Here is a 51,413-nt window from a genome sequence, read left to right as displayed (position 1 = left end):
TCCCTGTGTAGACGGTAGTTCCTGCTGGAACCTTTACAGCGTAAGAAGTATCTATGACCGAAAGCGCTCCACCGGGCCATACTGGCTGTATCGCCCTGTCTACCCTTGTTTGAAGTATCCCATCCGCTGGATCCAGACTCAAATACTCACCAAGTTCTTTGCCCGGTGCACCCGAACCTGCGCGGTAGAGGGTCGTGTCTTCAGCAAGAACGATCCCGCTGTATCTGCTGCCCGCGAATGTCTCTGCATATTTTTCAGCAAGAGGGCCAGGTTCGACAGCTGTCCAGCGGCCTGTTACCACTCCTAGCGCTTCATGTCGAGCGATCAGAAAATCCTTAGCGGCTTGCTCAACCGCCAGCACTTCCTTAGCTCCAATGCGTTCAACTACACCCCCAAGCTTACCTAGTGGCATGGCCAGCGCAGCTACGTCCAGCCCTGATGTTGGAAGAAGCACCTGATTCATCGCCGTGGCCAACGCCAACCCAGCAAGTTTCAGCCGCCCATCGCCTGCCAGGCCCGCATTGCGATCAATGAACTGCTGAATCTGAGCCTGAAACCGCTTGAGTGGTGCGATCTCCAGCTTCTGCAATACATCCTGCAGTCGCTGCACTGCACTTGGGCCACTCGGGATGTTTGCGTTGTCGATGCCACCAAAGGCAACCCGTTGTGTCACACGGGTGGACTGGCCTGCATAGCTGTTGGCATCGAAGGTGAACGGTAAGGCAGTTGTGTTCCTGACCTGAACGTTGATCTTGTGCAGGTTACTGGCGATGGTCTTTGCGGCCACACCATCGGTAAGTAAACTGTACTCGCTTTTAGCCTGTGGTACGCCTTCAACTGGCATGCGGGTAAGCGCCGCGATGAGAGAGTTAGTGTCCTGTTCGCTATAGCCGGTTCTGGTGGCGTCAGGCAGGGTGATGTTCAGCTTGCTCTGTATTCCGCCCATGATCGTGCGGTAGAGCTGTTTCTGCGCTTCAGTGGCTTTGCTGGCCTGCGATTGAGCGCTGAGGTAGTCTGTATAGCTCTGCGCGCCATTGACGGCCGCCTCATCGAGCAATGCGGTTTGGCGGCTGTTTAGCTCCTTAATCGGCGGATAAGGGTCAGCGGCATGGCGCAGGCCCCACACCAGATTCTGGATCTCGCTGCGCTTGTCGATGTTAGCGGCGGAAAACTGCATCATGGCCTGATACACAGGCAATGCGGTTTCAGGGACAAGTTGTGTGATTGGGACCAACTGCAACTTTTCACCAGACATTGGGGCTGGCGCCGTTCGGTCCATGCAGTAGCCTGCCAGAGAGAAGGCGATTTCGGCTCCAGGAGGCACGGTGATGGTGTTGCCGGCCGCTTGCGGACCAGAGGTAAGACCATGGGCGTAATAACGCAAGAACGGCAGCAATGCTTGGGCGGCTTCCGTCAAGTCACTTTCTGTCAGAGCAGGCTTGTTCTTTGTAAGCCGAACAAACGCCTTCCAGCGGGCAACCTGCTTTTGCGTCTGGATGAAATTGGCCGGGTCGTATATTTCGATGCTCACTTGTGGGCCGGATCCAGATCCAAACTGCGGGGTCAGTGGGCTATCGAAGATGAGGCTGGCAGAGTTTGCTTTTTGGCTCATTAGGGCTGTCAAGGCGCGCTCTGCTGCAGGATTGTTTGGGGCGTGAATACCAATGATGGATGCCAGTTGTTGGCTGACGGCCAGCTTGAGCTGGTTGCCAAATATGTTTTGCATGTCCCCCGCAAGATCGGCGTGGGCAGGATTGGCGATCTGAAACAGAATCAGGAGCGCGGAAATGGCTCGCTTAATAAAGCGGACAAGATGAGGAATCATTGTTTTCTACCAGTGAAAGATGTGCTTAATGGACATGTCAACCAAGACAGCCATTGCATTCGTCTTTTTCGATGTGGATAAAGCAACCAGAAGGTTCATAGAACGCTATGTCCAGACACATCACATCCTCTGGAAAGTGTTCAAAAGTCGGCAAATCGGTAGCCGGGTCGTGGACAAACAAGCCAAATACCCGATCGCGCCCGGCATATACCCAATGCCAGTCACCATTGCGAACGAAGACTTTGAGAATTGCAGCTTGCCCAACTGAATCCCAGCCGCGAAAATGCTTCCTGCGCGATGGCACACCAGCATCATTCAGAGCTTTCTGCAGTTCCTTGAAGTTGCTTGCGTATGGGCGTTTCATTCGTTTGACCGAAAGTCCAGCCGAGACAAACACTGCGCGGGCGTCAGCGTAGGGCTTGCCACTTGCCATTGCAAGGCAGGCAACACCGCAGTCGTATTTAAGCTGCTGACGGACTTTTACAGGCAGGCCTTCAGCATTTTCACTTTTGATTTCGTTCCTCAGCGACGGCAGTTCAAGTTCCATGATCATGCGGCCAACTGCCTGATATCTTCCATCTCGACAACAGGTGGCAGGGCTACGCCCAACCGCTCCAGATACGCCTTGGCCAGCTTCTTGATGCTGCCCGGCTCGACCGCATATGTTTCAACCAGGTCAGCATCAGGATCGCGTACGCCATCGATTTGGCCCTTCTTGAGGCCCAGGATGTCAGCGATGACCGGATCAGACCCATCTTCGGAAAGGAGGAAGTAGGCAAGGGATGGTTCGTCCTGTCCATCACGCCAGTATCTGCCGCCGCACTGTTCGTGCACCCCCGGAGACCAGTCAAGCTCACCGAAGACCCCAACCTTGCAGACGCGCTGCAAACCATCAAGTCCCGCACCTGCGCGCAGGGAAATGATCATCACCCGGCAATCCCCATTGACAAATGCCTCCTTGGTCGCAGCCTTCTGCTTGGGGGACTCCGAACCGGTGTAAAGCATGGGCTTGAACTCGGCCAGCAGCTCAAGCCAAATTCCATAAACTTCCCTGTGCCATCCGAAAAGAATCACTTTTTCTTCTGAAGCCATAAGCATGCGGACGAATTCGGCTACATAGGGGGCCTTGGCAACGCCCGTGGCCTGGCGCAGCATGACGTTGAATTCCTCGCTGGCGCGAAATTTCTGACCTTGATAGCTTTGCTGGCTGGCCAGGATCACTTTGGCCAACTCAACAGCGGAACTTTTTACGGTATCCAGAACGGATTGGTCTGTACTGATGGTTTGGACGATCCGCATGCAGGGTGGCAGCTCGCGCCCAACGTCCTTGCGTGTCCTGCGCAACATGATCCCTTCACGCCGCAGAAAGGATCCGAACGCCTTGGGGTCGCCGATCGTCCCTTCTCCAATACACCACTCGCGGTGGAACTCTTCATAGCTCCCCAGCGATCCCGGCAGCAAGACATTGATGACAGAAAAAAACTCTGCTCCCAAGTTGTAGATGGGTGTGGCTGAAAGTCCCAAGCGCAATTTGGCTTTGGAGGCAATGTGCTTTGCAGCCGCGTACTTATTTGAGTCTTGATTTCTCAGGTCTTGACACTCATCATATATAACGTATCGCACCAGTCCCGCAAGGGTTTCGGCCCAGCCGTGGAGCTTGTGGTAATTGCTGATGATCACGTCAGGCAAGCGCGGCATTGCAACATCAAACAAGCCTGCCTGTTTCTTGTTGCCGTGGGGCTTGGGGATCAGATCGTAGGGTTGACCGGATTTAAGGATGTGCACTTTGAGTTCGGGCGCAAAGGCATTGATTTCCGCTTTCCACTGCTCGGGTAGGTGAGTCAAAGTGACAACCAGAACCGGTAGGTTGTCCGCTCGTGCCATGGCGCAGATGCCGCTCACAGTCTTTCCCAGGCCCACGTCATCAGCCAGCAGCAGGCCGGTTTTGATTTCAAGCAGCGTGCCAGCAGTCTTTTGGTACTCGCGGGCAGGCTTGGCCAGAACAAAGTCATCAGGCGGGCGACGGTTGCTGAGAAGTTCGATCACGCGAGATTGCGCCTCGACATGACCGCTGGCCCGATTCTTCATCCATTGCAGCGCTGCGCGGCTCATTTGCATGGGATATCTCTGTGTGAACCACAAGAGATCGCGTGAATTTTCTTCGTTATCGGTAAGCGCGATGGAATCACCGGCGCGCTGGCTCACTTGGGGAAAGACGCGCCGCAAGCGGCCCCTGACATGGGGCTCACAGGTGATAACCCAATTGCTGCCATCCAATGCTATGGTGCCGAATTTCATAGAAGGCTTCCCGTCAGTCGAAGCGAAAACACGGGCTTGCCGCCCATCGCTGCGGGGATGCGGTTCACCCACCCCGGCGTGCCCACCAGCAGCACGGTGCTGATTTCGGGGTGCGCGGTGTAGCGACTGATCTGGCGCAGAGCCTGCGCGACAGATCCCTTGATCTTGATTTCGAGTGCAATGTGGCCTGCAACGAGGAAGTCAGGCCGGTCCTCGGGGCTCAACACCTTTTCACGTTGGTAGGTTATGCCAGCCATGTCCAGCGCGAGTGCAATTCCGGCCTGAAGTTCTTTCTCATCATTGAAGCGGAAACGGCAACGTTCGATGCCGGCCAGGATTTGGACGGGAGTGACCATGGCGAGTTGATCGGACCCAATTGTCAATTGGGTCTGACCTGAACAAATTGAGTTGATTGACACGGCATTCATGATTTATGTGGCTTCATCGGACGGCCGTGGCCGGGCGGGAGGGTCTTCCTTCAGATAGCGCATAACTGCCACGGTGAATTCATCGAGCGTGCGGCAGACTGCCGTCAGGTAGCCTTCCTGCTCGAAGGCGTCGAGCCATGCCTTTTGGTCCAGCGACAGCCGACCAGTGTCGGACTTCAGTTCGATGGCAAGGCCCGCCCATTGGCGGTGCCGGCGCGGCAGCAGGAAGTCGGGCACGCCGGGTTTGGTGCCCATGCCCTTGAGCTTGCCTGCCTCCCCGCGCGGGCGCTTGCCGCCACTTGGGCAATGAAACAGCCAACGCAAGATGGTGTGCTGTGGTTGCACCAGCTCAACCCATTCAAAGCACGCACGGTGCAGGTCCTCTTCTGGGGCTTTGCGGAGCGTGGCCCTGGCCCTGGCCGTGGCACCCTTACCAAGCTCACCCGATGCAAGCAGGGCGAGATACTGGGCGGCCGGGATATGGTCGGAAAGACCGGCAATGATGGTATTCACGGGGTGTGCTCAATGGCCTCGTAGATCATTCCTGGCGATATAACGACTTGCCCCACCTGATGGAGGCAATTCCTGCCTGTTGGCCCGCAGATCCCTGCAAACTCGTAGCGCTGACCACCGGCGAGTTGAATCCACGCCGGGATGACGCGGCCCTGGTAATTGCCGATACTGCGGCCCTTGGACGAAAGAATGCGGTCGGGATGGCTTACCAAAAAGAGGTCCTTCGCCTGGGCCAGCGGCAACACCTGAGCCATAGCATCGCCCTGAAACACGTGGTTGAGGATGGAGTCCTGGTCGAGGCCGAAGGAAATGCCCCTGTCCAGCAGTTCCACCCCGACACAAACGCCTGTGGCAGATTCAAAAAGGGCAAGGCCGAGCCGGACTTGAGTCTGAGCCATTGAATGTCCCATTAGTCGGTCAGACCCGTGACGTCTGCAACCGTGCGCCGCCCGACGTTTTTTTGCGGACAGTGCGGCCATATGGGCGCGCGCCGTGGCGGCGGGCACGATACCGTTCCAGTCCCCTTCTTTGCGGGCCACAAGTCGGGACTGCTCATAATTCGTACTAGCGCAGCGCCATTGACCGCATCGATACGCGGCAGGTAGCGCTGACGGTCACCGTGCCGGCGCGGTATTGCCCGTTCGGCGAGCGGGCGCAGGCCCCGTGTTGAAAACGAGGCAGGCCTGGGATTGGAGGCAACTTTAAGTTGGGAAATAGTCACGGTGTCAGCCGAAGCAAAGTAAGAGGTATGCAGTCAGGATACGGAACAATGGCGTTCGCGCAAGTCCGAAGTCCCGTTGCGACGCAATACTTGCTTGATGCCGTAAGCATGGCAAATTCATCAACCAAAATTAGCAACAAACCCACCGGAAACGGCACCGAAATTCATTTTTTTCTCAAACTTCAAGGGAGCGGATCAATCCTGAACAAAAATGGCCTCCTAAACCATGGATTGAAGAATGTCGGAACTTGGCCGGGATTTGGACTCGAAGTTGGTGCTGCACTGTCCTTACTGTGGGGGCAAGGGCGAACTCAAGCCGGGCGACCGCGTTTGGCCTGGCAAGGGGCACCCCGCGCTGTACGTGTGCGAAAACTACCCGGTCTGCGATACCTATGTGCGCTGCCATGCAGGCACAGAAATTCCGCTGGGCACCATGGCGGGCAAGCGCCTCAGGCGCTTGAGAACGATTGCCCACGACCAGTTTGACCCCATCTGGAAAGACACCGACAACGAGCTCGGCCGGTCAGCGGCCTATCAAGCTGCGGCACGGGTCATGGACGCGCAGGGCGAGTTCCACATTGGCAGCCTGGACGAACGGGGCTGCGAGTTATTTATCGAACACATCCACGCCGTTGAATTGGAAATGGACCGGCTGCTGGTTGAGCACGCGCAACGGGGGGCGCCCCCCGGTTCGGTCACACTGGAAATCCTTCAAGTCCTGTTCCACCCTGATCGCGACACCTTTTTGAACGAAATCGCCCTGAGCGACATTAGCGGTTATGAACGTGAGTGGCTAGATGCCCAACGTTGCGGGCTGGTGGTCCAGGATGGGCTCAGAGTCAGGCTTTCGCCCAAGGGTAGAACGGCTTGCTTGTCGGCCCTGTAGCTCAAAAACAATTCAAATCGCATTTCCAGCGATAGAATGAATTTTTCGCACCGCGCGAATTCGTCGCCCAAACCCATTTGCAACAATGGATTTAAGAGGCGGCATATCAAACAAATCGTATTTCGCGCCATGCAGCGCAGATGAACCGATCCAACGGGCAATGTTTGGGTAAGTGATCAAGCTCGTCCATTCGCGGCGAACAAAACAACAGGAACACAAAAAACGTCCCATGTGGATACCCCTCTCGGGAGGTGTGCGCACATCGGATTGATACGGATTCCTTCATGACGCTCTGTCATGTTCTTCAGCTTTTAGCTGGAGTGTCAAAGGCGAAGCTTCCTGCTTTGCATTTTTCAGGAAAGACCGCTTTGGTCGCAACATCAAAGTGGCCTGGTCGGACTCTTTGAATTCATTGAAGGAGTACGACCATGTTTTTTGATAAAACGATTGACAGCACGATTTACATTTTTGGAATCGGCCGCCTGTACTTTCTCGTCGGCTTTTTGGCCGATGGGGATGTCTACGGACGCATGACCATACGCCCAAAAAACCATGAAAACGAATGGGCTCACACATGGGCCGATGCGATGTCGCTTGACGCCTTTGAAGCCTGGGCGCCCACCGCGCCAACCAGAATCCTCAAAGAGCTCGAGGCTGAGATATATGTCTCTCTTGATGGGAGAGATTACCCGTTCAGGCATCCCAAAGGACGATTGACGGCCAAAGCGGCAATCATCGACCGGGTGCTGGAGCATAGAGTGGTCTAGCACCCAACCAATCCCCGGCCAGGTACCGCAAGGTATCTGGCCGGGAAGGTGTTTCATGTCTTGGCGGTGTCCTGTGATATCTCAAGCTGCAGCGCATCGCGCAGTTTCCTGATCGCCTCTTCATGAGCCACTTCTTGGCGGCATACGGCGACCACATATTGGTTTTTAAGATAGTCGGCCCGCAACTGCTTGGTGCTGAAATGGCCTGTTCGTGCCACAGCTTCATAGACAGGCTCGCCGCCCATCCAACGTGGCAGAAAGCCCCTTAAGACCATCATCCAAGGGAGGGGCTCGTCCCGCCAGTGCAATGCATTGGGATACTGACTGCGCCACTTCAAAACCGGTTTCCTGTTTTCCATAAATTTGAGGTTAGCACGCCGGCCGCATTGAACAATCGTGATCGTGCCACTTTCAGCGCCGCAAAATTCAAATTTCTGAAAATCAGAAAGGATTGGTTTTCCGTTGACGTTATAATTTTTGAACTTTGTGCTGACGCACAATTCGTTGACCTTGTGTCAGCATTTCAAAACCCCGACCCTTCACCGGGTTGGCCTGATCTCTGATCAGGATTCAACAACTGCCCTGGGCGAACTTCGCCCCAAAGGGTACGTTCATCTTCCTGGGGTCTATTCAAAGGAAATCTGTTATGAACTCTACGCCTTTAGGGAATATTGAAAACAATCCGGCGAACGCCCGTGCGAGCGCCGCAGTCAATATCGTTCGCCTGGATGGCCGTGTGTCACAGGTTATCGATGGACGGATGCGCCTGAAAGCGGCAATAGAAGTGCTTGGCAAGGCTGACGTGATTGACCCTGAAACGGGTGCCTCATTCAGCGTGTCTTTGCGGGACGGTAAATACGTGGAAGTTGAAGGCGTTAAGTCATCGGCCAAAACGGACAATAAGCCGTTTTATCGTCAATTTTTGAAGCAACGCTTTTGAGAGGAAAACTCTGAAATGAAACTGCTTAAATATATTGAGAAGCTACAGGCGGCATACGACGCCTACGGCGATGTTGAGGGGGTGTGCATTGAGGGTGGCCCGACGCTGGACCCCACGCAAGTGGTCATCACTGACTTCCACCTCGTTATCGTTACTGAGGCCAATGGTGATACACCATGCGGCGTGGAGGCTCCCTATTTTTTGATTGGGCAGCCTAGCGACTGATAGGAAACAAAATGGTTTTCCGCCATTGAAGAGTCCTTTCCAAAAGTAGTGCAGGAAGTTCTTGCACTGTTCGGTTTTGCCAAGACAGGCGTTTAACGCGCATGAATAATTCGTCGACAAGACGAATTCATAGGCTCAGTTCTTGAGCTTGGTTTTTTTCACCCACTGGGACACAACCCCAGTGGGGATGTGCCCTTTCTTTTCAGGACACATCATGATGAAACTTATCAACAGCCCAGTTCGTAGCAGCAGCTTGGCCTATTGGTTCTCGCCTAAGCGCGGCCAAAGCATGGCAGCCGCCAAGAAAATCGTGCATAAGCAGGAACGGGCGCAGCTGCGCCAACTGGCACGCAAGGATCTGCTGGTGAACCACTTGGTGGACCTGGCAGAGAAGGTCGAACAGGACCGTCTCGACCGCGAGGCGGCGTTCGTGAACCTGATGCGCAAGGCCATGGCCAAAAAGCATCCTGGTCAACCGGCCCCAAAGGCGCGCTCCGAGGTATCCACCGGCGTGCGCTACGAGGTCCGCGTCAGCACAAGCGAAGATCGCAAGTTCGCCGTCCTGGCGTCTTGCGCCATCGACTGAATGACCCAAAAAGCGCCAAAGGCCATGCGGCCGACACGCTATTTTCAAAATCACAAGCCCCCAATCCCGTTCGCGTGGATTGGGGGCTTTGTGTTTTGGCGGCTCAGATTCAACCTGCGTTTGGAATTTCTGACGGCCCAAAACCGCTGCACGAGACACCAATTGAGCGCTAAAATGACTGGACTTTGACCACTGTGTCAATTTGTCGGTCCGTCTCAGAGCGTAGAACCGGCCTTTCAACAAGACCACCAGCTGGTCATCAAAATCAACTGCCCAGGGCGAACACGCCCGCATGGGTACGTTCATCATCCTTGGGCTTCAACTACAGGAGTTCAATCGACTATGAAAATCGTTCGATTTTCGGCAATGGGAGTCGGCTGGGAAAACCTTGCGCGAGCCAGGTATCCAGGACTGTTCAATGCCATGACTGTTGAAGCGATCCGTGCTCAGTACGGGATGCAAATGCACGCTGACGGCAGCGCTCCACGCACTGCAGGAGATGCGGTGTGGCTTGGAGTCGCAAAAGACAAAAGCGCGATCGCGGCCTAATTCAAAAATCAACCCCTGCGGGAGAAATTCCCGCAGTACGCGTCGGCATTTCTCCCCACATCACCCAAGGAGAATCAGGTGCCATACACCATCGAAGTAAAGCACGATACCGCCCACCGAAAATGGAAAGTGCTAAGTGTGGTTGCCATCGTCCCGGAGCGCCTAATCGAGGATGCTCCGGCGCATGCGCAGCAATATGCAAGCGACCATCAAATGAACCCGGACCAGTTGGCTTGCCGGGTCGTTGAAATCGATTCAAGCCAGATCGGCCAGAACCCGCTGTCGTCGTATCGACGTATTGTGTTCAACCGCGTCAGTGCGGCGACCGCCAACCGCGGCGCCGCAGTACCAATCATGGCTCGCAGTGAGCAACCGACCTTGGGTTCGGAATTCGCAGCGGCAAATCAAAATCACTGCCCTGGGACGAACACCGCCCGCATGGGACGTTCGTCCTCCATGGGATTCAACTACAGGAGTCCAAAAAATGGCGAATAGCAACTTCCACGCAGCGGCCAAATTGGCCTGTACTGCTTCAGCACTGTCGTTCGAAGAGTGGCAGCGTAGACCAGTTTATCGGGCTCACTGCAAGACAGCGGCCATTGCTCGCGCAATGTGCAATGTTCAAACGCAACCCGGGCACGGACTCGCGACGAGATTTGGACTAACCGATCATTCAGGTTTGGACACGTTTCGTGCGCTGGCTCCCTACAGGACCAGTCAGGCGGTGCGTCTACGCAACCAAGTGGCAAAAGCAATCAAGAACGGCCGCAAGGCTGGGAATTTGAAGCTTCAAGTCAACATCTAAACCCCGACGGGCACCAAGCCCGACAAAGGAAGGTGCCCGTACTTTTTGAAAGAACGGAATGGGAAAAACGAAGAAGATCACGGACCAACAAGCGGCTCCGGTAGCCATGCCAACTGTTGGGGAACTAGGTTTTTACGGACCAGACCCCAGCGGAACCTTGTCGCCCAACGTGTTCCAGTTCATGGACGGTCCGCGCGTCCATGTGCTGGCGCTGCGACCCGACATGGTCTTGAAGATTGATCTCGACGAATGGATGTCGCTTGAGTCCATGAAAGCGTCGACGCTGGAACAATGTGAGCGCATCGAAGACGAGATGACTCGCAGGATTCTCAAAGGGCGCATCGCGGCCCTGGTGGATGCACTGGACTTCTACAAAAAACAGTTGCTGATCGCTCAACAGCAGAGTGCTGTGACGCACTGTGGGCCGGACCTGACACCCCGCCAAATTGAGGCCGGCATGAAACCCAGGTGCCCCAAGCCGGGGGAAGTAGAGCGCCTTTATGCGGCGCGAGATCGCTTTGTTGCGGCCCTGAAAGAGAAGGGCAGCATCGAACTTAACGACCTTGAAAAATTGGACCGGATGGGCCGATTCAAAGTCGCAGAGGAATGCTGGGGAATCCTTTCCGCCGAAGCCCGTCAGGCCCTGCTTGACGACGCTCACCACCAGGTGCGCGCGTGTGCCGCGATTAGCTGGCGCGACGCGACAAAGACGGTTGCAGCTTCGGCGGCTCTACCCAACCCGCAGGGCACTCCAAGCCCTCAGGGCTGGTGCTCTCCACACGGGGAAATTCTGAAACACGAAATTGAAGGGATCGAATTGAAATGAACCTGACAAAAAAACAGGTGCTTGCAGTACAGAAGGTGGGATTGGCAGTGCTTGAGGCCATCCAGGCGGCCGGCGAATTGGGGGCGCCATCGGGGGCTCTGTATGCTGCGTTGCAGCATCAGGGCTGCACATTGACCCAGTACCAGTCCCTCACAGGGTCCATGGAACGGCGGGGCTTTGTGATCCAGGAAAGCGACTGCTTCACCATCACCACTACTGGCGAACACTTCATCAGCCAGTTGCGACGCACCGTTGCCATGGAAGATCCAGTGGAGGCTTAGGCGTTCGCAAACGCTATCGCAGGATGCCCGGCAAAGCACCCATCTCAAAAACACAAGCCCCGCGCTGTCCTCAAAAGGACGGTGGCGGGGCTTTTTCATTGGAGAATGCCGCTATCGGAATGCGAGGCGAGACAGTTCATAACGAGAGACGAAAAGGCTCTGGCATTTAGTTGACGGACGGTCAGAGAACGCTTGTTCGAGCATCAATTGTTGCGCTAGAATGAACAGACTTTGGCCTCTGCGTCAATTTGCCGGTCCGTTTAACAGCGTAGAACCGGCCTTTCAACAAGACCACCAGCTGGTCATCAAAATCAACTGCCCAGGGCGAACACCGCCCAACTGGGTACGTTCATCTTCCTTGGGCTCATTTCGAACGGAGCATGGAATATGACCAATCAACTTGGAATCGTCGCTCGCCTTGCCAGCGCGCTTCAAAAATTAATGACAGGAGCCAGTCCACAACTTGGAGCTGACTGCCTGTTGCACGCCCAAATGGCCCAGACTCTTCTCGACCAAGAGGGCGTACCAACCCGATTGGTTTTAGGCGAGGCTGCTTGGCGCGTTGGCCCGGGTGATGGCGATGTCATAACGCACTCACCCAACGTTGGTGGATTCGCGCCACAAGGTGCAAAAGCCCTGGCCTACCATGCGTGGCTGGAATCGGGGACGAAGATCATTGATTTCAGCACGCACAGTCTTCGCACCAAAGCGGCCCAACTGGACGCCTTCGATGGCGGAAAGACCGCCGTCGAGTGGTGTCCACCCTATCTGGTACTTGAGCGAGCGCAAAGCTTGACCTTGAAGGAAGTCGCACAGGCAGATTCTGCAGGAGTGGCGTGCTATCAGGAAATCCCCGGCCTGCGCGAGTTCATGATTGAACAATGTCTCGTCAAGGAGGTGGATGCGGGAAATCTACAGCTTTTGAGGCTAGTTTTTGACCAGCCAGAAATCAAAGTTTTTGGCCCCAACAATCGTCACGATTGTGACGAACTGGTCGAACAAGCCCTGAAGTCAAAGCAATCTCATGGCGGAGGAGGGACATGGATCTGTTGACACAGATACGTCGCCAAGTCCGGCGACGCAAAGAAAGCAGCACCGGCCAAGTTCGTGGCCTGTACCTTAAGTCTGAGCGAGGCTCCGAAGTGCAATTCGAGCCAATGTTCCTTAGTGATGTTGGTCCTGAACATGCCTGCATCAGGCTGGACAAGACACTCGACCGTTTGTATGCCAGCCATGACATCAAGCAAGTGCAGTGGTACATCGAGCGCAGCCATGGGCTCGATGTCAACGGAAAGATTGCCTGGGGAAATATCGACATTACTGATCAGGTTGTTCCTTGACATAACTAAATTTGGACAAGCCCAGACGGGCACGTCTGCCCGCAAGGCAATGTGTCCGTTAATTTTTGAAAGTGATATGAAAATGAAGACAACCACTCAAACCAGAGGGGTCGCGGCAATTGCCAAATCGCCCTTGGCTGTCCTGGCTGCGTTGACGCCTCGAATGCAAGATGTCGCCTTGACGGTGATGCTCAAGCAGAACAATGCATCCGTCTGCAAAGACATTTTGCTTGGGAAGCTCCTGGGCTGGGAAACTTCGCTGGACGAGTATCAAAGGAAGTCGCCAGATGTTCTCGCCGATGCAATTGCCGAATTGATCGAGCAAGTTAGAGCTGCTCGATTCGCTCTTGGACTCCCAACAAAGGACGCCGTGCCTCCCGCAATTGCGTATGTCTCAGTGGCGCACTTGAGCACCATGCTCGAAGTTGCATCCTGTCAGATGCGGCAAGAATGGGTGCCCTCAGCACTCAGTTCAACGAAAGCCGCAAACGGGGGAGGGATTGGTGCATGGATTAAACGTGCAGCAGCCCCGGTAGTCCGACAATCCCAGCACCAGACACGGAGCAGGCCTTGCGCCTGAAAGGAAAATGACAGAACGCATGTTTACGGTACTTGTACCGCAACCTGGTAAGCCAGCTATGGCCTACCCACCACAAACCGGTGACAAAGCCCTTGCCAACATGCAAGTGCTGAAGAGCAGGGGTCATGAACCGATTGCGCGAACATCGGCAAACGGCATCACCGAGGACTTGTCGCTGGAAGAAATGGCGGACATCTATGACGAAGACTTCTGCCAACAACTCAAATCGGAGCGGGCTTTGGCCTGATAGGAAAATGGTGACCACTCGAAACCAAAGTCTTGGCTGTGAATTCAGGCCAATGACAATGAAACAAGCTGGCAGGCACTTGTTGCGGATTGTTCAAGGCAATCCTGGGACTAATGACCACATTCGCGTTGCGGAGCTTTGCCTCAAGAGAGATACCTTGGTCGAGGTCGAGCGCATTGCTCGCTTTCATCAAGAATTCTCAGTGGACATCGACGATGCAGTTGAAATGATCCGCCAACTGATGGATGGCAAGACTTACCCATTGTCTTCAGCGCAAGCACAAGAAATCGACGCTGAATCATTGGAAGCGTCCATTCAAGATTGATTATCAGCACCCAAAAGGCCACCTTTCCGTTATGGATTGGTGGCCTTTTTCTTTGCCCATTCGCCATTCGCAAACCGCGAACAGGTTTACCAAGTTTCCGATGGGCCATAAAAAAACCTCCGAGGCCAAAAGCGACGGAGGTTTAGTAGGCAACCGGCACATCAAAATACCGGGACGGGAATAGGAATATGAGGTCGCCCGCGTTCATCCTAACAGAGTTAAAACGCAGGTCGCTCATCCAACTATCTCATTGGTGCGGTTTACTTTCCTTTATCGATAAGCCTGGCGCGGTTTATGATCGCAAAAGAGGCCCGACGATTCTCTCTCTGCAATTCACTACCAGCGTCGAATTTCAGAGGTCAAAATGCAAAAACAGAAGAGAGCACTCCGTCTTGATGGTGGGCAGTTCACCAGGCTAATCAAAATTACCAGAGCTACGTCGCGTTACGCCGACCGCGATGTGCTAGTGCTCATGCTTGGACATCACACCGGCATGCGCGTGACAGAAATCTCTCGAATCACCGTGGCAGATGTGCTGCACCCTTCCGGCAAGCTGCGTCAAGAAGTAAGCCTGCGCGAAGCCGTCACCAAGGGTTGCCGCCAGCGCTGCGCATACCTATCCAGTCGAGCACTGATTGAAGCCCTGGAGGCCTATTTGGCGTACCGGCAGGCCCATGGGATCGGCACTGAATTGGGCGACACGCGGTATCGCGGTCTACTGCCCCACCAGCCGCTGATTTTCGGTGGACGGGGTGCCGCCCTAAGCCAGAACACCAAACGGCGTACCCTGGAGAATGGGGAGCGCCGGGACTACAAGGCGTGCGACTCGCTCCAGAGTCACATCACCAGGCTGTACAAGCGTGCAGGCATCAAGGGCTCAAGCCATTCTGGGCGACGTGGCTTTGCGGGTAAGGTGTTGGCCAGCACTGGCGATATGGAGACAGTTCGTGTGCTTCTGGGTCATCAGTCCCTGGACTGCTCGCAAAGGTACGTCGATGTGAGCCCGGCCATCCTCCAAGAAATGTTTGCCAGCGCAATTGCGGATAATTTGTAGTTAGACGCGCTACACGCTACAATCAACTAATATGATAAAGACTTTCCGGCACAAGGGATTGGAACGCTTTTTCCGTGAAGGCACCAAGGCGGGCATCCAAGCTGCGCATGCAAACCGACTGCGGCTGCAACTGTTGGCGCTGGATCAGGCTGTAAGGCCTGAAGACCTGTCCGCGCCAGCATGGGGGCTGCATCCACTGAAGGGTGACATGAAGGGCCATTGGGCTGTGACCGTAAACGGGAATTGGCGGATGGTCTTTGCTTTTGACGGCACTGATGCCGTGTTGGTTGATTACCGTGACTACCACTGAGGATTTGAAATGACTCGAATGCACAATCCACCGCACCCAGGCGAAGTCCTGCGGGAATATTTGGGTGATACCACCATCACCGAAGCTGCAATGAAGTTGGGTGTCAATCGCGTGACTTTGACCCGCATTGTGACGGGCGTATCCGGCATATCGGCTGACATGGCTTACCGGCTCAGTGCTGCTTTTGGCACCAGTGCCGAACTGTGGGCGGGCATGCAGATGCAGTACGACCTCTGGCAAGCAGGAAAAGTCAAACGCCCCCGGATTGAACGGATGGCGGCATGAACATGAGCGGTTCAGACTTGCCAACTGAAGCTGAGATAGTCAATCGCGCAATGCGAGACTATCGGCGGAATCGTGCCGAGTACCAGAATCCCTACCCGAATGGAACCCAAGGCTTCAACGCCTACGAACGCGGCTGGGTGCAGGCACTCAAGCGCGACGACAGCAAACCGCCAATGCAGCCTTTTAAGCCCGTGCCGGTGGTGCGGTCTGCGCCAAAGTCCGAGGTGAACCTGTATGCCCTCGCCAAGGGACGTGAAGGGCCAAGGAAGTGAATCAAACAAGCGGCTTACTGACATCGTTGTTGGCGGGTTTTGCTGCCAGCCAAAACGCACATCCGAGTTGTGGCGCTGGAATGGTGGCGCTTAGACGTGGATTGCGGCAGCGGCCATGAACAGTGTTGTCTATCACCCCACCCACAAGCACATCAGCCCATCCACCCCAGTACCGGCAGTCTTGACAGTGGTGAGAGTGGTCGCTGTATGGCTTGATGGAGTGCGTCACATGGTTATTGTTGCTGAAACTTGATTGGAATGGAATTTATGGAACCCACCGGGCAGAAAACGAACACTGAGCAACCGAAGCCCATAGGTCGCCCTCCAAAGGCACCAGGTGAAGCAAAGGAGGTGCGGGCGAGCCTGCGTACAACGCCTGCGAGATTGGCTAAGGCAGACCAGTTTGCCGAGGCCGCAGGACTGAGCCGGAATGCTTGGCTTGAACGTCTGATTGATCTAGCAAAAAAATAATTACATGGCGCACAAAAACATCTGCACAATGTATTTATGTGGCGTACAATAAAGGCATTGAAACGAAACAAACCAAGGAAACGCAGACCATGCCTAAGAAAAACATTGCACCTGCATCAACAGTCGATGCCCCTTTCCTCTCGAAGGAGCAGGCATTGAATATGCCAGAGTATGCTCAAGGCAATCAAGCCAGAATCGACGGCATTAGGATGGCAGATTGCCCTTATTCCATCACAGAAGTGTCACGAGTTGCTGGCCGCATGATGACATCCGAGGAATACCGACTTGAGTTTGAGAACAAATTCTCCGCTTGGATTCACGGTTTCAAATCGAACTGACCAAGGAAACCATGAATGAAATGAAATTGTGCAATTCAAATCGCATTGACCTTGTGGTTTATCACGGCAAATGTGGCGGGGACATTGAGGGCATTGCATTCAGGGGAGAGGCGGTGTTTTTTGCGCCTACCGCCGAACTAGCCAGCACTTATGCTGAACACGTATGTATGAATGGCGACGTTGACTACGGTTACGACACCAGTGAGGACGAAGTTGCTATGGATGAAGCCTTTCTGGGCTCCAACCCAGTGGTTTATAAGATTCATCTGAGGCTAGAGAATCCAGCGCACCTGGATGAGACATTTGTCTCCAAAATTGCAATTGAATCAGGCGTTGTTTCCAAAAAGGTTGGGCGCTTCGTCGAGAACTTTGAGGACTCGTGCCCGGATGAGCGCAAGATCGTTTTCGAGTGGGTTAAGAGCCACGGATACGATGGAGCGGTCATCTCGAAGGATATGATGCCCCTGCGAGCTGGTGGCGACTCTGACTGGTTTCCATCGTATGTCTCGTTTAAACCCACAGACCAGGTGAAATTCATTCTTGCTGAGCCTGAAGCGGATCAGCAAAAATCACAGCAACCCATTGTCGTAGATGGTTTTCATGTCGGGAAAGTGCTTGATATTTCAGCCGGTGTTGTAACTCAACAAGTTAATCGGGATGGCTCAACTGTTCGGCATTTGATGTCACAGTTATCGAAATCTGTCGAGATTGATGCTGTGGTTGAGATTGGGTACGCAAACGGAGTGGGTGAAGTATCAAGTGTCCGCGCTCGCTCCCAACTGGTTCAGCGGTAGTCGGAAACATCAAGGAAACCATTATGTCCAAAGTAACAGAAGAAAACGGTAAGACGAAGGGACTGCATGGACTTGGACAAGCGAGTTTGTCTGTAGTCCGCCGTACCCTCTTGATTGGTGGAATTAGCTTTACCGTGGCAGGCATCATGTTTCCCGAAGACCAACGGTATTTGGGTGGTTTGACGCTCGGTGTTGGGGCAGGCCTCCTTCTTGCGTTTGGCTTAATAGCGCTGGAGCAAAGTGGCTTTCTCGATACGGAAAGCACTTGAAGGAAATCGCAATGCCAATCGCCAACAGCAAGCAGCTACGCGCCGCACACAACAAGCTGAGTCGGGAAGCGGCACAGAGCCGACGCCAGGCTCAGGACGCCCAATCAGAATCCGATCTGCGAGCGAAGTACGCTGCCGATGGCAAGTCGTTGAGCCGCGATTCGCTGGGAGTGCGAATTGCCAGCAACTCTAAGTAAAGGAATCCACATGCTCGCCCTTATTGAATTCGTAGTTTGGTTGTTTGTTCTTCCCTACGTGCTCTTTGGCATGTTGCTGGGGCATTTCGCCTTTTTGGTCTTCAGGACTTTTGAGCCGCGCATGCTGTTGGCCGGGGTTTGGTTCGCAACGCTCGGGCTGTATCTGCTACCTAAGCGCGTGCCTGATGAATTGCCATTTGTCAGCCTGGTTGATTCCATCGCGCAGAGTCACATCGCTGGACTTTCGACGCCGCTGGCGTTTCTTGTCATGGCAGGGCTACTCACCGTGTCCGCTGCCGTTGTCGCAGCGCGGCGGGCCACACGCGCAATCAAGTAAAGGGAATCATGCTGCCCAATACGTTTGGCTGTAACTCATTTGCTCGAAGGATGCGAGCCCTTATTCGAGGGGTTTCCTCTGACCAAATTGAATTTTCAACTGTTAATTTAGGTTGTGCTGGAGCAGAGATTGCCCTGTTCATGGTCAAGGCGACTTCGATGCATCGAGGTCATGAAATTGGCCGTATTGTCTCAGAGACAAGTCCAATAACGGAAACGTGCTACGTCCACGACGTTGTTATCCATGACAAGCGATATGCTCGTATTGGTTTGGCCGAAGAACTTATAAAGCGAGCATTCGGTTTCAAGGAGGCGAAAGCAATTGCGCCAGTCAATATTGTTAGAGAAGCGATGGGTTTTTGGGTGAGTCTCGCAAACAAGGATTCTTTTCCGATTCGGCTTGGACTAATTCCCCTAGAAATTGATTGTCAAAAACGGTTTCTGAAATCATAGGAAAACACAGTGGGCACTACACCATCATTTTTTGCTAAAGCCAAGTCTGCGCTATCTGGTCTGATTCGCCATTCGAGCCCGCCATCAATATTACTCACAGCGGAAGACATCCTCCCGACGCTGACTTCAATTGCAGTGGCTCCACCGGTTGACACCTATCACCCTGAGTCTCCATTTGTATCTGTAGCCTGCGGGCTGTTTCAACTACGCGAAGATGGGTCTATTCTCCGACACGACAAAGAAGCCGTCTTCCGATTTGATTCCGGGCAGTGGGTTGACTTTCTGCCAGGTCGAAATCTGAAGTTTAAAGTGATTGAGTTTCAAGCGACACATTACCAGTCCATCGCTGAATTTGCAACGCCGTCGCTTGAGCAGACGACTGCATTCGTCAATAAGTTAAATCCGCGATAAAGGAAATCTATGGCTGACATAACCATTCCTTCGCGTCTTTGGCATCGCCTTGCGGATGTCATCCAGGACATGGGCAACCATCACTCCCATTTTGCGGGCACCAGCATCGGGGCCGACCTTGACGTGCTCGGTAACGCAATTAAGCATGGTGTTCCCCCTTATCCTGGTGCGGAGCTTTGCACACCGCAATACCGGCTTCTCGAACAGGCCGACAAGGTAATTTTGAAACACAGCGGAACTCAGCCTAACCTGTCCACGGTCGAACAAAGTATCGAGACTGCCGGAAGACTGATGGGCCTTTGGGCGACCGAATCAACTTCTGCAACGTAGAGGAAAACACAGATGAAAATTGACTTCACCCTCGAGTTGACCCAACTCATGAAATTTTCCGGTGACACGGCAACGGCCATCCGTATGTACAGCAAATACAGTGGCGGAACGCCTATGAACGGGGGCGAGCGCAGAGACCCAGCAATGGCCCCTGTAGACCTCATGTTTCTGTCAGATGCAATTACCCAGCTCCTGAATATCGGAGGTGCTATTGAGCGAGGTGATCCGGTAAACATTGCGGAGACTTGCCATTCAGTGCAAAGGCTTTTTGAGAGCTACACGACTGACAACCCTAGTTACAGCCCGCAGGCAAAGCCAACCTTTGACTACTGGGCGGGACAGGTTGATTTGGGTGTTGCTGTGAAGGCCTTGAAGGGGATTAAGGAAAAGGCGGCAATGACAAGTGATGGCGAAGGCCATATTGCAAGGCTCAAAGAAATTTACGTTGACGTTGATCCCGACACGATTCTGTCCAACACAAACACCCGAATATTTCTTCCCGCGCAACATGGGGGTGCCGATTACGCGTCCATGTCGCTAACTGACGCGGAGGTTGAGAAAGTCAAGGTGCCGGGACGGGAGAAACAGCCTGAGACACCTAATTCATAGGAAAGCATTATGAAAATCCGCAATTTCTATCCACGGCAAGTTCTTCGCAAACTTCAAGGCGAAAACAAACAATTCGATGCTGGCCAACTCGCGGCAATCAAATACCCTGAACGTAAAGGCCGCAAACTCAGCCTATCAATCGTCGTTGGAATGCCGAAATCCGCAGTTGATGTCATCAAATCAATAAGCCAAGAAACGGCTCAAGCCATGATTGCCAACGCAAACACTTTCATTCTGTTGAAGCACAACGCCCGAGCAATGACAAGTGGTCATCTAGGTATGACAACCGTGAATGCAGCCGACTTGCCTGTTGCTGCCCTGTAAAAGACACAAGACCAATCCAAAGGAAAACATCATGACCTACCAGAACCCCGAAATGGCGCGACTGCATCGTCAGATTTTGAGTGACTATTACAAAGCTCACGGTGTTGCCAGCGGAGAGGCCCCGTCAGAAGCTCTCGTTGAAGCGGCAAACGCGCACGCTCATGAGCTGGAGAAGAATGATCCGGCATTTTCATTTCCACCATACGGCATCAAGTTCGTTCAGGCATCGAATGAACAACTGATTGCGTTGTACGGGCCGGGTGATCTACCGACATCTTGAAGGAATTCTATGAGCATTGAATTTGATCCAGATATCCCACCGGTTGACCCAGCCTATTGGGGTTTGAAAATTGATGGGGGCCAAGTAATCGATGTCATTTGGTCCGACAGGAAACCAACGGCGGCACACTTCCGTGCCGGGCGCCCGCAGGCAATCGGTGCCCCATACCCAGGGATTCAAAGCCTGCAAGTCGTCAAGGTGTCGCTAGTTGAAGCTAGCCCGCCAGAGCTGCTTGCAGAGAATTGGTTCAAGTAGAGGAAATCATAGAAACTTGCGCGCCAACCAAACCCTGTAACCTGAACGCATCCACCAACAACTGAAAAAATCAATACGCGGAGGGAATCAAAATTGGTTAAGAGACTAAAAACGGCTGGGCCCAAGTTTCAGTTCGCAACGCATTTGCGAGCTGCGCAAAGGAAGGACCTCACTCTACCGGAGAGAGTGCTAAATGACTTCGCCAAGAAATATGAAGGGGTTTGGAAGCACACTGAGATAGTCAGAAAGGACCCGGTGACTACGATGGGAGTAGATCGGTGGGAACCTTGGTGTTTCCTTCCATGGGGCTGCATGTCAGCGATTCTGGAGAGTTACACCCGTCATAAATACACCTATGACGAAGCAATCAGGATTCAGAACAGTGATTCAAAACTTGGGACTGCGCTGTGCGCATGGCGAATGACCAAGGGGGTCTACCATTTTGATGATGAGATGCTCAAAGAATTGTGTTCTAGCTCTTTAAAAGACGAAGTAGCGACTGAATTCTTGTTCAGGATGCCTGAGTGGGGTGTTTACATTTCAACGCCTGGGCTTGATTTGCATGAAGGCTTCCGAATGCATGGATTCTTCGCAGTAGTAGATGACGAAGGGTCCGACAGAGGTTTGTTTGCACCAGTTTTAAGAATTGAAGTAATTGTTGACCCACGAGGATGCAACGATTCGAATCTTCTGATGCTCCTGTCGATGGATCCAGATCTCATTATGGAAGCCGAAGAAAAAATGGAGGCTGACCATTCGCTAACCGCTCTCGATGTGATTCCTAGAGATAAAGAATATCTAAGATTCAGCATTTCGGTTCCATTGATTGGGAAAACAATAAGCGAGAGCCTGGAGATAAGCGAAAGAGAAAAAGCAGCGCAACGAGCAAAGCATGAAAAAGTAAGAAACAACCTTGTACCAATTGACTCTAAAAGTCAGGGGTACTTAGCGTCTGCTGAGATTGTTGAAGAACACTTTTCCCCAGAACTTGACGACGAAACCAAGCAATTTATTGTTAACACGAACCTCTTGTTGATTAACATTTTAATGTACATATGCTCTGATGAACCAGACATTCAAGGTGGAACAATAGGTGAACGAAAGGCCTCTGTTGTTAAAGCAGAAAAGGAAAAGAAGAAAGTCTATAGCGCTGATCGAGTTACAGAATGGAACGTTGGTTTCAGAATAGGCGCCGATCTCCGTAAAGCAAAAGAGGACTGGGAGAAAGAATCGGCGAGCGACGGCAATGGACCCAAAATGCGGCCCCACTTTCGTAAGTCACACTGGCATATGTATTGGACGGGCCCCAAAGACAAGCCACAGAAGCATTGCTTCAAATGGTTGTGGCCGATTCCAGTGAATGTTAATAAAGCAGATGACGTTATAACAACGGCTCATCTGGTGAGTAGTGGAATATATGGACGGTCAACCTAATCAAGGAAATCATGCCATGGGCGTCCAGAGAGCGATGTACGAAGTGAAGGCAATTCCATTGGCCAACGCGTGGGCGTATAAAACCGCCTGTGAAAAATTTGGCGATGGACTTGTTGAGACCTTCCCTCGCTTTTCCAGGGGACCGCGCAAGGGATCGCTAAAAGGCTATCTCTGCTACATCAAGGCCACCGTTGGTGGTTGGGCAGAAAACCTGCCAGGCGGACGAGGAGTGCTATTCCCTGGCACCAGTGACTGGAAGTTGGCAATGGCAGCGCAAGTCTCAGACCCGAAAGGTCACTCTGTTGTCGCCACCTGGGATTTTGGAGGCGGGGCGAAACAGATTCAAACGCCAGAACAGGCTGACAAACTATTCAAGACGTATGGCGAGTCTCCGCGTTACTCGTAACGAGCACAAATGAAGGAAAACGCCATGTCACCACTGCAATCAGAGCCAGAAGCAATATCACGCAGCGAATGGATCGCCGCAGCCAAAAGGGTCTATTTGGACGCTGGTGATACTGATACCGAAGCGAGTGAGCAGGCTAAGTACCTGTGCAACGAAGAAGACTGGTCTAGCGGCGAGGTCCAAGACCCAATCGATGCAGCCAAGGAAGACGTTGAAGGTCGGCCACAAGTGAGCCAGGTTGCCGCATAAACTCAAGGAAATCAAATGTCCGCAGTAAACACACCCCTCGGGTCCAAGGTTCATTTCGTTTGGGTAGACGGAAAAACGAGTAGCTTCGTATTTCGCGGAACAGACTCAAAGGGTCCGATTTTTGATGACCCATCTGGAAAACGAAATTTCGCTGCATTGAAAAAGTCGTACTTGAGTATGACCGTTGAACCACCGCGTGCATCTTGAAGGAAGTCAAAATACCATGAAACAACTAAACACACTTTTTCTGGCAACACTGGCAACACTGTCGATCCAGACCGCACATGCACAAGAGGTGCTAAGCAAGGCAACCTTATCTATCTATGGCAATGAAATTTCGTTGCCGACCGTCAGGAATGCGGACGGGACGATTTGCCAGTCCTATGTTGCAGAGACGACACGTGAAGGAGATGGCCTGATCGTAAAGATTGGGAAGGTCTGTGGTGCCGCTGTAAAGGTGGGTAATGGTCTTGGTGGGTTTGAGTATTACGCGGCAGGCCTGCATGCCATGCAGGCGGTCATCGACAACGGACAAGTGACACACCAACTGCCAGTGCGGAACTGAAGGAAAGCTATATGCACGCCATTGCCCAAGAATTCATGAGTGAACCTAATCCATTTGGCTGGATGAGTGATGAAATGGCTCGCGCCATTGGTGTAGCTGCTGCGAGATCGCGAACACTCGCAAGCAGGCCGGAGAGTTGGTTGCAACATGCACTCGCTACGGAGGGCGATGGTTGGGTTGGCGGAGAAAAGGCACCACTGGCGACAGGTAACTATGAGCGCCTTTTTGTAGATGGTGTGATGATTCAGCTATGGGATGGCGAGTCATGGAGGTCTGAAGGGGCAACAAAGCCTCATTGGCGGCAAGTCGGAGACTACCCATCATGGCGCGGTTTGCAAGTCGGCGCGGGCCAGACGACAACTTAAAGGGAACACAAGATGACTGCAATCGCAACACGGATGATTCCAGCAAAAGCCCTGGACGAGGATTTCCGGCGACTCGGCGAAAGTGAGAGTTCAGTCCAGCTCGCAATGCAAGAGTTGGCCGACTGGTGCATCAGGAATCAGCATCTCATCGAGCAAGGTCGCAAGCATGGATTCCGACTTGGCACGACACCAATGGTCAAAGACATCATTGCGCTCGCTTGCTCGACGCCTGGTGAAGCCGCCCGGCTCACTGCCAACATACAAGACGTGCCTCAGTAGCGGCACAAGAAACATCAAGGAAAACTATATGACTCTTCGTCCTCAACTTTTTGAACATAGAGAACCTGCGCACGTCCACGACTTCGCCCCAGGTCATCAGAAACGCAGTGGCGATCAACAAGTTATTGTTGATCGCCTGCCTAGTGCTGTGTTTGGTTATACCTTTGGTATTTATTTGGAGCGTTACTCAAAACTTCTTGTGTGGACACAAGCGGAAGTGACTGATTTTGTGAAACGAAAGACTGTCCTCGAATCCATGAGTATTGCGGGTGATGGGATCGATGGCCGCAAGTGGATTGCCGAGTTAAACACAAATGAGTCCGTTGGGCTCATGGCGGTGCTTACAACTTGGGTTTGATACAAAATATTTATATAGGAAATCGACGTGTCAACAAAGCGCATGAACCGCCGAACGATGGGCAATGACTATGGGGGCCGCAAGGCAGAGAACCCCGCTGGCGTAGCGCGTGTATCGCGAGAGGATGTGTTGTCGGTTGCGCAAACTGCTGGTGTCCAGGTTAAGCGCGAGTCTGTTCGTACTGGATGTGCGTCCGCTGGCTGGTCGATGTGGTGGGTACAACGTCCCGGCGATGTTTGGCGCACGTTGGCGACTAGCAACTATCAGGCCGCACAAGAACTCCAAAAATCACTTTGAACAACTAGGAAACCAGTGAATGACGTTTTTTTCTGTTGCAGTTGAGTCATGAGAAAACAAGACATTGGTCAAAAGATGAAGGGGTTGGGGTGTCGCTGATCGGGCTGAAGCGCTATGAGACGGATGTCAACGAACAACAAAACGACATGGCTTCCAAATGGATCGCCATTTAGGAAGATAAATGAGTCAAAACGTAGGGGGAAGACCAAGAAACGATTCCGGTGGCGTGCAAGCGTCCGCTCGACTGAGAAGCCGTAGATTGGATTTGGGCCTTACCAAGATCAAAGTGGCAAACGATATTGGCATTCCAAAGGGCAACTACGCCTACCTGGAACGCAACTTCAGCGAACACCTGCAGAACAGGCACCTGGAAAAGCTCGCGATACTACTGAGCGCCCCTAAGGAATGGATTCGCACGGGGGAGGGTGAACTTCCACCAGCATCGGAGCGAGCGAAGGATCCAGACCCTCCTCTGATAGAGGTCTTCACATCCGGAAACGAGTGTGAAGTCGCAGTTCGCATAAGCATGAGGCGAACAGAAATGGGCATCACAAAACCTCAAATGGCGAAGGTACTGGAGATCGCCGTCAATAGCTATTCCTATCTGGAAAAGAGGTGCAGTCCAAAGGCCCAGAAGCGGCATGTTTCGGCCATTGCCTGCGTATTGCATGCCTCCCAAGACTGGCTGCTGTACGGACAGGGCACGCCGCCGACCGTACCAGACATCAAATTACTCGCTGCTGAGCTAGAGGCCCAGTCAGGGCCACAAAGTCCAGAGCTGCGAATCGTGCTCTCACAAAGGGCAAAGAAGAGACGAAAGGCGCTTGGACTGAAGGTCCAAAAATGTGCCGAACAAATTGGAGTTTCAGAAGCAGAATTCAGCCAAATGGAATATTGCCTGCGAGCGGTGGTGGATCAGCATGTCGAAGACTTGTGGGAAGGCGTGCTCAAAGTGCAGAATGGCTGGCTGCGCGACCCCCGTGTGAATGAGACCGAACTCCCTTTAGCGTATTTGAACGGGGCCTACGTCAAGCGGTCGGCCCTGGCCACGCATGACCGAATAGCGCTGGCAGAGCGGGCCAAGAAGCGCAGGGTTGCCCTTGGCATGAAAGTGTCGGAGTGCGCCAGTGCGGCGGGGCTCAACATGGCGAACTTCGCTCAAAACGAGAGAATTCTCAGGAAGTTCCCCGACATCGACGTTGAGGCCAAATGGGAAGCAGCATTGCTGGTGCCTGCGGGTTGGCTGCGCGATCAGACTATTGAAGCACTGCCGCTTGCATTTCCTGCGTCGGTGCTCATCCCTGGATCGGCCTACGCTGCGGATGCGGTTGTGACATGGCATACCGTGTCCAAAGAGATCAGGGCGGCAGCCGCCTGGTTGAGCCGAAAGGCAATTCTTCGCAGGACAACCGAATGGGGGCTCTTAACGCCCACTGAAAAGTCTTGGGCAGAGATATTTTCGGTGCGCTATGGCGTTCAGGGGGAAGGCCAATCTACGCTTGAAAGTGGTGGCAAGAGAGTTGGCGTCACTCGGGAGAGAATCAGACAGATCGTGAAAAAGATGACCGAGAGGGCCGATGGTCTGAAGATGCCGACGCCAAGGCTCGATGAACTTGCCGTCGAGATAAGTCGGCTAGCTCCGGCTACCGTTGCACAACTCGACATTGAACTGAAGCACAAGCTGGGTGAAGAGTTGACCATTCAAAGCGCGCAACGTTTCTCAGTTGAGATTTTCGGTAAAAAGTTGGCGAAATTCGCAAGCAGCCCATGGAGCCAGAACCAATCCAACCTTGACCACGTACTCAAGTCGGGTTCGCAAATTGAAGATGACAGCCTGATCCGTAGCGCCAGATCAGTGGCCCTGAAAATGATTCGTGGGAGTGGTGCCGCCAATATTCATTTTGTTTGCGGCGCTGTCTCTGATGAACTCGATACAGAGGTCAGTATCAAGGAGGTTAAAACAGCGATTGAAATGGTGGACGGCTTTGAATGGCTGGCTGAGCCGGATGGCTGGTTCTGGTTCGGGAACGATATTGGTGATAACCGGCTCCAGAACGTGACGAAGAAGGTAATGGCGGCGGCGGATCGCAAGGTGGACATTGACGAGATCTACACAGCCATGGGACGGTCCCAGCGCGGCTATTACAAGGCAGACGACTCTAAGCCATTCGTCATAGAGGCCCCCTCCGTAATCCTTGCCAAGGTTCTGCAGAGGACACCATGGCTAACGCGAATTCAAAAGAATGATTTTTTCGCTAACGATGAAACCGTGCTTCAAGGGGCCTTGTCAGATGTGGAAGCTGAAATCATCAAAGTGATCAGAGCGAACGATGGAGTGGCCGTCAAATACGAAATTGATGCTCACGTTGACAGGACGCTGGACGTGACAACCATTGCAACGGCAAACGCGCTTGGCAAGTCGCCCTGTTTTGTCCAACCGGCCAAAGGGATGTACTCTATTTGTGGGTGCGATATTGAACCGCATGCGCTGGCCCGTGCAGCTTCATTTGCAGATTCATTGTTCAACAGAGGAACGAACGCGACAATAGACGACAAAGGCTATTTCACGTTCGAGTTTGAACTGAGCGAGTACCACACCAAACACAAGTTCATTGGCATGCCTGGGTCTCTCTCAAGGAAGCTATCGGCCGGCGAATATGCGCTTGAAGATCAGGCTGCGCCTGCCTTTATCACAAAACGCGAATCAGGGCTGATTCTGCTTTCAAAGATGATGCCAAGGCTTTCCCAGTTGAACGCCAAGGTGGGCGAATCATTCCGGTTGAGAATCAACCCGGAACGTATGGTGGCAAGCTTGCATAGGGTGGAAGCGCGCAGCGCGCAATAGTCATGCAGATAACGATTGCGGCACTCTGTATTGCGCAGGCCTTGGACATGCACGAGTGCGGTGAAGCAGAGCTTGCCAGGGTCTGGGAAAAAATTGAGCAGATTCGCGCCAAACAAGCTGCAAAGCCCAGGAATTCACGGCTATCGCGCTGCCCTCTGCTGAATCTTTTGATTGCCGACGTACAAGCGGCTCAAATAAGAAATCGAATCAACGTGACAACAAAGTGAATGAGGCCGCAAAAATGATGGATCGTGAGTTTGATAGCGACGGGTTCGAAGAATTTCAGAGAAGTGGCATCCAAAAGGCGATGCGCGAGCGAAAGCTTACTCAGCAAGGCCATTTGCTGGTTTCACTGATGCGGGTAACAAACGAGGCAAACCTGACCGATCTTGAACACGCCGTCTGGAAGATGTACGAGGATCTTGAACTGCATGAGATTAGAGCGGCCTGTGACAGGCGTTCCCCGGAAATCGCTCGTGCGTTCGTAAGCTCTGCATATAGAACATTTACGGAAAGTGTTCGTGTTCGAGAACAACCAAAAGCCAATGCCATCTACAAAATTCAAACCCCGGACGATGCGAGTGAGTCGGACTCGATAGTGCACTTGATTGCGATTCACGTTCGAACGAATACGCCATGGGAGGAGATGAATTCTGAATTGTTGGATTCGTTTGCCACCGAGGCGTCTGCGAGGGCGCAAATGGCGAACAAAGGCCTTGACGGGTTCAAGATTAGCTTTGGAGGAAAATCAGCGGTCTGGTTCACGCCTGGTTTTATGGAAAACCTCAAGATGCATGTGCTCTTTGATATTTTCATGAGAATGGTCGGGCAAAGCCAGTCCCAGGAATCGGTCTGGAATGCGTTTGGGTTGCGATCTGGTTTGATGCACATGCTCGATACATGTCGATCAACTCCAGGAGACCGCGAAGTGAATGCCAGTTTTGTCGTCCTTGGAGTTGCACAGGACGTCGACTCAAGCCAGTGCATCAATCTATTCACGGCAAAGTCAAAGTTCATCCAGGCCTTGAAGACTGTCTTGCCATCTGTAATTGACGGTGATCCTCCGGATTTCAGCACAGGGCCTGCGTGCAGTATTTCTGATATCGGGGTATTTAGTGAGGTCTACGACTCGTTCCTGAATTCCAGTCGGAGAGCAAACTTCAGGAGAATTGTCACTACTTCACTAGAACGCGCAGGCGTCGACAGGTGTCACGTTTGCGCCGCATGGGTGTGCCTGGACGATCCGAACAGGTTTTTGCAGGAATTGCGAATCGGCGTGTGGCGGGAGTCTGGAGCTTTTGTCTACGGAACATCGTGGATCATCTCTGCGCTGGATGACAAGGCGCTGCCCGAGCAAAATCTTCGGGAGCTTTGCAGGGAAGTGAGCCTTGAGTTGAGCATGGCTGATCCGACAACGTTCGATAAGGTGACTACGGATCGCGGCTCCAATTTGTACCCAGACCGAAACGGCATGTGGCTGGACCCGCAAGTGCAAGTTGCAGGCAAGGGTGCCAGCTTGATCAGGACAGCGCAATGGGAGGGTTTCAATGACGATCCATACGGATCGCTTTCGACAGTTCCATTCCCAACCTACGTGTTGGCAGTTGGTGCGGTCGAGGTAATGCAGAAGCATTACCAGCCAAAGCTCTATTCACGCCTCAAGGAGTTGCTTGCGAAGACAGAGTTTTCCAACGAGGATGTGTACGCGCAGCTAGAGGCTTCATTTCCTGAATTTCGAGATCTCGCCTGCAACTGCCCATCGGCCGCTCTGCCAACTGACGAACTTCTGATTGGCCTGCGGCATCACTGGTCAAAGTCTCCCATTATGGTGGTCAAAAAGACGCTGGAAGAGCGGTTGATGCATACGGACGTTGGGCTGGATTTGCCAATCGGAATGGTTGCGACTCCCTTTCCCATGTCGTACATACACTTTGAAGAAAGGCTTCAGTCCCTGTCCTTTGTCGAGGAAGGGTTGAACTTCAGTCCACTCGGTGTTTTTGTGCACGAACACCGCTCCGGTTTCTACAACAAGAACTGTTACAGGGTCATTGAACTGGGGTTTATAGCGGCCACCGACGATAACCAACAACTGACTCTGGTGGATTTTTCCCTTGAATTTGCGAGCGAGGACGAGACGATCGCGCAGGCGATGGCAAAGTGGAAGGCCGCAATAAATGCAGACGACGATGAAGAGTGGTTCGATTTCGCTGACCTATTGGTCGAAGAAGTCATAAAGGTGTTTCTATACATTGGCTCGCCGGGGGCGATTCAAGTCCCGCATGAACCTCGAAAGAACCTGCTCGCCAGCTTGAAAGGCAAGTCGGAAGGCCAGAAACTGAAGGCGCAAAGGCAACTGGGGGTGAGCTACGACTACATCCTCGTAGGACCCGATGAAGCGTTTGAAACGGGCAATGGGGGTGATGGTTCGAGAACCGTAAAGCCACACTTCAGAAGAGGGCACGGTCGGCATGTCTCTTTCGGCAAAGGACGGTTACAAAAGCGAATGGTGCTTTTCCCGCCAGTGGTCGTCAACAAGCACTTGCTTGGGCAAGATCCTGACACCTGGCCGAAAGCAAGGAATTACAGGCTCAAATGAATTCATGGCTGAGGTATTCCAAATTGTCGCAACGGATGCATCGGATAAGAATTTTGAGCCCGATGCGGTAGAGCGTGGTTATTGGCATGCCGCCACTACAGCGGAAGACGCACCACAGAAAATTTGCGGCATTCAGGTGGAGGGTGAGGGCGGCTATGCACCAGGCCCTTCAAAACACGGTCGAGTCACCTGCATGGGAAGTTGATCTTTGATCGCGGCTATTCAGGCAATCAAGAATTGGAAGTGAAGGGGAAACGTCATGTCAGTCGAAATTTTGTATCCCGGAATCGTCGAAAACTATTCCGTTCAACATGCGCCTATTGAGCCGGGTATGTTTGGTGGAGAACGCGCCACGGGGGCACGCCAGACGAACAAGAGGTATTCGCCCACCCGGCATTTTTGATGTCATAACTCAGTCTTGAATTAAATATAAAGATACACTATTTTTAGTATATCTGGTAGGATTAGGCCTTCACTATTATGGAGGTTGAAATGGCAACGGCAAAGAAAATTGGACGACCGCCTGGCGCAAAAAACGCAACACCATCGCAACTCAAGGAACGAGCAAAAGCTTTGCTAAAAGAGGCTACTCTGAAGGAGAGAATCAAAAAACTGAAGGCGAAAGAGTGAAAGAAAGCATCACGCTACTGAATGCTTCGAAAGCTGAAAGTCCAGAAGGTCGAGGCTTCATTACTGCGGTCATCGTCGCCCTTGCCATGGTTTGTTTGTTGGGGTTAATTCAAAGTTACTCAAGTTGGGAGATTGGGATTCTGAGTGCTTGGTTAATCAGCGCGTTGGTTTGCTCTACTTTTGGTGTTTTTTGCGGCTGGCGAGTGTATTGCCAAGTCCAAGCATAGGAAATCGGCATGTCAAACCCGAAATTTGCCGCAGTTGCTACCGACATTGTTTGCGCCGCACGAGCTGTGACCAAAAAACAGAAGCATTACCCGCTTGCAATCGAGGCAATCGGGACAGATGTTGACCCTTATCATATTTACTTTTTGTTGAGCCGTGGCCACCATGATGTCCATGAATTCATGAAGAAGGTGCGCGAGGAAGGCTACGGCTTTCCGCTTGAGATGCCCATACACCTTTGGTTCAGACTTTGTCCAAATGGATCGAGTGGGTTCAAAAGCATTTACGTCAATGCCAGCCAAGGCGAACGTGGCTCATTCCCTGTCACCAGATCCTCCTTTGTTTTTAAAAAAAAGACACATACGAGCAACTGAACGCTGCAAACTGAAGGAAATCATGGACGATCTCTGCCCCGATGACGCTTCAGTGCATCAAGAGTCTTTGAGACTGCTCGCAGAAGCTGCTGAGTATTTAGGCCGTCTACCGCCGAATGCGTTGACGCGTGACATGAAGGTCAAGATCGAAGCCCACCTCACGCGCCCCGGCGCTTTGGTGCATAGAAATCGGTTGGAAACTGTCGCAAAGGATCAGGAATGGTGTGCTCGTGTCGCAGCAGGCAATGCCTTCACAGGCTTCTCGCGGTTGACACCCATCGGCTTGCCAGTGGTTCAGTGTCTGGTGATTCGAGGGGCGGTTAATCTGCGATCACCCGTGCATGATGAAGCGATCAAACGAGGCGACTTAGAGAGAGCGGACCGCTTTGCGACTGAGATTGGTCGCGAGGTCGCTGGCGGTTTGAGAATCGAATTGAGAGAGGTACATGAAGTGCTTGATAAGGGCATGTTGCAATCATGGCCGCGAGCGGCTTGAAAGGAAATCATAGTGAGCACTCTTAGCGAATCCGCCTATGCAATTTTGCGGGATGCAGTGAATGTTGCGCGTGATTTTCAATGTCAAAGCCTCAATGCGTTGAAGACTCGCCTAGCGATCCGCTGGCCTGGACGGGACGACGACATCGCTGAGGCAATCAACTTCTGGGCGAATAGTGTGCGTGAACGACACCCATGCGGCGTCTCTCGAATCTAAGGGAAAACAATGGCGCATCTTCCAGTCCCACCGAGCGCGTTGCACACATTCCTTTGGAGTGTGAAGCTTCGAGGCGAAGGTTGTTTCAACAGTGTTGAAATGGCAACTGAACTGGGCCTTTCAGCGCGAGAATGCAGGCAAGCCCTACAGGCATATGTCGAAATGGATCTTATGAGTTACAGGGGTCTGGACCGCCACGGCATTGAGAGTTGGAGCCTGTCCAAGGCCGGCTTCGTTGTCTGGCAATATTCCAGAGTGAATGGGCGAGCGACCAAGGATAGGGTGAGGCAGTTTGAGCAATCGCTGCCCCATGTGGTCAGTGCGCTGTCCAAGTATCCCTTAGTGACTTCTATTCGCGTCGGTGGCGCTAGTGTGTTAGAGCGTCCCTACGGGCTCTTTCTGATCGGTATAGAGGTCGATCCAGCCGACACATCTCCCATGGCCGAACTGCGATTGATCGACATGACTACCCAACTATTGGGTGGCCCCGACGTCGAAAATCGCAATTTTCACCCCGACATGCCATGCGTGCTCGTGTTTGACTCCATAGTTGGCACGCCACAGCGCATACGAACAGGCAAAACTCTGTTTGACAGAGCATCAAACTTCCGAGCGCAATCTGTCAATGAATCGCCAGCGTACGCAAGCGACAAGGTTGATGCCCAAGAAGCCCAATGGCACGCCCGATTGAGATCTTACGAAGATCTATTTCGGGCAGATGAGCAACACGGATTTGCCTCTATTTCTCTCGCTGATTTCGTGTTTGATAGAAAGGAGCGCACGTCGCCCCCAAAAGAGACACAAGCCTACAGGGACCTAAAGTCAGCATTGTCGATGATCTACTACGAGAGAGAGCGAATCTCTTCGCCTGCCTATTGCATCCAGAGCGACCAGCAGTGGCCTGACAATGGACTGAATTCGCCTGCTCCAGACCTTGAATTGCTGAAAGCCTGCCAGGACATGTTCGACGCAGAGGCATCGAGTAACGGATTCCGCTGCGCACCCCATGGGTGGCCGATTGCAGCGGCCAACGCCGATTACGCATTTTCGTGCGGTCGCCCTGAAATACTCACGTCGAAAGTCTTGAGTGAGTGTCTGGATCACGTGTGGCACGATCACCACACGATATGGATGCGCAAAGGCCCACCAGCCAAAGTGCTCCAGGCACTAGCTATCGGTGCAAATGAATTTCGAGCCAAAGTGAAAGCACAGACCGAACAAGTCCCGCTAAAAAAACAGGCTCAAACAGTAAGCTCCTTTATCTCGCTGTTCGATTTCGCCAGGCCCAAGCCGACTTGCATTGGTGTGGTCAGGTTGACATCGCGAAGTGATGCGAATTTCAAGGCTGCCGTGCGTCACTACTCTAACCACATCGGTCAACATACGAGCGGGGTGCGTGTGCTGTTCAAATGCGGTTACCTGACCGCCGAACCATTTATAACCCACAGGCCATCGACACCTGATGAAATCTGCAAGTTCGAGCGCGTCGCACAGATCAGCAAGAAGGCTGTCGGTTACGTGGTTGAGGAAAGGGGAGAGACTGTTCTCGGGCACAAGGGTTACGCTACTTCCATGAGCAGCATGGATCTCAATTTTCGTGCGAGCCCTCTTCTCCAGCTCAGGCCAATAGACGTTTCGTCATATCGAGAAGACATCCTGATGGATGCATTGTCTAAGATGCCAGCAGATTTAGCCAAACGGCTCAGCCATTGGTGGGTATTTCCTGGAAGCACTCCAGTTCAGACCGTCGCCAAGGCTTGCATAGAAGGGCCGGAGACATCCTTGCTTGCACGGTTTGCAGACCCCTCAACTGACTTCGAGTTTGCGGCGATGACGTCGCACAAAGGATGTTATAGCGCGAGGATATCGGGAGATGACTGGTATCTGGCTCTAACCGGCCTTGGCGCGAAGGAGCCTCCAATGGCCGAATACCACTATCAAGGCAACACCTCCAGGGTTCAGTTGAAGTGTCGCTACGCCTGGCGCGGAATGTTGGATGAAATCAAGGGTGTTATGTCCTTGTTGTCGATACTCAAACGCGTTGGAGTAGCCCAGGCGCTGGCTCAGATTGACCCTCAAGAATTCCCCTCCAGCGGCGGGGCACTGTCCGGCTTCGAGAGCCTGCTAAATGCGATATTCACTGGATGGATATTTTCTGATCAGCACCCTTATGAACACTCTCCGTTTGAGCCGTGTTTTGGAGCAGGCGTTGGCGATGGCTAAAACATCGAGGAAAACAACGTGCTGAAAATTGTTGATGTGCCAACTCAATTGCCTGACGGCTGGCGTGCATCGTCAGACTCACGCGGTGTGGTCATTGATGCGTTCGATTCCGAAGGCCGCATGCAGGGCTCCGTGACGGTGAGTGAGCAAGTCCGTGGCTTTGTGCTGGGGGTGTGTGATGTCCGCACTCCCCCAGGTGGCAGTAAGTATGCCGGTCGTGGCTGGAAGCAGCAGCTTTATGCTGATGCTGTAGCTGCCCTACAGGCGGTCTGGGCTCGCCAGGCTGCTCGTCAACGCCCTATCTGAGAGGAAATCAGCAATGTTAAAACGCAACAAATTGGTTGGGCATTTCAGTTGGATCAATCCAACTATTTTTGCCGCCTTGGGCGGTGCAGCGAGTGTGCGTGTATCCGACCTGATTAGAGCGGGGCACCTGTTGAGCCTTGACGCAGTGTTTCCCACTTTTATGACTGCTTTTGGATTGGGGTTGTCCATTGCGTTGCAGGTTAGCTCACGCCGTTCAAAATATGACGCCGGCCAGGACGCAACCTGAAGGAAAGCTGTTGACCAAACCGAAAAGCCTGGCGTGCCGGATTTTTCAGTGCAGTTCGCACAACGAGTCGCCCGGCAGGCGTCACCAAAGGAAAATCATGAAATCGAAAACAACACTCTTGATGGCTGCAACCTTGTTGTTCCTGTCTGTTATGGACATTCAGGCCCATACCATTGTTCTGGAAGATGGCTCCACTCCAAGCGTGCTGAGACAAAAAGGAACTGTCCATTCTTACATCAAAGAAGTCAAACCAGGTGCCGATGGAAGAATGGTGATTTACCAAGGTCAAGTGTTTGATGGCGAAAGCTTGGTAAAAATATCTGATGGCCAGTGCTTGACAGTTCTGGACCATCTCGTAAGTTTGGATATCGTATCCATTGGCGATGCGAAAATTCAGCGCCCAAACACCACAAGGGAATCGAAGGCTGCAAGCTGCAACTCATAGGAAAACACCATGAGTTCAGATAACCAGGTCTATTGCAATATTGGTGCTTTTAAACCATCAACTACTCCGTGGTTGACGGCACTGCGAGCAGGGGTCGTTGGGTTGGTTCTGCGCATAGCGTTGCGGTTCAATTTTGTTGTTGTGTTGATTGGGGTTGCGCGTAGCGGCAAGACATACCTACTTGAACGCACAACACCAGGGAAAATAATTGACGAATCGCGATACTGGCGAACCTCAGCTAAGCCGCCCGTATTCGATGTGTCAACTGTCCCAAATGGCCTTTTTGCGATTGATGAATCGGCGTGTTTTGAGCGCGGCTCTCTCAGCGAGGGGATCAAGCGGTTGGCGAGTCGCGCTTTTATCATTTGTGTTCAAAGACGAAATGACTTGGACAACATGGGAATTCGTGAAGCTCTCAATGGGCGTCGAATTTTGGTTTTGGAAATCAAGTAGAGGAAACCACCAAGCTATGACTATCTCTGTAATGACCATCGAGGCGAAAGATCGGAACGCCTCTGAAGAGCGCCAAGCCTTAGAGATCGCAGAGCGTCTGAATGTGTGGTTTCGTGATCGACCATCGGCCCGCGTGATCAACATCGAGACGCTGTTTGTCCGCAATTCGAATTTCAATGCACCCTACGATGGGGAGAAGATGATGCAACTGGTGCGAGTTTGGTACGAGATTGCCGATATTGGCGACAGCGCAGGATGAATCACAAAGGAAAGGACCGTGTCCTGTTGTGACTGGAGAACATTTGAAGAGAGCTTTCTCGCGGCGTGGAGAAGGAAGGGTCATGGCGAAGCGATTATTGACTGGGCGGTGGCCAAGCGGGATTGGAAGCGGTATCACTGTACCGGCGCGGAGGCAGTCTCGTTACAAATGCGTGTTTTGGCGCGTGAAGCTGATTACCTGTGGCTTGAGCGTTTCAAAAATAACGGCAGAGGCTCCGATGGTGACCGCGGTGTCGCGATACGACTTCGAGTTCCAGTCCTCACTTAATATTTCGCAAAGGAAAACAAAGCCATGACACTCAATAAGATCAACGTCACCGACAAACATCGGCACGCGCTGACGCGAGTCATCGATGCAGTTGGTGAGGGTCGGTTTCGGCGCTCTGACTTGTCGACATGCATTTATCTGATGGCGGCTGTCTCCACGAACATCTATGGCTTTTGCGTGCGCGATACCCACAACGATGGTCTTGGCAATATGAGTGGCAATCGTTCGGCTGAATGGGCGCTGGATTGGGCGCGTCGTTGGCACGCCGAGGCACCACAAAGCCGCGAGTTCATTGTCGGCCACATCGGCCAGGACCGTATTCCAGAATTCAATAGCGCCAAGGCGATGGCGTTGGCCGCAGCCAATTGAGAGAAAACATGTTGGAACGGGATTCATGGCTGGTAAGGCTTAGAGAACGATTTATGGACTACCTCGCCGACTCACGCGAAAGCCGTGCGCGCCGAGTGAAGTTGGAGTCTGCAATAAATTTGATCGAAAGCCATGGCTATGAGGTTGTCTATTACAGACCAGACATGGGATGTAAAAATGCTCTGTTGGCCCAGGCCTTCAACACTATTCGCCAGAGCAGCTTTGTCGTTATGGATAAAGATGGCTTGCTTTTTGGTAATCGCGCCTCCATCAAGCAAATGACGAATGACGAGAAGGCCCTTGAAAAGAGAAGACGTTTCTTTGTTGTCGATGGAAAGTGAAGGAGAGAATCGAAATGCTTGCAAGAAAAACCTATGACGCTACAGCCATTGGCGCAGCCGGAACAATGACCTATGGAGGTGCCAGTCAAATGGATGGTGGATATGAACGCTTTGCTACCCATATTGCAGATCTCGAAGCGATGGAAGCAAATGGAATGGTTCGAATTGAATACCGACACCATGAGTCCGGTACGGGTGATCGACACGTTGACCTCGTGCGCTTCACTCGCTTGAAGTAAAGGAATCCTATGCAAGTTCTCAAAACGCTCTTCCCTGTATTCCTGATCACACTGCTCGGAACCTCGCTAATGTGCGCTGTAGCGTTCTTCGGCAACGGTATTCCTCAATGGATGTTCGATTACAGGTGGGTGTTTTTCTCACAAAGCGTTGCGGCGCTATTTGTCGTCCTCGGCGTGTTTTTGTTCGCATAGAAGCAAACCACTTGTATGTCCTTACCAAATCCACACGACGCAATGCAGTCTCTTGAACAAGCCATTGCTTGTGGAGAAGTGCGACTACAGAAAGGCAGGGTCGATCCAACGCTCTGGATGACTGTTGACAAACCAAATGGCGAAATGCGTCTGACATACGTGAGACTTGAAGCCTCCAAAGTGGTTGCGCTTGTCATGGCGATTGCGTGTGATCCATATGAATCAAAGCCGTGCTTCAACCTTGGCTACGCAGTGGCAGAACCGTGTAGACGCAAGGGCTACGCAAAGGAGATTGTCAAATCTGCAATTGCTGAAATGAAAACTGGATTCGGTGGAGCCGGGATAGTGGAGTTTTATGTTGAGGCTATCGTAGGCGAAGACAACTTGGCTTCTATACGCGTTGCCGAGCAAGTCATCTCAACATCTTTCAACTCCAAACCGGACGGTTTCACCGGAGTCCCGATACGGCAGTACCTTTTGCGCGTTGCTGGAGATACGGTCATCCATACACCCAAATGATCAAGGAAAACAACTATGCCATTTGTCATGCAAATTTTCAATGTCGTTGTCTGGCTTCTTTGTATCGCAACAATCCCTGGAGGAATATGGCTGGCGTGGAAGGGAACATCCAAATATCCAGTGCCCACCAGCATCGTTGCGCTTGGGTTGATTGTGGCTTTCAGCAGTCCCTTTGCGCACGACACGCCATCGGGAAACGAGGGATTTTTCTGGTATCTGGTTGTCTTGCCAGCCTTGGCCTCATGGTTTGTGGGGTGCGTTGTACAAGCCTTCAAGTATGTAGTCATGCGTAGCATTGCACGCGCAGCAATCAATAAAATCCACAATCCATAGGAAAACCGCCATGAGAGAGCAAATCATTCAACGTGTTGCAGTACTTTGCGAGCGGCAGCAGCAGGAGAAGGCACGCAGCGTTCAGATGTTCGGGGGGTTCGGCCCCGAAGTCGCCGTTCCACCAGACATTACTTTACTCAATGACGAAAGCCTTCTGGCGCTACTGGAAGAGTTGGTGACGCAGTGGGTTTGCCGAAATTCAGCGGTCGTCTGACAGATAAGAAAAAAGTTATCAAGGAAACAATCGTGTCGAGTTCGAAGAAGCAGAATGTTGTCCAGGCAGAGGCGGTCTGGGAGGAGTTTGATAACGGCGAAATGTGGTGGGCCGGGGTAATCCTCTGGCTCTGGGAGGCTTCGTGGATAGCGCCGCGGCTTGCAGTCGCAGATGAAGACGATGGCGGAGAGTGGCACTACGAAAGATGTGGAGGCACTGTCGGAGAGTGTGGAGAGACATATCCGACGCATTGCAGACGGCCAGTTGTGCCATTGCCACCCAAACTCTGAATCACGCCACCATTAAAGGAAAACTATGTCTGAAACAACCGTTTTCATCGCCTCCAATCTGATTGGATTGGTTTCAATTGCTATCTCGTCCTTTGTGATTTTTCACCATGTACGGGGCGGGCAGCGAGAGGTTGAGTTTTATACGAAAGAGCACGTGGAAAAGCTGGGTACCACGCCTGATTTTTTCGCCAAGGTGTCCGCATGGAACGCTGCACTCGGTGGCCCAGCGCCTAAATGGCACTGGATCAAACCTGTTTCACCATTCCAGTCGAAGTGAAGTAAACCAGCATGCACCGCACCTATCAAAAATGGCGGACTGAGGCACATTCAATCACTGGCCCACTAACGCAGCATCAGCGAATCGCTTTGGAATCAATATTGGTCGCAGGCGGGCCTGTGATGATTAATGACACCGTTCTTAAGGTAGATGCGAGTAACGCGTTCCGCACCGATTTCAACCCGGATGGCTTTTTTGTCCATGCACAGAACCACGAGGGCCTTGTTTGCGCTGCAGCCAATACGGCTTGCCACGCTGGGATTGAAGAGGCAATAGCGTGGGCGGAACAGCAATTGGATTCACCCGAAGTGCCTGCACAGTAGCCGGTACCAATTCAGTCAAGGAAAACCATGAGAACCATCATTTTCGGCCTGTGCGCCATAGCCATTGCGCTGATTGCCGGGGTGGCGACTCCGGCAGAGCTATCTGCTATCGCTGAAGTGAACCAGGCCAAGGTTCTTACTGGAAATGAGGCTCTTGGGGCGCTCAAGCGGGAGGCTACGCCAGTAGCGCTGGGCCAGATTATCAAGGACCCTGGTGGATGCCTCTACGCCGTTGTGTCGAAGAATAAGCGCCTGACGCTGATCCAAGTGCGTGACAAAGCAAAACGCCAGGTGTGCGGCAACTAAAAGAAATGACAGTGCTACACCGTGACTTACTCGATTCAAGTCAGACTAATGTAAATTGCATCCGCGCATCTTGTTGCTAAGAGCGGGCTTGTTGACCGAAATCGCCGCTTCAAGTGAAAAGACGTACTGCTCACCGCGCGTGCGAATCGACACAGCGATCTCGTCTTCAACAAATTGCAGGCATGATTTACCGTTGTCTTCGGCTCCAGGAATGCGGTCAAGCGCAACCTGGAGTGTGACCACATCGTCAGTTCGTCCATCACTAAAAGCTGTGTCAATGTAAACCTTGTCCGTGATCCCTCGTAGGTCGTTGACATTCACTGAAAACGTTCCGGTGGGGTTCCAAGCACCGGAGGCATCGCCTGGCTTTAAGCTGAATACCAGCTCCGACGCCACTGGATTTAATGAGGCAGAGATGATGATTTCACCCGGGTGTGCTTCCTTACACAGCTCGATGGCCTGAAAAATGTCTACTGATTGACAATGGAAAAGAAGCGTGCCTTCGCCGTATCGAACGGTCCATCGCTGGAGTGGCGGATTGCTTACGCTGCAATTACGCTCAGACATGTTCCACCTTCCGAAATTTGCATGAGGCCATCCGCAGAGGGCACGACAAAGTGACAATTGTTTTGGTTTCCATAATCCATAAATTTCCGTCTCACCAAACGTTCGGCGAACCCGTTGGGTTGCAATGTTTCGCGTTCATTCAGCAGGACTTTGACGCAAATTGCTATTATCCCAAAAACCACAAAGCCTTGGCCGTCCATTCTGAAGTGGACGCAGGACGGTGAAGATGGCACACCAATCAACCAGGATCAACATGAGTATTTTCACAGTCTCATTGCAGCTGTATTTGAAGGTTTTCCCGAGGCCAAAATTCGAGGATCAGGACATGAAGCGGCTGTCGGGTGCTTATTCGGACATTAATGCTTTAACTATTATTTCTCTGCTCCTGTATATGCTGGAGAACTTGTGGGTTAAGGCCAGTCCACCTGCCGCAGTGATGATGATCGTTTTCCTTGTTCTATTTCTGATCGCAGAAAGATGGGCAATATACAAGGGGTTTGCAAAGTTTTCAGTTTTGTCCTATGCATTCCTCATCGGGGCATTCTGGTTAGGCTTGACTCACCTTGCAACCACCATCGTGCATACACAGACCATGATTTTGTGTTTAGGACTGGCCGCCGTGACCATAGCACTGGGGACGGGCTATGGTCTCGGGGTGCTATTTGCCTATGTCGGGTTGTTGTTGTGGGGGACTCTCGCTGAGCAAGTAGCAGGAATGTCTCAAATCGCATACGCACAAACGATAAAGCACTTTGCCGTTGCTACTACCATCTTGACTGTGCTGTTTGTCGTCTGCGCCATCATGCGGCGGCACTTGATAGAAGAAAGACAGTTAGCCTTGCGCGAACGTGACAGCGCCCGCGAACATCTCGAACAAACCAACCAACTCCTGGCAAAACTTCTCTCAGAAAAGTCTGAACAACTGGATTTGACGGTAAACGAAACAAATAAGGTCTTTGTTAAGCATGAACAGTTTTCCAATCTTGGAACCCTGGTCTCAGGCCTGTCGCATGAATTGGGTACGCCGATAGGAAATGCAGTTTTGACCTCATCCAATATGATTGCTTGGAGCCATGAGATGCAAGAAAAATTGGGTCAAGATCCGCAAAGAGAAAAACGTCTCAGTCAATACATGATGGAGGGGGCGCAAATCATCAGCAGAAACCTTGACCGGGCCAACACTCTTGTGACCAATTTCAAACAAGTTAGTCTGGATCAATTGGGTAGCAATCGACTTACGGTCAACCTTGCAGACTGCATCAAACAGTCTATTTTCGCGTTGAAGCCAACGCTTTCAAAATACGGTGTCAGAGTAAAATTGCGACTGGATGAGAGCATTAAGATGGAGACATTTCCCTTCGCGATTGAGCAAATCGTTACCAATCTGGTGACAAACGCCGTGATACACGGACTTGAAAAGAAACCAGATGGAATTGTGACGATAAGAACCTGGATCAAGTCAGGAACATCGGATGTCTGCATTGAAGTCGCAGACAACGGATGGGGCATACACCATGAAGTAGTTACAAGAATCTTCGAGCCATTTTTCACCACTAAAAGAGGGCGCGGGGGGACGGGAATGGGCCTTAGCATCGTCGCGCACCTTGCAACAGCGATCCTGGCCGGAGACATTGACGTGAACACGGGACCCGACGGATCCAAATTCATCGTCACGATTCCATTGAGTTCGCCCACTGTCGAAAACGATAGTTCCCCGCCAGACACAGTTCCGGGTTTTCTTCAATGAATAAGCAAGATAAAAAATGGAGAGTCCTTGTCGTTGACGACGATGCGGATGTTCTGACAAACACCGTCTACACCCTGATGGATCTCAAGGTTTTAGGGCGTGAGTTGGATATAACCACGCTGGGCAGTGCTACGGCAGCGATTGAGTTGCTTGAAAGGGAGCGTGATTTCGCTGTAATTTTGTTGGATGTTGTCATGGAGAAACCCCACGCGGGATTGAGCCTGGTGACCATGATTCGTCATGATTTCAATATGCAAATGTCTCGGATCATTTTGAGGACGGGTAACCCCGGATACGCCCCAGAACGAGATATAACCCTGAAGCTGGAAATCGACGACTACATCCTTAAGCAAACAGCCGTTCGTGATCGGATAATCACGGCAGTGATTGTTGCCATCAGAGCCTATGATCAACTACAGCGATTGGCGCGATTGAAGGACGCCATGCAGCAAATAATTTGTTGTTCGAATCAGCTTTTGACTACAGACGAAATCGACCAGTTTGCAAACGTCTGTATGCAGTACGTTGCGCCTATTTTTGGAAAGAATGCCGGTGGGGGACTGGCCTACGCCGGTATGACAGTAAATCAAGGGATAGTGCCCCTGACCGTGATGTCGGCAACCAGCGAGCATGAGTCTCTCATTGAACCGTTGAATGGAATCGGCGTTTTGCCTCCCAATATTTCAGTGACCAAGAAGAAGATGACCAAGGCGTTGGAGCAGACGAATAGCATTAAGACCGACAAAGATTGGTACATCTACATCAAAGTTTCACTCGGGCGCAAGGTGGTGCTTTGGTTGAACAAGCCTGACGGGTTTGATGAAATCGACGAGACACTCGGGAAGTCCTTTGCCAACACCATCAAAGCATGCTTAGATCGGCTGTGCTTGCTCCGGGAACGGATGGCTGAGGCGATGGTATCGATTGGAATTTTCGCTCATGAATTCAGGACCCCTATCGCATCCATGCGAATGAGCAATGAATTCATGCTCGAATCGCTTGAAGCCGGCGAATGCGACAAAGAGCGGTTCAAAATATTACTCAACAATACCGACCGGATTCTGAACGGCATGAACAGGCACATCGATTCGTCAATGATAAATGTTGGCGTCGTGCTGAGAGAGCGGCTGGAGTTGCCTGTGGCCAGGGTAAACATTGGGCCGATCGTCAGGGAGTCGTTGGAGGTCAACAAGAATTGGTTTTCAAAAGCAGGGCAAATGCGAGTCCACATTGAAGACGATTGTTGGGCCCGAGCAGATGGCACCATGTTCGAATATGCATTCGTCAATCTGGTGGGCAACGCCATCAAGGCGCTATCTAACAGCACAACGCATTTCGATGGGCCGAAAATTGAAATTGAATTGACTAAACAAGACGGTCAAATCCGGTTGGTCATTGCGGACCATGGCTCCGGGATTCGCGCGGACCAACTCGACAAAATATTCGATCCGTTTTATTCCACCAGTGGGACACCGGCGCATGGTCTTGGGTTGACAATGGTGAAAAGGGCGGTGCAGGCCATGGGTGGAACCATCGAATGCAGTTCCGAGGTTGGGGTTGGGACAACCTTTGTCATTCAATTGAACGCCTTTGACGTGCCACCACCGGAACCGTTGAACCATGTCGGCCGGCTGGAGAGGCGATTGTCAGAGCGCCCAGTTGTCGCCCGGCACGCGCCTGCTCAGCCCGGCTGATTTAGTGCAAAAAACAGTGTTACCCACTCGAAATTGTGTTAAAGTGATATTTACTCAGCGCTAAGCTGTTAGTCGTTCGTCAGGAACGGCATGTCAAACCAGTGTCCACCACGTGGACATACCCTCTTTCACCCGCGTTCGCGGCTGAAAACAAAAACCGCAATCTGAGATCGGATCAGGCAACGCCTGCGTCTAACGATTGCATTCAATCAGCCGTTCGGCTGATTTCATATCAAAGAAGGATAGTTATGGAAACGCCAACCATCGCGGGCATTGCCCTGCGCGACTTACACGTTCCGTCTTACAACCCTCGTCGTAAGGTTCACGACGATCAGGACTGGCAGGACTTTAAAGATAGTCTCAAATCCAAGGGAGTTCTCCAGGCAATTCTGGCTCGGCCAGTGCAGGGCAAGAAAACCCCGTACGAAGTTGTCGCTGGGCAGCGACGCTTCCTGGGCTCGCTGGAGGTATTCGGTCAAGACTACCAAATCCCAGCGCTGATCAAGGTGATGACCGACGAGGAAGCCGAAGCGGCCTCTGCCGCGGAAAACCTGCAACGCGAACCGATGAGCCCAGCCGAAGAAGCCGAAGCCGCCGCTCGTGAACTAGCGCGCTGCAATGGCGATCGCGAGGAAACCGCCAAGCGCATGAACATGTCGCGGCTCAAACTGGACAACCGGTTGAAACTCATGGCATGTTCGCCTCTGGTGCGCCAACGTCTGATTGAGCGACGGTTGAAACTGGGCGTGGCCGAGATGCTCTCGGGACTGACCATGGTCAAACAGGACGAGCTGGTCAGCCAGTTTGACAAGATCGGGATCCCCTCTATCGAGGATGTCTCGGCGATGATTCTGTCTTTGACCAAGGCACTGCCATCGGCGATCTTTGATCCTGTCGACTGTGGCGCCTGTGCACACAACAGCGCGCGTCAGCAAGCGATGTTCGGCAATATCGGGGAAGGGCATTGCCTGGACGCGGTCTGCTTCGACAATAAAACAGAGGCCCAGCTTCAGTTGACGGTCGACAAACTCAAAGACGACTTTCAGCGCGTGGAAATAGTGCGCCCCGGCGACAACTTCCGTGTGATCCGTCTTACACCAGAATCGATCGGGGAAAGTCAGGCCATTGCCTGCCGCAGCTGCAAAGACTTTGGTGCAGCCGTCTCTGCGATGCCCAACAAGCTCGGCAAGGTCAGTGGCGGGCTGTGCTACGGGATTGAATGCAACGAGACCAAGGTCAAGGATTTCAAGGCGGCGCAGGAAGCTCTCAATTCGCCCCCTCCCACAGCAGAAAAGCCATCCGGGGCTGCTGCCGGCCCCGGCACGCCACCCGTTGAAGGCTCCAAAGCCGCCGGCGCAGTCAAGCCTGCCAAGGCCGAAAAGCCCATTACCGAGGCAGCCAAGCCAACTGTGGGGCTCAGCGGCGCGGTACTCGACTTCCGTGATGTGCTGTACCGCAAGGTAGTCTTCAAGGAACTGGCGGTGAACTCCGAGTTCAATGCACGTTTTGTGATGGCCATCGTGCTCAACAGCCAGGGACGCCTGTTCAAAGGCGAGGAAGTCAAGAGTGTGTTTTTGAAAAAAGGCTGGATGAAGAGCGATTTGTCAGCCTATGGTCTGCGCGATGCGATGAAGATCATGATGGACATCCCCAAGGAACATGCACTCAACATGCTGCCCAATCTGGGGGCGGTGGCGCTGACAGATTTGACCCGGGCTGAACTCAAGGATCTCACCATCCTTGCCAATCCCGATCTGGCAAACTACTTCACACTCAACGATGAGTCCGGCAAGATGCTTCTTGAAAAGCTGACCAAAACCGAGATCTGCGCAATTTGCGACGAAATCGGGATTACCGAGAAGATGGGCAAGACTTTCCGCTCAATTTCCGGTGGCAAAAAGAGCGAGTTCATCAAGCACATCACTTCGCTCGTCGATTTTGAGTACAAAGGCAAGGTGCCCAACGTGCTCAGACCCGAGTTCGAAAAGTAAAAATCCAGCTGCTGGGTACCACTTCCAGTGGTACTCTGCAAATGGCGCAGGACCCCGCATGGGGCTGCGAGAGGGCCCTCCACTGAGGGGTCTGTCGCAGTCCTATGCAAGCAGGACAGAGTTCAATCGTCGCAAGACGTCGTCGGCCACCGTGCCGGCATTTCAAAAGAAGAGAAAGGATGTGCAAACGCACAAGAAAAAATGTACCAGCTACTCATGCGCATCAACAGGTACGTTTCGGTCGGCGCGTCAGCAGTTTTATTACTGTCGTTCGTGATCCCGAGCGTCCAAGCCGCACTTGGACTCAACACAGTCGCCGGACTCGTGATCTATTCCGCCATCCTGGCGGGATCGGTTTTGGCAGATAAACGGCTGGCCCGGCTCTCGTTCAACGAAGTCTGTCAGGAACTGAAAGACGTCGACCTGGAAGAAGCCACCAAAAAATTCTGGGAAGAAGACAAACAGCGAAAGCGCGAAGAAGCGAATCGACGCTGATCGAAGTTATCGTCCCCCATTTCAAATAAACGTCGTCCCATTTCTGGGCTGACACCTATCAAGACCCCGCGGCGCGAGCTGCCGGGTCTTTGTTTCATTTCAAGGAACCATTCATGTTTTTCAAAACAATTCACAGAGAACTGAGTTCGCGCCTGGCTTCGGTCGGGATGGCCATGACCTTCCCAGGTGAAAACAAGGTTTGCTTAATCATCACACCGACATTGAAAGCAGAAATTGCTGAGAAAGCGCCGCACCTGAGTGCCCCGTTTGTGCTCACCGGAACGCCCGATGATCTCGATGCCGGGTTTGTCGACCAGTTCAAGGCCTACAGTGAAGTCCACACATCGCTGCAACAGCAGGTGACGGACCAGATCAAGGCACTCCAGGAGCAATCAGAAGCCAAGGCTGCAAAGGCCAAGGAAGACTCTGCCAAGAAGATGGCGAACAGTCGACCGGTCAAGCCCGCCTCACCTGCTGCAGGTGAGCTCGGCAGACTGCTTTCGGGCGACGACGACCCAGACGACACGGGTAGCGATGAATCAAATGCTGGCGCGACGCCAACACCGGTTCTTCCGCTCTCGGTCACGTCAAACGCCCCCATGGGCGCTGACGAACTGTTCTAACCCCATTTCAAGACAAGGAAAAAAACATGGCACTCGAACGTCAAATCCTTACCCGCGTGTTCATTTACGCGGGCGTCAAAATGCCCGACCCGGATGCAACGATGCAACCGGTTGCAGTCCGAGATTTCTTCGCAGCCGCTGGTCGCCCCGAACTCTCGAGCGCCGAAGTCCGCGGTCCTGAAGTTGTCGGCAACGAATTGCAGTTCACGCTGCACCGTGCCGTCGGTACCAAAGGCCTCCAGGCAATGGTGAACATGGCCACAACGGCTGAAGAAAAATTGGAACTCGCCAATATCAAGGTCCCGGGCTGGATCAGCGACCGTCTGGCTGGTTTCCGCAAGGGCGCCATCCGGCCGCAAGCCCAAGTCAATAGCCTGATCGAGATTCTGTCCAAGTCAGGCAACGGTGATTGCATCCGGCCTCCGGCTCAAGCCATTCCCTGGTTCTTCTGATGACAGCGGCCGTCTCGACGCTGTGCCTGCCGCGAATCTCGAAAGGGGTTCCATGCATAGTCACAGGCGAATCTGAAGGCGGCTCCCTTGTGGCCTCTCTCTTCGCAGAGAGGGAGGCCCTGGGTCTGCCCACCATCTACCCCGATAGCAAGGTGCATCGGGACATTGACGAAGTTGTCCTGAAAAACCTCTATGAATTGGGCTACAAGCCCAATGGGTACAGTGAGCGCTACATCAAGATTCAAATGAGCGCCATCTGCGAGCCATATGAGTTCGAAGATGGCACTGAACTGTTGAGCAGTTACGTTGTGTCGCCGGCCGATTGCGTCATCAACCTTCATGAGCCCATCATGTCATTGGAGCAATCAAGTCCGGGGCTGGGGGAAACTGTGATGTACTGGATCAAAGCGATCACGGACAAACAGTGCATTCCTGGTTTCGTCACGGGCGAAACGCTCTTTGAGATGTTTTCTTGCTACCGTCTGGAGGACGCGCAGACCGATGAGGAGGCCATGGAATTGCTACTGCAGAACGGCTATGGTAAAGAGGATGCCGAGACCTACCTGCCAAGCGTGATCAAGGCGTCCCTTGGCGGTGAGATATTCATCAACCCCCAACAAAAGATCAAGGCCCGTCAACTGCGCAAGCAGCTCGATCAGGCTGGGTTCAAAGGTGCCGCCCGATTGGTGCAGCTGCTTAAAAAGGAGTTGCCCGCCAAGTTCGCGCAAGCCCGGGACGCTTTGTTCAAGGGGCCGCCGCATTTCTGGCAAGCGTACAGCTTTGATGTCCTGCTGGTCGGCGGGGACCAACCCATGGACGCCATAACGGAGTTCATTGATCAAATGGACAACGACCGTTCCAACAACGGCGAATCCGATGATTTGTTGTTCGTCCAGCGGGCGGAGCTCAACACCAATCCAGACGGATCTCTCGCAGAGCACCACTTGGACGGACTATTGGTGCTGGCCAACATATTCAACGCATGGACGGGTATCGAAGAGGTCATCAGCCTCCTCCTCGACCATGTGAAGGACCGAAAAACACATTGAAGGAAAACCATGCATCTGAAAACCGATGAAAAAAAGGAATTCGAACTCGAAAAGGCCTTTCTGGTCTATGGCGCGCGAAGCAGTTATTCGCGGCGCGAGGTGGGATATGTCAGCGAACACAATGTGAATATCAACTCCAAGGGCGTGCCCACCATCATGAAAGGGCGTGCGCTCAAGAAAGACTCCCTGATGGCAGCCCTACGCCAGTTGGCCCGCCAGCAGGGGATCAGCGATCTGGTGTGGGTCGATGATCAGACCATCGCGACAAGCTCGACGCTGCAGGTCTGGTGGACACCTGCCCAAAGCCGGTGGATGCACTTCCAGTCGCAGGGTCTTCAGTTGAGTTTGCCGGCGCAGAACCCGCCTTTGGTGTGGTTGGCGTGCGGGGAATGCCTGATGGTGTTCGCCCTCAAGGAAAACATCAAGCCAGGACCAACAACCGCGTTGCACCATGCGCCTCTGTTCAATGTCTTTGCGAATGCAGAGGTTTGCGCGGGAAGCATGCAGAAACCCAAGGATGGCAATGCCAAGGAATGGGTGGAGTCGTTTTACGCCGCCACCTTCACGCATGCCAACCCGCCAAGCCGCCGACTGACAACCTATCGTCAAGGCGAAAAAGCGCTTTGGAAGCATTTGATGACTTCAAAGAAGAAACCGGCGTTTCCCACCGACAAGCTCAAGCCATTTGGCAAGACGCTGGGTGAAGTAGTCCAAAATTTGGAAAAAGACCTTTAAGAATTTTCTGGCCACCCCTTTTGGGGTGTGCCGGGGGATTCCCTAAGCCAGCTCACGTGGAGTTGGCTTAGGGAATCTGGCTCCACGCCACTCACGCTGCACACCACCCTGTGCAGCCTATCAAAAACCCGCCATGGGGATACGTCCCCATGGGTCGCGTCTACCTTGCATTTGCAATCAAAGGATAAAGATGAATGCCCAACACGCATCCATGATCGACCGCTTTCTGGCAACAGACTGCCCGGTCATCACCATGCCTCACGACAGTGAGGTATTTGAACCCCTGAAGACCCCTGGCCACCGACTCATCGTCGCGGCAGGAGGGCTTTACAAAGAAATCCGCCGCGCCTGGCTTCATGCGATCGTCCATGTGGCGCGCGCACAGACCCCCTTTGGCGAGCTGCAGACCACGCTCAGCATGCCATTCCAGGTGCCGGAAAACTTGCTTGTCGAATTTCTGCATCAAGCCAGAGCCGCCGCGCCCAACGAAACGGCGGCCTGGATCGTCTTCAATGAAGGGGACAGGTCGCTTCGGCTCCTTCCCATGGAATACGACGGGGTTACCCCGGTGCACCTGAGCATTCTGCGGCCCATGCTCGCCGCTGGCGAGCACCTGGTGGTGGACCTGCACAGTCATCACCAAATGTCAGCGTATTTCAGCCGTACCGACGACGCGGATGACATCGCAAGCAACGAAGTCAAGATCGCCGGCGTTGTCGGCACCATCCACCAAAATCCGACCTGGAATTTCAGGATGTGTCTGGAAGGAGTGCTGATGCCTGATTTTCTGAAACTCTTACGTTTGAAAGAATTGCCATGAGCACCTACAAAATACCCTCTGCGTTTCTCGCAAAGCCGGTCAACGTGGCGGTGATCGGAGCGGGCGGTACCGGCTCGGCCGTGATCGCCTGTCTGGCGCAAATGTGCGTCGCGCTGGAAGCCCTTGGGGCTCCGGGGCTTGATGTCACGGTCATTGATGATGACCGGGTGAGTCCGGCCAACATCGGCCGTCAAGCTTTTGCCCCCTGCGACGTCGGGCAATTCAAGGCCAGCGTGCTGGTCAACCGTGTCAATCAGACTTTCGGGTTGGATTGGGATGCGAAAAATGAACGCCTGGCTGTTCTGCCTGCCCGTCACAACTACGACATGCCAAGAATTTACATTGGCTGTGTGGATACCCGAAAAGCCCGACAAGCCATTAAATCCCATTGGGAAGCAAGCTCTAATAGCGGGTTCAATGGAACAGCCTGGTGGCTCGATTGCGGAAATACGGCCCATTCCGGGCAGGTCATTCTTGGCGTTCTAACTGAAGGGGTGGTAGAGTTGCCGAGCGCGGGCCACCTCTTTCCGGAGATGGTAGATGCAAGCCTTGATGCCAGCGATGACATGCCCAGCTGTTCACTGCCTGAGGCGCTGGCCAAGCAAGACCTGTTCACGAATCGGACCATTGCAGATACAGCCATGAATTTGCTGTGGAAGCTGTTTCGCTACGGGGAAACGGATGTCCATGGGGCGTTTGTGAACCTGCAGACGATGCGCACCAACCCGTTGCCTATCGATCCCATCGCTTGGGCACGCATGGGTTATGCGGCTGAGGTGGAAGAAGAAGCATGAGGATTTGAACCATGGCAAACGCTCAACACCGGTACCGAACATTTCCGGTCCGTTGAGCGCGGCATCTGGGCTATTGCCTGATTGTCCAAATAGCCCTCAAAACATGAAGCCACTGAATAAAGTGGCAAGACACAATTCCCCTGGCCGCCTTGCGCGGTCAGGGGGATTGACCAAGCGAACCTCTGATCCGAGGACGCTTGGTCAATCCCGTTTCCGACTCGAATTCCTTGTAGGCGTCATTTCCATCCGAACCGCGCGGCCAGTGGCCCGGCGGCGGCGCCATGTGGTCTAATTCCGTAACACATTAGTGAAATTGTGAGGCAATCCATGTCATTTCCGCTTGAGCGTCACCCCGGG

At 52.8% G+C, this 51,413-nt stretch carries 82 protein-coding genes (2 of these 82 only partly in view); 73 read left to right on the top strand and 9 right to left on the bottom strand.

Annotated features, from left to right (window positions below):
- The 6 genes in view from RFER_RS23225 to RFER_RS22675 are tightly spaced (at most 37 nt apart) and all read right to left on the bottom strand, a layout consistent with a single transcriptional unit that may run on beyond the window.
- On the bottom strand, positions 1 to 1,825 hold the 5' portion of the coding sequence (locus RFER_RS23225) for a hypothetical protein (protein WP_011458584.1). The gene continues 110 nt to the left of window position 1, outside the view; the window shows 1,825 of its 1,935 coding nt (coding positions 1–1,825); its start codon is at positions 1,823 to 1,825; its stop codon lies off the left edge, out of view.
- A gap of 37 nt (positions 1,826 to 1,862) precedes the next feature.
- Positions 1,863 to 2,378 carry a hypothetical protein gene (locus tag RFER_RS22695; RefSeq protein ID WP_011458585.1) on the bottom strand — a complete coding sequence of 172 codons (516 nt, stop codon included), beginning with the start codon at positions 2,376 to 2,378 and terminating at the stop codon, positions 1,863 to 1,865.
- Positions 2,375 to 4,123 (bottom strand): DEAD/DEAH box helicase, encoded by a 1,749-nt coding sequence (locus tag RFER_RS22690; protein WP_011458586.1) that lies wholly within the window; start codon positions 4,121 to 4,123, stop codon positions 2,375 to 2,377. Before RFER_RS22690 ends, RFER_RS22695 begins: the two co-directional genes overlap by 4 nt.
- Positions 4,120 to 4,551 (bottom strand): hypothetical protein, encoded by a 432-nt coding sequence (locus RFER_RS22685; protein ID WP_011458587.1) that lies wholly within the window; start codon positions 4,549 to 4,551, stop codon positions 4,120 to 4,122. The genes RFER_RS22690 and RFER_RS22685 overlap by 4 nt, the downstream gene beginning before the upstream one ends.
- A 3-nt stretch (positions 4,552 to 4,554) precedes the next feature.
- Complete coding sequence (locus tag RFER_RS22680; protein ID WP_011458588.1) at positions 4,555 to 5,064, bottom strand: VRR-NUC domain-containing protein; 510 nt, start codon at positions 5,062 to 5,064, stop codon at positions 4,555 to 4,557.
- Positions 5,061 to 5,462, bottom strand: a complete 402-nt coding sequence (locus RFER_RS22675) for a hypothetical protein (protein ID WP_041793474.1) — start codon at positions 5,460 to 5,462, stop codon at positions 5,061 to 5,063. The genes RFER_RS22680 and RFER_RS22675 overlap by 4 nt, the downstream gene beginning before the upstream one ends.
- 561 nt (positions 5,463 to 6,023) lie before the next feature.
- Here RFER_RS22675 and RFER_RS23220 point away from each other — a divergent pair.
- Positions 6,024 to 6,671 (top strand): zinc-finger-containing protein, encoded by a 648-nt coding sequence (locus RFER_RS23220; protein WP_011458590.1) that lies wholly within the window; start codon positions 6,024 to 6,026, stop codon positions 6,669 to 6,671.
- Between the two features lie 12 nt (positions 6,672 to 6,683).
- Here the strand turns inward: RFER_RS23220 and RFER_RS24400 are convergent, their stop codons facing one another.
- Complete coding sequence (locus RFER_RS24400) at positions 6,684 to 6,902, bottom strand: hypothetical protein (protein ID WP_166485938.1); 219 nt, start codon at positions 6,900 to 6,902, stop codon at positions 6,684 to 6,686.
- 197 nt (positions 6,903 to 7,099) lie between these two features.
- Here RFER_RS24400 and RFER_RS22665 point away from each other — a divergent pair, with 197 nt between their 5' ends.
- Positions 7,100 to 7,438: a hypothetical protein gene (locus RFER_RS22665; protein ID WP_011458591.1), complete on the top strand. Its 339-nt coding sequence runs from the start codon at positions 7,100 to 7,102 to the stop codon at positions 7,436 to 7,438.
- A gap of 53 nt (positions 7,439 to 7,491) precedes the next feature.
- On the opposite strand, the gene RFER_RS22660 is transcribed toward RFER_RS22665, so the two are convergent.
- Entirely contained in the window at positions 7,492 to 7,938 is a 447-nt protein-coding gene (locus RFER_RS22660) for a hypothetical protein (protein ID WP_041793472.1), read from the bottom strand.
- Positions 7,939 to 8,084: 146 nt separating this feature from the next.
- Here RFER_RS22660 and RFER_RS22655 point away from each other — a divergent pair, with 146 nt between their 5' ends.
- The 60 genes from RFER_RS22655 to RFER_RS22405 all read left to right on the top strand — a co-directional run bounded on the left by RFER_RS22655 (position 8,085) and on the right by RFER_RS22405 (position 40,089).
- Complete coding sequence (locus RFER_RS22655; RefSeq protein ID WP_011458592.1) at positions 8,085 to 8,378, top strand: hypothetical protein; 294 nt, start codon at positions 8,085 to 8,087, stop codon at positions 8,376 to 8,378.
- A 15-nt stretch (positions 8,379 to 8,393) separates the two neighbouring features.
- On the top strand, positions 8,394 to 8,603 hold the full coding sequence (locus RFER_RS22650; protein WP_041793470.1) for a hypothetical protein: 210 nt from the start codon (positions 8,394 to 8,396) through the stop codon (positions 8,601 to 8,603).
- Between the two features lie 217 nt (positions 8,604 to 8,820).
- On the top strand, positions 8,821 to 9,189 hold the full coding sequence (locus tag RFER_RS22645; protein ID WP_041793469.1) for a hypothetical protein: 369 nt from the start codon (positions 8,821 to 8,823) through the stop codon (positions 9,187 to 9,189).
- Positions 9,190 to 9,531: 342 nt separating this feature from the next.
- Positions 9,532 to 9,738: a hypothetical protein gene (locus RFER_RS22635; protein ID WP_166485937.1), complete on the top strand. Its 207-nt coding sequence runs from the start codon at positions 9,532 to 9,534 to the stop codon at positions 9,736 to 9,738.
- 78 nt (positions 9,739 to 9,816) lie between these two features.
- Positions 9,817 to 10,233 carry a hypothetical protein gene (locus RFER_RS22630; protein ID WP_011458594.1) on the top strand — a complete coding sequence of 139 codons (417 nt, stop codon included), beginning with the start codon at positions 9,817 to 9,819 and terminating at the stop codon, positions 10,231 to 10,233.
- 368 nt (positions 10,234 to 10,601) lie between these two features.
- Positions 10,602 to 11,369, top strand: a complete 768-nt coding sequence (locus RFER_RS22625) for a hypothetical protein (protein ID WP_011458596.1) — start codon at positions 10,602 to 10,604, stop codon at positions 11,367 to 11,369.
- Complete coding sequence (locus RFER_RS22620; protein WP_011458597.1) at positions 11,366 to 11,650, top strand: hypothetical protein; 285 nt, start codon at positions 11,366 to 11,368, stop codon at positions 11,648 to 11,650. Before RFER_RS22625 ends, RFER_RS22620 begins: the two co-directional genes overlap by 4 nt.
- A gap of 387 nt (positions 11,651 to 12,037) precedes the next feature.
- Positions 12,038 to 12,703: a hypothetical protein gene (locus RFER_RS22615; protein ID WP_011458598.1), complete on the top strand. Its 666-nt coding sequence runs from the start codon at positions 12,038 to 12,040 to the stop codon at positions 12,701 to 12,703.
- Positions 12,691 to 12,990 carry a hypothetical protein gene (locus tag RFER_RS23215; protein WP_049765775.1) on the top strand — a complete coding sequence of 100 codons (300 nt, stop codon included), beginning with the start codon at positions 12,691 to 12,693 and terminating at the stop codon, positions 12,988 to 12,990. Before RFER_RS22615 ends, RFER_RS23215 begins: the two co-directional genes overlap by 13 nt.
- A gap of 76 nt (positions 12,991 to 13,066) precedes the next feature.
- A complete protein-coding gene (locus tag RFER_RS22605) occupies positions 13,067 to 13,570 on the top strand; it encodes a hypothetical protein (protein WP_041793461.1) in 504 nt (167 codons plus the stop codon).
- A gap of 7 nt (positions 13,571 to 13,577) precedes the next feature.
- Positions 13,578 to 13,817, top strand: a complete 240-nt coding sequence (locus tag RFER_RS22600; protein WP_011458601.1) for a hypothetical protein — start codon at positions 13,578 to 13,580, stop codon at positions 13,815 to 13,817.
- Between the two features lie 58 nt (positions 13,818 to 13,875).
- Complete coding sequence (locus RFER_RS22595) at positions 13,876 to 14,142, top strand: hypothetical protein (RefSeq protein ID WP_041793456.1); 267 nt, start codon at positions 13,876 to 13,878, stop codon at positions 14,140 to 14,142.
- A 364-nt stretch (positions 14,143 to 14,506) separates the two neighbouring features.
- On the top strand, positions 14,507 to 15,196 hold the full coding sequence (locus RFER_RS22590) for a tyrosine-type recombinase/integrase (protein WP_011458602.1): 690 nt from the start codon (positions 14,507 to 14,509) through the stop codon (positions 15,194 to 15,196).
- 31 nt (positions 15,197 to 15,227) lie between these two features.
- Complete coding sequence (locus RFER_RS22585; protein WP_011458603.1) at positions 15,228 to 15,506, top strand: type II toxin-antitoxin system RelE/ParE family toxin; 279 nt, start codon at positions 15,228 to 15,230, stop codon at positions 15,504 to 15,506.
- A 9-nt stretch (positions 15,507 to 15,515) separates the two neighbouring features.
- Positions 15,516 to 15,791: a HigA family addiction module antitoxin gene (locus RFER_RS22580; RefSeq protein ID WP_011458604.1), complete on the top strand. Its 276-nt coding sequence runs from the start codon at positions 15,516 to 15,518 to the stop codon at positions 15,789 to 15,791.
- Positions 15,788 to 16,063 carry a hypothetical protein gene (locus RFER_RS22575; protein WP_011458605.1) on the top strand — a complete coding sequence of 92 codons (276 nt, stop codon included), beginning with the start codon at positions 15,788 to 15,790 and terminating at the stop codon, positions 16,061 to 16,063. Before RFER_RS22580 ends, RFER_RS22575 begins: the two co-directional genes overlap by 4 nt.
- Positions 16,064 to 16,623: 560 nt before the next feature.
- A complete protein-coding gene (locus RFER_RS22565; RefSeq protein ID WP_166485935.1) occupies positions 16,624 to 16,872 on the top strand; it encodes a hypothetical protein in 249 nt (82 codons plus the stop codon).
- 11 nt (positions 16,873 to 16,883) lie between these two features.
- Complete coding sequence (locus tag RFER_RS22560; protein WP_011458607.1) at positions 16,884 to 17,666, top strand: KfrB domain-containing protein; 783 nt, start codon at positions 16,884 to 16,886, stop codon at positions 17,664 to 17,666.
- A gap of 23 nt (positions 17,667 to 17,689) precedes the next feature.
- Positions 17,690 to 17,935 carry a hypothetical protein gene (locus tag RFER_RS22555; protein WP_041793452.1) on the top strand — a complete coding sequence of 82 codons (246 nt, stop codon included), beginning with the start codon at positions 17,690 to 17,692 and terminating at the stop codon, positions 17,933 to 17,935.
- Positions 17,936 to 17,946: 11 nt separating this feature from the next.
- Positions 17,947 to 18,132, top strand: coding sequence for a hypothetical protein (locus RFER_RS22550; RefSeq protein ID WP_041793450.1), 186 nt, complete (start codon positions 17,947 to 17,949; stop codon positions 18,130 to 18,132).
- Between the two features lie 10 nt (positions 18,133 to 18,142).
- The gene (locus RFER_RS22545) at positions 18,143 to 18,469 is read left to right on the top strand and encodes a hypothetical protein (protein WP_011458608.1); all 327 of its coding nucleotides are present in this window, start codon (positions 18,143 to 18,145) and stop codon (positions 18,467 to 18,469) included.
- An 8-nt stretch (positions 18,470 to 18,477) separates the two neighbouring features.
- Complete coding sequence (locus RFER_RS22540; RefSeq protein ID WP_011458609.1) at positions 18,478 to 18,921, top strand: hypothetical protein; 444 nt, start codon at positions 18,478 to 18,480, stop codon at positions 18,919 to 18,921.
- 9 nt (positions 18,922 to 18,930) lie between these two features.
- Entirely contained in the window at positions 18,931 to 19,332 is a 402-nt protein-coding gene (locus tag RFER_RS23750) for a hypothetical protein (RefSeq protein ID WP_011458610.1), read from the top strand.
- Positions 19,333 to 19,341: 9 nt separating this feature from the next.
- Positions 19,342 to 19,662, top strand: a complete 321-nt coding sequence (locus RFER_RS22535) for a hypothetical protein (protein ID WP_011458611.1) — start codon at positions 19,342 to 19,344, stop codon at positions 19,660 to 19,662.
- A gap of 12 nt (positions 19,663 to 19,674) precedes the next feature.
- A complete protein-coding gene (locus RFER_RS22530) occupies positions 19,675 to 20,271 on the top strand; it encodes a hypothetical protein (RefSeq protein WP_011458612.1) in 597 nt (198 codons plus the stop codon).
- A gap of 9 nt (positions 20,272 to 20,280) precedes the next feature.
- Entirely contained in the window at positions 20,281 to 20,595 is a 315-nt protein-coding gene (locus RFER_RS22525) for a hypothetical protein (protein ID WP_011458613.1), read from the top strand.
- 31 nt (positions 20,596 to 20,626) lie between these two features.
- On the top strand, positions 20,627 to 20,875 hold the full coding sequence (locus RFER_RS22520; RefSeq protein WP_011458614.1) for a hypothetical protein: 249 nt from the start codon (positions 20,627 to 20,629) through the stop codon (positions 20,873 to 20,875).
- A gap of 9 nt (positions 20,876 to 20,884) precedes the next feature.
- The gene (locus RFER_RS22515; protein ID WP_011458615.1) at positions 20,885 to 21,130 is read left to right on the top strand and encodes a hypothetical protein; all 246 of its coding nucleotides are present in this window, start codon (positions 20,885 to 20,887) and stop codon (positions 21,128 to 21,130) included.
- Positions 21,131 to 21,442: 312 nt separating this feature from the next.
- Positions 21,443 to 22,564 carry an AcrVA2 family anti-CRISPR protein gene (locus RFER_RS22510; protein WP_166485934.1) on the top strand — a complete coding sequence of 374 codons (1,122 nt, stop codon included), beginning with the start codon at positions 21,443 to 21,445 and terminating at the stop codon, positions 22,562 to 22,564.
- Positions 22,565 to 22,580: 16 nt separating this feature from the next.
- Positions 22,581 to 22,970: a hypothetical protein gene (locus RFER_RS22505; RefSeq protein WP_041793445.1), complete on the top strand. Its 390-nt coding sequence runs from the start codon at positions 22,581 to 22,583 to the stop codon at positions 22,968 to 22,970.
- Positions 22,971 to 22,979: 9 nt separating this feature from the next.
- The gene (locus RFER_RS22500; protein ID WP_011458618.1) at positions 22,980 to 23,219 is read left to right on the top strand and encodes a hypothetical protein; all 240 of its coding nucleotides are present in this window, start codon (positions 22,980 to 22,982) and stop codon (positions 23,217 to 23,219) included.
- 223 nt (positions 23,220 to 23,442) lie between these two features.
- The gene (locus tag RFER_RS22495; RefSeq protein WP_041793442.1) at positions 23,443 to 23,784 is read left to right on the top strand and encodes a hypothetical protein; all 342 of its coding nucleotides are present in this window, start codon (positions 23,443 to 23,445) and stop codon (positions 23,782 to 23,784) included.
- Between the two features lie 11 nt (positions 23,785 to 23,795).
- The gene (locus RFER_RS23745; RefSeq protein WP_011458620.1) at positions 23,796 to 24,149 is read left to right on the top strand and encodes a hypothetical protein; all 354 of its coding nucleotides are present in this window, start codon (positions 23,796 to 23,798) and stop codon (positions 24,147 to 24,149) included.
- A gap of 12 nt (positions 24,150 to 24,161) precedes the next feature.
- Positions 24,162 to 24,428 carry a hypothetical protein gene (locus RFER_RS22490; RefSeq protein WP_011458621.1) on the top strand — a complete coding sequence of 89 codons (267 nt, stop codon included), beginning with the start codon at positions 24,162 to 24,164 and terminating at the stop codon, positions 24,426 to 24,428.
- 28 nt (positions 24,429 to 24,456) lie between these two features.
- The gene (locus tag RFER_RS23740; protein WP_011458622.1) at positions 24,457 to 24,786 is read left to right on the top strand and encodes a hypothetical protein; all 330 of its coding nucleotides are present in this window, start codon (positions 24,457 to 24,459) and stop codon (positions 24,784 to 24,786) included.
- 583 nt (positions 24,787 to 25,369) lie between these two features.
- On the top strand, positions 25,370 to 27,928 hold the full coding sequence (locus RFER_RS22480) for an XRE family transcriptional regulator (RefSeq protein WP_166485933.1): 2,559 nt from the start codon (positions 25,370 to 25,372) through the stop codon (positions 27,926 to 27,928).
- A 2-nt stretch (positions 27,929 to 27,930) separates the two neighbouring features.
- Entirely contained in the window at positions 27,931 to 28,155 is a 225-nt protein-coding gene (locus tag RFER_RS22475) for a hypothetical protein (RefSeq protein ID WP_011458624.1), read from the top strand.
- Positions 28,156 to 28,169: 14 nt separating this feature from the next.
- Positions 28,170 to 30,524, top strand: coding sequence for a hypothetical protein (locus RFER_RS22470; RefSeq protein WP_011458625.1), 2,355 nt, complete (start codon positions 28,170 to 28,172; stop codon positions 30,522 to 30,524).
- 4 nt (positions 30,525 to 30,528) lie between these two features.
- Positions 30,529 to 30,729: a hypothetical protein gene (locus RFER_RS24395; RefSeq protein ID WP_166485931.1), complete on the top strand. Its 201-nt coding sequence runs from the start codon at positions 30,529 to 30,531 to the stop codon at positions 30,727 to 30,729.
- 54 nt (positions 30,730 to 30,783) lie between these two features.
- Complete coding sequence (locus RFER_RS24390; protein ID WP_166485930.1) at positions 30,784 to 30,927, top strand: hypothetical protein; 144 nt, start codon at positions 30,784 to 30,786, stop codon at positions 30,925 to 30,927.
- An 89-nt stretch (positions 30,928 to 31,016) separates the two neighbouring features.
- Positions 31,017 to 31,154, top strand: coding sequence for a hypothetical protein (locus RFER_RS24385; protein WP_166485929.1), 138 nt, complete (start codon positions 31,017 to 31,019; stop codon positions 31,152 to 31,154).
- On the top strand, positions 31,151 to 31,381 hold the full coding sequence (locus RFER_RS24380; protein ID WP_166485928.1) for a hypothetical protein: 231 nt from the start codon (positions 31,151 to 31,153) through the stop codon (positions 31,379 to 31,381). Before RFER_RS24385 ends, RFER_RS24380 begins: the two co-directional genes overlap by 4 nt.
- 9 nt (positions 31,382 to 31,390) lie before the next feature.
- Complete coding sequence (locus RFER_RS22465; RefSeq protein WP_011458626.1) at positions 31,391 to 31,753, top strand: hypothetical protein; 363 nt, start codon at positions 31,391 to 31,393, stop codon at positions 31,751 to 31,753.
- Between the two features lie 22 nt (positions 31,754 to 31,775).
- On the top strand, positions 31,776 to 32,249 hold the full coding sequence (locus RFER_RS22460) for a hypothetical protein (protein WP_011458627.1): 474 nt from the start codon (positions 31,776 to 31,778) through the stop codon (positions 32,247 to 32,249).
- A gap of 315 nt (positions 32,250 to 32,564) precedes the next feature.
- On the top strand, positions 32,565 to 34,688 hold the full coding sequence (locus RFER_RS22455) for a hypothetical protein (protein ID WP_041793428.1): 2,124 nt from the start codon (positions 32,565 to 32,567) through the stop codon (positions 34,686 to 34,688).
- Positions 34,689 to 34,706: 18 nt separating this feature from the next.
- Positions 34,707 to 34,994 (top strand): hypothetical protein, encoded by a 288-nt coding sequence (locus tag RFER_RS23735; RefSeq protein ID WP_011458629.1) that lies wholly within the window; start codon positions 34,707 to 34,709, stop codon positions 34,992 to 34,994.
- Between the two features lie 13 nt (positions 34,995 to 35,007).
- A complete protein-coding gene (locus RFER_RS24375; RefSeq protein WP_166485927.1) occupies positions 35,008 to 35,241 on the top strand; it encodes a hypothetical protein in 234 nt (77 codons plus the stop codon).
- A 97-nt stretch (positions 35,242 to 35,338) separates the two neighbouring features.
- Positions 35,339 to 35,686 carry a hypothetical protein gene (locus RFER_RS22450; RefSeq protein WP_166485926.1) on the top strand — a complete coding sequence of 116 codons (348 nt, stop codon included), beginning with the start codon at positions 35,339 to 35,341 and terminating at the stop codon, positions 35,684 to 35,686.
- A 9-nt stretch (positions 35,687 to 35,695) separates the two neighbouring features.
- Positions 35,696 to 36,139 carry a hypothetical protein gene (locus tag RFER_RS23730; RefSeq protein WP_011458631.1) on the top strand — a complete coding sequence of 148 codons (444 nt, stop codon included), beginning with the start codon at positions 35,696 to 35,698 and terminating at the stop codon, positions 36,137 to 36,139.
- Positions 36,140 to 36,155: 16 nt separating this feature from the next.
- Positions 36,156 to 36,398 (top strand): hypothetical protein, encoded by a 243-nt coding sequence (locus RFER_RS22445; protein ID WP_011458632.1) that lies wholly within the window; start codon positions 36,156 to 36,158, stop codon positions 36,396 to 36,398.
- Between the two features lie 312 nt (positions 36,399 to 36,710).
- Positions 36,711 to 37,055, top strand: a complete 345-nt coding sequence (locus RFER_RS22440) for a hypothetical protein (RefSeq protein ID WP_011458633.1) — start codon at positions 36,711 to 36,713, stop codon at positions 37,053 to 37,055.
- Positions 37,056 to 37,108: 53 nt separating this feature from the next.
- A complete protein-coding gene (locus RFER_RS22435; protein ID WP_166485925.1) occupies positions 37,109 to 37,396 on the top strand; it encodes a hypothetical protein in 288 nt (95 codons plus the stop codon).
- Positions 37,397 to 37,410: 14 nt separating this feature from the next.
- Positions 37,411 to 37,635 (top strand): hypothetical protein, encoded by a 225-nt coding sequence (locus RFER_RS24370; protein WP_166485924.1) that lies wholly within the window; start codon positions 37,411 to 37,413, stop codon positions 37,633 to 37,635.
- Positions 37,636 to 37,644: 9 nt separating this feature from the next.
- Positions 37,645 to 37,827, top strand: coding sequence for a hypothetical protein (locus RFER_RS22430; RefSeq protein ID WP_041793414.1), 183 nt, complete (start codon positions 37,645 to 37,647; stop codon positions 37,825 to 37,827).
- Positions 37,828 to 37,869: 42 nt separating this feature from the next.
- Entirely contained in the window at positions 37,870 to 38,346 is a 477-nt protein-coding gene (locus RFER_RS22425; protein WP_049765774.1) for a GNAT family N-acetyltransferase, read from the top strand.
- Positions 38,347 to 38,361: 15 nt separating this feature from the next.
- The gene (locus RFER_RS24365; protein ID WP_166485923.1) at positions 38,362 to 38,679 is read left to right on the top strand and encodes a hypothetical protein; all 318 of its coding nucleotides are present in this window, start codon (positions 38,362 to 38,364) and stop codon (positions 38,677 to 38,679) included.
- A gap of 10 nt (positions 38,680 to 38,689) precedes the next feature.
- Positions 38,690 to 38,893 (top strand): hypothetical protein, encoded by a 204-nt coding sequence (locus tag RFER_RS22420; RefSeq protein WP_041793412.1) that lies wholly within the window; start codon positions 38,690 to 38,692, stop codon positions 38,891 to 38,893.
- A 315-nt stretch (positions 38,894 to 39,208) separates the two neighbouring features.
- Positions 39,209 to 39,460 (top strand): hypothetical protein, encoded by a 252-nt coding sequence (locus tag RFER_RS22415; protein WP_011458636.1) that lies wholly within the window; start codon positions 39,209 to 39,211, stop codon positions 39,458 to 39,460.
- Positions 39,461 to 39,582: 122 nt separating this feature from the next.
- Positions 39,583 to 39,783 (top strand): hypothetical protein, encoded by a 201-nt coding sequence (locus tag RFER_RS24780; protein WP_244095916.1) that lies wholly within the window; start codon positions 39,583 to 39,585, stop codon positions 39,781 to 39,783.
- 27 nt (positions 39,784 to 39,810) lie between these two features.
- Complete coding sequence (locus tag RFER_RS22405; protein ID WP_011458637.1) at positions 39,811 to 40,089, top strand: hypothetical protein; 279 nt, start codon at positions 39,811 to 39,813, stop codon at positions 40,087 to 40,089.
- A gap of 45 nt (positions 40,090 to 40,134) precedes the next feature.
- Here RFER_RS22405 and RFER_RS23725 read toward each other — a convergent pair whose 3' ends face one another.
- Positions 40,135 to 40,656 (bottom strand): hypothetical protein, encoded by a 522-nt coding sequence (locus RFER_RS23725; RefSeq protein WP_011458638.1) that lies wholly within the window; start codon positions 40,654 to 40,656, stop codon positions 40,135 to 40,137.
- Between the two features lie 253 nt (positions 40,657 to 40,909).
- Here RFER_RS23725 and RFER_RS22390 point away from each other — a divergent pair, with 253 nt between their 5' ends.
- The 11 genes from RFER_RS22390 to RFER_RS22340 form a co-directional block, all read left to right on the top strand.
- The gene (locus tag RFER_RS22390) at positions 40,910 to 42,403 is read left to right on the top strand and encodes a sensor histidine kinase (RefSeq protein WP_166485922.1); all 1,494 of its coding nucleotides are present in this window, start codon (positions 40,910 to 40,912) and stop codon (positions 42,401 to 42,403) included.
- The gene (locus RFER_RS22385) at positions 42,400 to 44,097 is read left to right on the top strand and encodes a DUF3369 domain-containing protein (RefSeq protein WP_011458640.1); all 1,698 of its coding nucleotides are present in this window, start codon (positions 42,400 to 42,402) and stop codon (positions 44,095 to 44,097) included. The genes RFER_RS22390 and RFER_RS22385 overlap by 4 nt, the downstream gene beginning before the upstream one ends.
- 101 nt (positions 44,098 to 44,198) lie before the next feature.
- Complete coding sequence (locus RFER_RS22380; RefSeq protein WP_166485921.1) at positions 44,199 to 46,088, top strand: PRTRC system ParB family protein; 1,890 nt, start codon at positions 44,199 to 44,201, stop codon at positions 46,086 to 46,088.
- A gap of 201 nt (positions 46,089 to 46,289) precedes the next feature.
- Positions 46,290 to 46,583, top strand: a complete 294-nt coding sequence (locus tag RFER_RS24360) for a hypothetical protein (RefSeq protein ID WP_166485920.1) — start codon at positions 46,290 to 46,292, stop codon at positions 46,581 to 46,583.
- Between the two features lie 113 nt (positions 46,584 to 46,696).
- Entirely contained in the window at positions 46,697 to 47,206 is a 510-nt protein-coding gene (locus RFER_RS22370; protein ID WP_011458643.1) for a PRTRC system protein E, read from the top strand.
- 26 nt (positions 47,207 to 47,232) lie between these two features.
- Entirely contained in the window at positions 47,233 to 47,658 is a 426-nt protein-coding gene (locus RFER_RS23715; protein WP_011458644.1) for a PRTRC system protein C, read from the top strand.
- Positions 47,658 to 48,707 carry a PRTRC system protein F gene (locus tag RFER_RS22360; RefSeq protein ID WP_011458645.1) on the top strand — a complete coding sequence of 350 codons (1,050 nt, stop codon included), beginning with the start codon at positions 47,658 to 47,660 and terminating at the stop codon, positions 48,705 to 48,707. The genes RFER_RS23715 and RFER_RS22360 overlap by 1 nt, the downstream gene beginning before the upstream one ends.
- A 9-nt stretch (positions 48,708 to 48,716) precedes the next feature.
- Positions 48,717 to 49,442 (top strand): PRTRC system protein B, encoded by a 726-nt coding sequence (locus tag RFER_RS22355; RefSeq protein ID WP_011458646.1) that lies wholly within the window; start codon positions 48,717 to 48,719, stop codon positions 49,440 to 49,442.
- A gap of 190 nt (positions 49,443 to 49,632) precedes the next feature.
- Complete coding sequence (locus RFER_RS22350) at positions 49,633 to 50,262, top strand: PRTRC system protein A (protein ID WP_011458647.1); 630 nt, start codon at positions 49,633 to 49,635, stop codon at positions 50,260 to 50,262.
- Complete coding sequence (locus tag RFER_RS22345) at positions 50,259 to 51,056, top strand: PRTRC system ThiF family protein (protein WP_011458648.1); 798 nt, start codon at positions 50,259 to 50,261, stop codon at positions 51,054 to 51,056. Before RFER_RS22350 ends, RFER_RS22345 begins: the two co-directional genes overlap by 4 nt.
- Before the next feature lie 327 nt (positions 51,057 to 51,383).
- On the top strand, positions 51,384 to 51,413 hold the 5' portion of the coding sequence (locus tag RFER_RS22340; RefSeq protein ID WP_011458649.1) for a response regulator. The gene runs 957 nt beyond the window's last position; the window shows 30 of its 987 coding nt (coding positions 1–30); its start codon is at positions 51,384 to 51,386; the stop codon falls past the right edge of the window.

The organism is Rhodoferax ferrireducens T118 (assembly GCF_000013605.1).
Lineage (GTDB): Bacteria > Pseudomonadota > Gammaproteobacteria > Burkholderiales > Burkholderiaceae_C > Rhodoferax > Rhodoferax ferrireducens.
The sequence above is the reverse complement of the archived record's forward strand: the minus strand, read 5'-3'. Positions and strand labels throughout refer to the sequence as shown.

What these genes read in the sequence shown, in the direction of transcription:
- RFER_RS22505 (WP_041793445.1), top strand. Translation starts at nt 22,581, where the DNA reads ATGGGCGTCCAGAGAGCGATGTACGAAGTGAAGGCAATTCCATTGGCC.
- RFER_RS22530 (WP_011458612.1), top strand. Translation starts at nt 19,675, where the DNA reads ATGAAAATTGACTTCACCCTCGAGTTGACCCAACTCATGAAATTTTCC.
- RFER_RS22645 (WP_041793469.1), top strand. Translation starts at nt 8,821, where the DNA reads ATGAAACTTATCAACAGCCCAGTTCGTAGCAGCAGCTTGGCCTATTGG.
- RFER_RS22650 (WP_041793470.1), top strand. Translation starts at nt 8,394, where the DNA reads ATGAAACTGCTTAAATATATTGAGAAGCTACAGGCGGCATACGACGCC.
- RFER_RS24780 (WP_244095916.1), top strand. Translation starts at nt 39,583, where the DNA reads ATGATTAATGACACCGTTCTTAAGGTAGATGCGAGTAACGCGTTCCGC.
- RFER_RS22560 (WP_011458607.1), top strand. Translation starts at nt 16,884, where the DNA reads ATGAATGAAATGAAATTGTGCAATTCAAATCGCATTGACCTTGTGGTT.
- RFER_RS24375 (WP_166485927.1), top strand. Translation starts at nt 35,008, where the DNA reads ATGTTAAAACGCAACAAATTGGTTGGGCATTTCAGTTGGATCAATCCA.
- RFER_RS22415 (WP_011458636.1), top strand. Translation starts at nt 39,209, where the DNA reads ATGTCTGAAACAACCGTTTTCATCGCCTCCAATCTGATTGGATTGGTT.
- RFER_RS22510 (WP_166485934.1), top strand. Translation starts at nt 21,443, where the DNA reads ATGTCAGCGATTCTGGAGAGTTACACCCGTCATAAATACACCTATGAC.
- RFER_RS24385 (WP_166485929.1), top strand. Translation starts at nt 31,017, where the DNA reads ATGGCAACGGCAAAGAAAATTGGACGACCGCCTGGCGCAAAAAACGCA.
- RFER_RS22520 (WP_011458614.1), top strand. Translation starts at nt 20,627, where the DNA reads ATGACCTACCAGAACCCCGAAATGGCGCGACTGCATCGTCAGATTTTG.
- RFER_RS22495 (WP_041793442.1), top strand. Translation starts at nt 23,443, where the DNA reads ATGAAACAACTAAACACACTTTTTCTGGCAACACTGGCAACACTGTCG.
- RFER_RS22600 (WP_011458601.1), top strand. Translation starts at nt 13,578, where the DNA reads ATGACAGAACGCATGTTTACGGTACTTGTACCGCAACCTGGTAAGCCA.
- RFER_RS22590 (WP_011458602.1), top strand. Translation starts at nt 14,507, where the DNA reads ATGCAAAAACAGAAGAGAGCACTCCGTCTTGATGGTGGGCAGTTCACC.
- RFER_RS22525 (WP_011458613.1), top strand. Translation starts at nt 20,281, where the DNA reads ATGAAAATCCGCAATTTCTATCCACGGCAAGTTCTTCGCAAACTTCAA.
- RFER_RS22430 (WP_041793414.1), top strand. Translation starts at nt 37,645, where the DNA reads ATGCAAGTTCTCAAAACGCTCTTCCCTGTATTCCTGATCACACTGCTC.
- RFER_RS22615 (WP_011458598.1), top strand. Translation starts at nt 12,038, where the DNA reads ATGACCAATCAACTTGGAATCGTCGCTCGCCTTGCCAGCGCGCTTCAA.
- RFER_RS24400 (WP_166485938.1), bottom strand. Translation starts at nt 6,902, where the DNA reads ATGGGACGTTTTTTGTGTTCCTGTTGTTTTGTTCGCCGCGAATGGACG.
- RFER_RS23740 (WP_011458622.1), top strand. Translation starts at nt 24,457, where the DNA reads ATGACTCTTCGTCCTCAACTTTTTGAACATAGAGAACCTGCGCACGTC.
- RFER_RS22675 (WP_041793474.1), bottom strand. Translation starts at nt 5,462, where the DNA reads ATGGCTCAGACTCAAGTCCGGCTCGGCCTTGCCCTTTTTGAATCTGCC.
- RFER_RS22435 (WP_166485925.1), top strand. Translation starts at nt 37,109, where the DNA reads ATGGACTACCTCGCCGACTCACGCGAAAGCCGTGCGCGCCGAGTGAAG.
- RFER_RS22625 (WP_011458596.1), top strand. Translation starts at nt 10,602, where the DNA reads ATGGGAAAAACGAAGAAGATCACGGACCAACAAGCGGCTCCGGTAGCC.
- RFER_RS22690 (WP_011458586.1), bottom strand. Translation starts at nt 4,123, where the DNA reads ATGAAATTCGGCACCATAGCATTGGATGGCAGCAATTGGGTTATCACC.
- RFER_RS22490 (WP_011458621.1), top strand. Translation starts at nt 24,162, where the DNA reads ATGACTGCAATCGCAACACGGATGATTCCAGCAAAAGCCCTGGACGAG.
- RFER_RS22585 (WP_011458603.1), top strand. Translation starts at nt 15,228, where the DNA reads ATGATAAAGACTTTCCGGCACAAGGGATTGGAACGCTTTTTCCGTGAA.
- RFER_RS22555 (WP_041793452.1), top strand. Translation starts at nt 17,690, where the DNA reads ATGTCCAAAGTAACAGAAGAAAACGGTAAGACGAAGGGACTGCATGGA.
- RFER_RS22695 (WP_011458585.1), bottom strand. Translation starts at nt 2,378, where the DNA reads ATGATCATGGAACTTGAACTGCCGTCGCTGAGGAACGAAATCAAAAGT.
- RFER_RS22390 (WP_166485922.1), top strand. Translation starts at nt 40,910, where the DNA reads ATGAGTATTTTCACAGTCTCATTGCAGCTGTATTTGAAGGTTTTCCCG.
- RFER_RS22635 (WP_166485937.1), top strand. Translation starts at nt 9,532, where the DNA reads ATGAAAATCGTTCGATTTTCGGCAATGGGAGTCGGCTGGGAAAACCTT.
- RFER_RS22580 (WP_011458604.1), top strand. Translation starts at nt 15,516, where the DNA reads ATGACTCGAATGCACAATCCACCGCACCCAGGCGAAGTCCTGCGGGAA.
- RFER_RS22360 (WP_011458645.1), top strand. Translation starts at nt 47,658, where the DNA reads ATGACAGCGGCCGTCTCGACGCTGTGCCTGCCGCGAATCTCGAAAGGG.
- RFER_RS22345 (WP_011458648.1), top strand. Translation starts at nt 50,259, where the DNA reads ATGAGCACCTACAAAATACCCTCTGCGTTTCTCGCAAAGCCGGTCAAC.
- RFER_RS22575 (WP_011458605.1), top strand. Translation starts at nt 15,788, where the DNA reads ATGAACATGAGCGGTTCAGACTTGCCAACTGAAGCTGAGATAGTCAAT.
- RFER_RS22355 (WP_011458646.1), top strand. Translation starts at nt 48,717, where the DNA reads ATGCATCTGAAAACCGATGAAAAAAAGGAATTCGAACTCGAAAAGGCC.
- RFER_RS22385 (WP_011458640.1), top strand. Translation starts at nt 42,400, where the DNA reads ATGAATAAGCAAGATAAAAAATGGAGAGTCCTTGTCGTTGACGACGAT.
- RFER_RS24360 (WP_166485920.1), top strand. Translation starts at nt 46,290, where the DNA reads ATGTACCAGCTACTCATGCGCATCAACAGGTACGTTTCGGTCGGCGCG.
- RFER_RS22405 (WP_011458637.1), top strand. Translation starts at nt 39,811, where the DNA reads ATGAGAACCATCATTTTCGGCCTGTGCGCCATAGCCATTGCGCTGATT.
- RFER_RS24365 (WP_166485923.1), top strand. Translation starts at nt 38,362, where the DNA reads ATGCCATTTGTCATGCAAATTTTCAATGTCGTTGTCTGGCTTCTTTGT.
- RFER_RS23215 (WP_049765775.1), top strand. Translation starts at nt 12,691, where the DNA reads ATGGATCTGTTGACACAGATACGTCGCCAAGTCCGGCGACGCAAAGAA.
- RFER_RS22620 (WP_011458597.1), top strand. Translation starts at nt 11,366, where the DNA reads ATGAACCTGACAAAAAAACAGGTGCTTGCAGTACAGAAGGTGGGATTG.
- RFER_RS22475 (WP_011458624.1), top strand. Translation starts at nt 27,931, where the DNA reads ATGCAGATAACGATTGCGGCACTCTGTATTGCGCAGGCCTTGGACATG.
- RFER_RS22685 (WP_011458587.1), bottom strand. Translation starts at nt 4,551, where the DNA reads ATGAATGCCGTGTCAATCAACTCAATTTGTTCAGGTCAGACCCAATTG.
- RFER_RS22665 (WP_011458591.1), top strand. Translation starts at nt 7,100, where the DNA reads ATGTTTTTTGATAAAACGATTGACAGCACGATTTACATTTTTGGAATC.
- RFER_RS23745 (WP_011458620.1), top strand. Translation starts at nt 23,796, where the DNA reads ATGCACGCCATTGCCCAAGAATTCATGAGTGAACCTAATCCATTTGGC.
- RFER_RS22545 (WP_011458608.1), top strand. Translation starts at nt 18,143, where the DNA reads ATGCTCGCCCTTATTGAATTCGTAGTTTGGTTGTTTGTTCTTCCCTAC.
- RFER_RS22445 (WP_011458632.1), top strand. Translation starts at nt 36,156, where the DNA reads ATGACTATCTCTGTAATGACCATCGAGGCGAAAGATCGGAACGCCTCT.
- RFER_RS22420 (WP_041793412.1), top strand. Translation starts at nt 38,690, where the DNA reads ATGAGAGAGCAAATCATTCAACGTGTTGCAGTACTTTGCGAGCGGCAG.
- RFER_RS23220 (WP_011458590.1), top strand. Translation starts at nt 6,024, where the DNA reads ATGTCGGAACTTGGCCGGGATTTGGACTCGAAGTTGGTGCTGCACTGT.
- RFER_RS22440 (WP_011458633.1), top strand. Translation starts at nt 36,711, where the DNA reads ATGACACTCAATAAGATCAACGTCACCGACAAACATCGGCACGCGCTG.
- RFER_RS22550 (WP_041793450.1), top strand. Translation starts at nt 17,947, where the DNA reads ATGCCAATCGCCAACAGCAAGCAGCTACGCGCCGCACACAACAAGCTG.
- RFER_RS22460 (WP_011458627.1), top strand. Translation starts at nt 31,776, where the DNA reads ATGGACGATCTCTGCCCCGATGACGCTTCAGTGCATCAAGAGTCTTTG.
- RFER_RS24390 (WP_166485930.1), top strand. Translation starts at nt 30,784, where the DNA reads ATGTCAGTCGAAATTTTGTATCCCGGAATCGTCGAAAACTATTCCGTT.
- RFER_RS22565 (WP_166485935.1), top strand. Translation starts at nt 16,624, where the DNA reads ATGCCTAAGAAAAACATTGCACCTGCATCAACAGTCGATGCCCCTTTC.
- RFER_RS22370 (WP_011458643.1), top strand. Translation starts at nt 46,697, where the DNA reads ATGTTTTTCAAAACAATTCACAGAGAACTGAGTTCGCGCCTGGCTTCG.
- RFER_RS22595 (WP_041793456.1), top strand. Translation starts at nt 13,876, where the DNA reads ATGAAACAAGCTGGCAGGCACTTGTTGCGGATTGTTCAAGGCAATCCT.
- RFER_RS22605 (WP_041793461.1), top strand. Translation starts at nt 13,067, where the DNA reads ATGAAAATGAAGACAACCACTCAAACCAGAGGGGTCGCGGCAATTGCC.
- RFER_RS22500 (WP_011458618.1), top strand. Translation starts at nt 22,980, where the DNA reads ATGAAGGAAAACGCCATGTCACCACTGCAATCAGAGCCAGAAGCAATA.
- RFER_RS22425 (WP_049765774.1), top strand. Translation starts at nt 37,870, where the DNA reads ATGCAGTCTCTTGAACAAGCCATTGCTTGTGGAGAAGTGCGACTACAG.
- RFER_RS24395 (WP_166485931.1), top strand. Translation starts at nt 30,529, where the DNA reads ATGGCTGAGGTATTCCAAATTGTCGCAACGGATGCATCGGATAAGAAT.
- RFER_RS23715 (WP_011458644.1), top strand. Translation starts at nt 47,233, where the DNA reads ATGGCACTCGAACGTCAAATCCTTACCCGCGTGTTCATTTACGCGGGC.
- RFER_RS22450 (WP_166485926.1), top strand. Translation starts at nt 35,339, where the DNA reads ATGAAATCGAAAACAACACTCTTGATGGCTGCAACCTTGTTGTTCCTG.
- RFER_RS22515 (WP_011458615.1), top strand. Translation starts at nt 20,885, where the DNA reads ATGAGCATTGAATTTGATCCAGATATCCCACCGGTTGACCCAGCCTAT.
- RFER_RS24370 (WP_166485924.1), top strand. Translation starts at nt 37,411, where the DNA reads ATGCTTGCAAGAAAAACCTATGACGCTACAGCCATTGGCGCAGCCGGA.
- RFER_RS22470 (WP_011458625.1), top strand. Translation starts at nt 28,170, where the DNA reads ATGATGGATCGTGAGTTTGATAGCGACGGGTTCGAAGAATTTCAGAGA.
- RFER_RS23725 (WP_011458638.1), bottom strand. Translation starts at nt 40,656, where the DNA reads ATGTCTGAGCGTAATTGCAGCGTAAGCAATCCGCCACTCCAGCGATGG.
- RFER_RS23730 (WP_011458631.1), top strand. Translation starts at nt 35,696, where the DNA reads ATGAGTTCAGATAACCAGGTCTATTGCAATATTGGTGCTTTTAAACCA.
- RFER_RS22535 (WP_011458611.1), top strand. Translation starts at nt 19,342, where the DNA reads ATGGCTGACATAACCATTCCTTCGCGTCTTTGGCATCGCCTTGCGGAT.
- RFER_RS22455 (WP_041793428.1), top strand. Translation starts at nt 32,565, where the DNA reads ATGGCAACTGAACTGGGCCTTTCAGCGCGAGAATGCAGGCAAGCCCTA.
- RFER_RS22655 (WP_011458592.1), top strand. Translation starts at nt 8,085, where the DNA reads ATGAACTCTACGCCTTTAGGGAATATTGAAAACAATCCGGCGAACGCC.
- RFER_RS22540 (WP_011458609.1), top strand. Translation starts at nt 18,478, where the DNA reads ATGCTGCCCAATACGTTTGGCTGTAACTCATTTGCTCGAAGGATGCGA.
- RFER_RS22465 (WP_011458626.1), top strand. Translation starts at nt 31,391, where the DNA reads ATGTCAAACCCGAAATTTGCCGCAGTTGCTACCGACATTGTTTGCGCC.
- RFER_RS22350 (WP_011458647.1), top strand. Translation starts at nt 49,633, where the DNA reads ATGAATGCCCAACACGCATCCATGATCGACCGCTTTCTGGCAACAGAC.